The sequence below is a fragment of the Rhizobium rosettiformans genome, from assembly GCF_016806065.1.
GTDB lineage: Bacteria > Pseudomonadota > Alphaproteobacteria > Rhizobiales > Rhizobiaceae > Allorhizobium.
Window position 1 is genome coordinate 172,492 of the sequence record NZ_CP032406.1, and the last position, 57,671, is coordinate 230,162.

General features: G+C 57.8%; 49 protein-coding genes and 6 pseudogenes (1 of these 55 running past the window's edge). 29 read left to right on the top strand and 26 right to left on the bottom strand.

All coding sequences use genetic code 11. The annotated features are described in order from the left end of the window. Positions 1-431 precede the first annotated feature (431 nt). The 3 genes from repC to repA form a co-directional block, all read right to left on the bottom strand. Positions 432-1,646: a plasmid replication protein RepC gene (gene repC / locus D4A92_RS22385; RefSeq protein WP_203020766.1), complete on the bottom strand. Its 1,215-nt coding sequence runs from the start codon at positions 1,644-1,646 to the stop codon at positions 432-434. Between the two features lie 163 nt (positions 1,647-1,809). Next, positions 1,810-2,787 carry a plasmid partitioning protein RepB gene (gene repB / locus D4A92_RS22390; RefSeq protein WP_203020768.1) on the bottom strand — a complete coding sequence of 326 codons (978 nt, stop codon included), beginning with the start codon at positions 2,785-2,787 and terminating at the stop codon, positions 1,810-1,812. A 74-nt stretch (positions 2,788-2,861) separates the two neighbouring features. After that, the gene (gene repA / locus D4A92_RS22395; protein ID WP_203020770.1) at positions 2,862-4,049 is read right to left on the bottom strand and encodes a plasmid partitioning protein RepA; all 1,188 of its coding nucleotides are present in this window, start codon (positions 4,047-4,049) and stop codon (positions 2,862-2,864) included. Between the two features lie 415 nt (positions 4,050-4,464). On the opposite strand from repA, the gene D4A92_RS22400 reads away from it, so the two are divergent. The 11 genes from D4A92_RS22400 to trbI all read left to right on the top strand — a co-directional run bounded on the left by D4A92_RS22400 (position 4,465) and on the right by trbI (position 14,717). Then, entirely contained in the window at positions 4,465-5,136 is a 672-nt protein-coding gene (locus D4A92_RS22400; protein WP_203020772.1) for an acyl-homoserine-lactone synthase, read from the top strand. Then, positions 5,133-6,083 carry a P-type conjugative transfer ATPase TrbB gene (trbB, locus tag D4A92_RS22405; RefSeq protein WP_203020774.1) on the top strand — a complete coding sequence of 317 codons (951 nt, stop codon included), beginning with the start codon at positions 5,133-5,135 and terminating at the stop codon, positions 6,081-6,083. The genes D4A92_RS22400 and trbB overlap by 4 nt, the downstream gene beginning before the upstream one ends. 26 nt (positions 6,084-6,109) lie before the next feature. After that, a complete protein-coding gene (locus tag D4A92_RS22410) occupies positions 6,110-6,478 on the top strand; it encodes a TrbC/VirB2 family protein (RefSeq protein WP_246754165.1) in 369 nt (122 codons plus the stop codon). Further along, positions 6,478-6,774 (top strand): conjugal transfer protein TrbD, encoded by a 297-nt coding sequence (locus D4A92_RS22415; RefSeq protein WP_203020905.1) that lies wholly within the window; start codon positions 6,478-6,480, stop codon positions 6,772-6,774. The genes D4A92_RS22410 and D4A92_RS22415 overlap by 1 nt, the downstream gene beginning before the upstream one ends. A gap of 14 nt (positions 6,775-6,788) precedes the next feature. After that, positions 6,789-9,239: a VirB4 family type IV secretion/conjugal transfer ATPase gene (locus tag D4A92_RS22420; protein WP_203020778.1), complete on the top strand. Its 2,451-nt coding sequence runs from the start codon at positions 6,789-6,791 to the stop codon at positions 9,237-9,239. 34 nt (positions 9,240-9,273) lie between these two features. Next, positions 9,274-10,032: a P-type conjugative transfer protein TrbJ gene (gene trbJ / locus D4A92_RS22425; RefSeq protein WP_246754156.1), complete on the top strand. Its 759-nt coding sequence runs from the start codon at positions 9,274-9,276 to the stop codon at positions 10,030-10,032. A 35-nt stretch (positions 10,033-10,067) separates the two neighbouring features. Continuing rightward, positions 10,068-11,270, top strand: a complete 1,203-nt coding sequence (gene trbL, locus D4A92_RS22430; RefSeq protein WP_203020907.1) for a P-type conjugative transfer protein TrbL — start codon at positions 10,068-10,070, stop codon at positions 11,268-11,270. Beyond that, positions 11,270-11,935, top strand: a complete 666-nt coding sequence (gene trbF, locus D4A92_RS22435) for a conjugal transfer protein TrbF (RefSeq protein ID WP_203020782.1) — start codon at positions 11,270-11,272, stop codon at positions 11,933-11,935. The genes trbL and trbF overlap by 1 nt, the downstream gene beginning before the upstream one ends. Before the next feature lie 172 nt (positions 11,936-12,107). Further along, entirely contained in the window at positions 12,108-12,839 is a 732-nt protein-coding gene (trbG, locus tag D4A92_RS22440) for a P-type conjugative transfer protein TrbG (protein ID WP_246754157.1), read from the top strand. A 67-nt stretch (positions 12,840-12,906) separates the two neighbouring features. Beyond that, the gene (locus tag D4A92_RS22445) at positions 12,907-13,383 is read left to right on the top strand and encodes a hypothetical protein (RefSeq protein ID WP_203020784.1); all 477 of its coding nucleotides are present in this window, start codon (positions 12,907-12,909) and stop codon (positions 13,381-13,383) included. Next, complete coding sequence (gene trbI, locus D4A92_RS22450) at positions 13,380-14,717, top strand: IncP-type conjugal transfer protein TrbI (protein WP_203020786.1); 1,338 nt, start codon at positions 13,380-13,382, stop codon at positions 14,715-14,717. Before D4A92_RS22445 ends, trbI begins: the two co-directional genes overlap by 4 nt. Positions 14,718-14,821: 104 nt before the next feature. Here trbI and D4A92_RS22455 read toward each other — a convergent pair whose 3' ends face one another. Next, a complete protein-coding gene (locus tag D4A92_RS22455) occupies positions 14,822-15,538 on the bottom strand; it encodes an autoinducer binding domain-containing protein (RefSeq protein ID WP_203020788.1) in 717 nt (238 codons plus the stop codon). A 294-nt stretch (positions 15,539-15,832) separates the two neighbouring features. After that, positions 15,833-16,657: a response regulator transcription factor gene (locus D4A92_RS22460; protein ID WP_203020790.1), complete on the bottom strand. Its 825-nt coding sequence runs from the start codon at positions 16,655-16,657 to the stop codon at positions 15,833-15,835. Between the two features lie 215 nt (positions 16,658-16,872). Between D4A92_RS22460 and D4A92_RS22465 the strand changes: the two genes are divergently transcribed. The 3 genes from D4A92_RS22465 to D4A92_RS22475 all read left to right on the top strand — a co-directional run bounded on the left by D4A92_RS22465 (position 16,873) and on the right by D4A92_RS22475 (position 20,197). Beyond that, complete coding sequence (locus tag D4A92_RS22465; RefSeq protein ID WP_203020793.1) at positions 16,873-17,655, top strand: winged helix-turn-helix transcriptional regulator; 783 nt, start codon at positions 16,873-16,875, stop codon at positions 17,653-17,655. Further along, positions 17,652-19,043, top strand: a complete 1,392-nt coding sequence (locus tag D4A92_RS22470) for an amidohydrolase family protein (RefSeq protein WP_203020796.1) — start codon at positions 17,652-17,654, stop codon at positions 19,041-19,043. Before D4A92_RS22465 ends, D4A92_RS22470 begins: the two co-directional genes overlap by 4 nt. A 782-nt stretch (positions 19,044-19,825) precedes the next feature. Further along, positions 19,826-20,197 carry a transposase gene (locus D4A92_RS22475; RefSeq protein WP_203020798.1) on the top strand — a complete coding sequence of 124 codons (372 nt, stop codon included), beginning with the start codon at positions 19,826-19,828 and terminating at the stop codon, positions 20,195-20,197. A 36-nt stretch (positions 20,198-20,233) separates the two neighbouring features. Here the strand turns inward: D4A92_RS22475 and D4A92_RS22480 are convergent, their stop codons facing one another. The 4 genes from D4A92_RS22480 to D4A92_RS22495 form a co-directional block, all read right to left on the bottom strand. Then, a complete protein-coding gene (locus D4A92_RS22480) occupies positions 20,234-20,392 on the bottom strand; it encodes a hypothetical protein (protein ID WP_203020800.1) in 159 nt (52 codons plus the stop codon). A gap of 140 nt (positions 20,393-20,532) precedes the next feature. Beyond that, positions 20,533-21,879, bottom strand: coding sequence for an MmgE/PrpD family protein (locus tag D4A92_RS22485; RefSeq protein WP_246754158.1), 1,347 nt, complete (start codon positions 21,877-21,879; stop codon positions 20,533-20,535). Positions 21,880-21,930: 51 nt separating this feature from the next. Next, a complete protein-coding gene (locus tag D4A92_RS22490; protein ID WP_246754159.1) occupies positions 21,931-22,959 on the bottom strand; it encodes an ornithine cyclodeaminase in 1,029 nt (342 codons plus the stop codon). Between the two features lie 240 nt (positions 22,960-23,199). Further along, entirely contained in the window at positions 23,200-24,114 is a 915-nt protein-coding gene (locus tag D4A92_RS22495) for an AraC family transcriptional regulator (RefSeq protein ID WP_203020806.1), read from the bottom strand. 135 nt (positions 24,115-24,249) lie between these two features. Between D4A92_RS22495 and D4A92_RS22500 the strand changes: the two genes are divergently transcribed. From D4A92_RS22500 to D4A92_RS22525, 6 genes are all read left to right on the top strand, one after another. Then, the gene (locus tag D4A92_RS22500; protein WP_203020808.1) at positions 24,250-25,500 is read left to right on the top strand and encodes an ABC transporter substrate-binding protein; all 1,251 of its coding nucleotides are present in this window, start codon (positions 24,250-24,252) and stop codon (positions 25,498-25,500) included. Positions 25,501-25,567: 67 nt separating this feature from the next. Next, positions 25,568-26,431: a carbohydrate ABC transporter permease gene (locus tag D4A92_RS22505; protein WP_203020810.1), complete on the top strand. Its 864-nt coding sequence runs from the start codon at positions 25,568-25,570 to the stop codon at positions 26,429-26,431. Continuing rightward, positions 26,428-27,246 (top strand): carbohydrate ABC transporter permease, encoded by an 819-nt coding sequence (locus D4A92_RS22510; RefSeq protein ID WP_203020812.1) that lies wholly within the window; start codon positions 26,428-26,430, stop codon positions 27,244-27,246. The genes D4A92_RS22505 and D4A92_RS22510 overlap by 4 nt, the downstream gene beginning before the upstream one ends. A gap of 7 nt (positions 27,247-27,253) precedes the next feature. Then, positions 27,254-28,300 carry an NAD(P)-dependent alcohol dehydrogenase gene (locus tag D4A92_RS22515; RefSeq protein WP_203020815.1) on the top strand — a complete coding sequence of 349 codons (1,047 nt, stop codon included), beginning with the start codon at positions 27,254-27,256 and terminating at the stop codon, positions 28,298-28,300. Beyond that, entirely contained in the window at positions 28,300-29,349 is a 1,050-nt protein-coding gene (locus D4A92_RS22520) for an ABC transporter ATP-binding protein (RefSeq protein WP_203020817.1), read from the top strand. Before D4A92_RS22515 ends, D4A92_RS22520 begins: the two co-directional genes overlap by 1 nt. A 159-nt stretch (positions 29,350-29,508) precedes the next feature. After that, positions 29,509-30,597 carry a nucleotidyltransferase family protein gene (locus tag D4A92_RS22525; RefSeq protein WP_203020818.1) on the top strand — a complete coding sequence of 363 codons (1,089 nt, stop codon included), beginning with the start codon at positions 29,509-29,511 and terminating at the stop codon, positions 30,595-30,597. Positions 30,598-30,704: 107 nt separating this feature from the next. On the opposite strand, the gene D4A92_RS22530 is transcribed toward D4A92_RS22525, so the two are convergent. The 10 genes from D4A92_RS22530 to D4A92_RS22575 form a co-directional block, all read right to left on the bottom strand. Further along, positions 30,705-31,628, bottom strand: coding sequence for a DMT family transporter (locus D4A92_RS22530; RefSeq protein ID WP_203020820.1), 924 nt, complete (start codon positions 31,626-31,628; stop codon positions 30,705-30,707). 269 nt (positions 31,629-31,897) lie between these two features. Further along, on the bottom strand, positions 31,898-32,254 hold the full coding sequence (locus D4A92_RS22535) for a VanZ family protein (protein ID WP_203020822.1): 357 nt from the start codon (positions 32,252-32,254) through the stop codon (positions 31,898-31,900). A 231-nt stretch (positions 32,255-32,485) separates the two neighbouring features. Next, a complete protein-coding gene (locus D4A92_RS22540; protein ID WP_203020824.1) occupies positions 32,486-33,346 on the bottom strand; it encodes a carbon-nitrogen hydrolase family protein in 861 nt (286 codons plus the stop codon). Then, positions 33,343-33,996, bottom strand: a complete 654-nt coding sequence (locus D4A92_RS22545) for an RraA family protein (protein ID WP_203020826.1) — start codon at positions 33,994-33,996, stop codon at positions 33,343-33,345. Before D4A92_RS22545 ends, D4A92_RS22540 begins: the two co-directional genes overlap by 4 nt. Positions 33,997-34,042: 46 nt before the next feature. After that, the gene (locus D4A92_RS22550) at positions 34,043-34,909 is read right to left on the bottom strand and encodes a TauD/TfdA dioxygenase family protein (RefSeq protein ID WP_203020828.1); all 867 of its coding nucleotides are present in this window, start codon (positions 34,907-34,909) and stop codon (positions 34,043-34,045) included. A gap of 140 nt (positions 34,910-35,049) precedes the next feature. After that, positions 35,050-36,126: an ABC transporter ATP-binding protein gene (locus D4A92_RS22555; RefSeq protein WP_203020829.1), complete on the bottom strand. Its 1,077-nt coding sequence runs from the start codon at positions 36,124-36,126 to the stop codon at positions 35,050-35,052. Next, positions 36,123-36,926, bottom strand: coding sequence for an ABC transporter permease (locus D4A92_RS22560; protein WP_203020830.1), 804 nt, complete (start codon positions 36,924-36,926; stop codon positions 36,123-36,125). The genes D4A92_RS22555 and D4A92_RS22560 overlap by 4 nt, the downstream gene beginning before the upstream one ends. Next, positions 36,926-37,822 (bottom strand): ABC transporter permease, encoded by an 897-nt coding sequence (locus tag D4A92_RS22565; protein WP_203020831.1) that lies wholly within the window; start codon positions 37,820-37,822, stop codon positions 36,926-36,928. The genes D4A92_RS22560 and D4A92_RS22565 overlap by 1 nt, the downstream gene beginning before the upstream one ends. 9 nt (positions 37,823-37,831) lie before the next feature. Further along, entirely contained in the window at positions 37,832-38,884 is a 1,053-nt protein-coding gene (locus tag D4A92_RS22570) for an ABC transporter substrate-binding protein (RefSeq protein WP_246754160.1), read from the bottom strand. A 189-nt stretch (positions 38,885-39,073) separates the two neighbouring features. After that, positions 39,074-39,337 carry a helix-turn-helix domain-containing protein gene (locus tag D4A92_RS22575; RefSeq protein WP_203020833.1) on the bottom strand — a complete coding sequence of 88 codons (264 nt, stop codon included), beginning with the start codon at positions 39,335-39,337 and terminating at the stop codon, positions 39,074-39,076. Positions 39,338-39,439: 102 nt separating this feature from the next. Between D4A92_RS22575 and D4A92_RS22580 the strand changes: the two genes are divergently transcribed. Next, positions 39,440-40,330: a LysR family transcriptional regulator gene (locus D4A92_RS22580; protein WP_203020834.1), complete on the top strand. Its 891-nt coding sequence runs from the start codon at positions 39,440-39,442 to the stop codon at positions 40,328-40,330. A 95-nt stretch (positions 40,331-40,425) separates the two neighbouring features. Here D4A92_RS22580 and D4A92_RS22585 read toward each other — a convergent pair whose 3' ends face one another. After that, positions 40,426-41,109, bottom strand: coding sequence for a sugar transferase (locus D4A92_RS22585; protein ID WP_203020835.1), 684 nt, complete (start codon positions 41,107-41,109; stop codon positions 40,426-40,428). A gap of 466 nt (positions 41,110-41,575) precedes the next feature. Here D4A92_RS22585 and D4A92_RS22590 point away from each other — a divergent pair, with 466 nt between their 5' ends. The 3 genes and pseudogenes from D4A92_RS22590 to D4A92_RS22600 all read left to right on the top strand — a co-directional run. Then, entirely contained in the window at positions 41,576-42,181 is a 606-nt protein-coding gene (locus tag D4A92_RS22590; RefSeq protein ID WP_055971942.1) for a recombinase family protein, read from the top strand. A 15-nt stretch (positions 42,182-42,196) separates the two neighbouring features. Beyond that, complete coding sequence (locus D4A92_RS22595) at positions 42,197-45,166, top strand: Tn3 family transposase (protein ID WP_072495413.1); 2,970 nt, start codon at positions 42,197-42,199, stop codon at positions 45,164-45,166. A 143-nt stretch (positions 45,167-45,309) separates the two neighbouring features. After that, positions 45,310-45,525 (top strand): annotated as a pseudogene (locus D4A92_RS22600) (IS630 family transposase); the annotation flags it as partial. A 44-nt stretch (positions 45,526-45,569) separates the two neighbouring features. Here the strand turns inward: D4A92_RS22600 and D4A92_RS22605 are convergent. After that, positions 45,570-46,106: pseudogene (locus D4A92_RS22605) on the bottom strand (DDE-type integrase/transposase/recombinase); the annotation flags it as partial. A 59-nt stretch (positions 46,107-46,165) separates the two neighbouring features. Beyond that, a pseudogene (locus D4A92_RS22610) lies at positions 46,166-47,071 on the bottom strand (IS3 family transposase); the annotation flags it as partial. A 72-nt stretch (positions 47,072-47,143) separates the two neighbouring features. Here D4A92_RS22610 and D4A92_RS22615 point away from each other — a divergent pair. Continuing rightward, positions 47,144-48,178 carry an IS110 family transposase gene (locus tag D4A92_RS22615; protein WP_203020837.1) on the top strand — a complete coding sequence of 345 codons (1,035 nt, stop codon included), beginning with the start codon at positions 47,144-47,146 and terminating at the stop codon, positions 48,176-48,178. A gap of 267 nt (positions 48,179-48,445) precedes the next feature. Here the strand turns inward: D4A92_RS22615 and D4A92_RS22620 are convergent. Further along, positions 48,446-49,078, bottom strand: a pseudogene (locus D4A92_RS22620) (transposase); the annotation flags it as partial. A 71-nt stretch (positions 49,079-49,149) separates the two neighbouring features. Continuing rightward, positions 49,150-49,287 (bottom strand): annotated as a pseudogene (locus tag D4A92_RS22625) (transposase); the annotation flags it as partial. Positions 49,288-49,805: 518 nt separating this feature from the next. Here D4A92_RS22625 and D4A92_RS22630 point away from each other — a divergent pair. From D4A92_RS22630 to D4A92_RS22640, 3 genes and pseudogenes are all read left to right on the top strand, one after another. Continuing rightward, a pseudogene (locus tag D4A92_RS22630) lies at positions 49,806-50,729 on the top strand (UTP--glucose-1-phosphate uridylyltransferase). Continuing rightward, a complete protein-coding gene (locus D4A92_RS22635; protein ID WP_203020839.1) occupies positions 50,726-52,162 on the top strand; it encodes a mannose-1-phosphate guanylyltransferase/mannose-6-phosphate isomerase in 1,437 nt (478 codons plus the stop codon). The pseudogene D4A92_RS22630 and the gene D4A92_RS22635 overlap by 4 nt, the downstream one beginning before the upstream one ends. A gap of 28 nt (positions 52,163-52,190) precedes the next feature. Next, complete coding sequence (locus tag D4A92_RS22640; protein ID WP_203020841.1) at positions 52,191-53,459, top strand: nucleotide sugar dehydrogenase; 1,269 nt, start codon at positions 52,191-52,193, stop codon at positions 53,457-53,459. A 554-nt stretch (positions 53,460-54,013) separates the two neighbouring features. Here D4A92_RS22640 and D4A92_RS22645 read toward each other — a convergent pair. Both D4A92_RS22645 and D4A92_RS22650 read right to left on the bottom strand, forming a co-directional pair. Beyond that, on the bottom strand, positions 54,014-54,811 hold the full coding sequence (locus D4A92_RS22645) for an IS3 family transposase (protein ID WP_203020842.1): 798 nt from the start codon (positions 54,809-54,811) through the stop codon (positions 54,014-54,016). Then, entirely contained in the window at positions 54,808-55,170 is a 363-nt protein-coding gene (locus D4A92_RS22650) for a transposase (protein WP_203020844.1), read from the bottom strand. The genes D4A92_RS22645 and D4A92_RS22650 overlap by 4 nt, the downstream gene beginning before the upstream one ends. A 1,522-nt stretch (positions 55,171-56,692) precedes the next feature. On the opposite strand from D4A92_RS22650, the gene D4A92_RS22655 reads away from it, so the two are divergent. Next, positions 56,693-57,671, top strand: the 5' portion of a protein-coding gene (locus D4A92_RS22655; RefSeq protein ID WP_203020846.1) for a UDP-glucose dehydrogenase family protein. It continues 326 nt past the right edge of the window; the window shows 979 of its 1,305 coding nt (coding positions 1-979); its start codon is at positions 56,693-56,695; the stop codon falls past the right edge of the window.

Below are 57,671 nucleotides of genomic sequence, written 5' to 3' on the forward strand. Positions count from 1 at the left end.
CGACCTGCAGGCCGGGGCCCTTCGAGATATCAGAAGCCGCGATCCTGATTGTCGCCTCCGCCTCGGGCCGCAGGCCCCATAGCCCAATCGCGAGCCTCAGGGTCTAACAGTTAAAGCCGAAACAGCCGATCCTGATAGATTGGGCGCCTCCCCTACCCACTCTTTCCATTCATCTGGACCGCATCAAGTCCAGCGGTGCCGACAAAGATGAAGTGATTCATCTCGCGAACGACCAGCTACCAATAAGACGTCCTCAGCGACCCGTAAACATCTGATTACTCGTGATAAAATGCCGGTTTGTACGGCTGACAATCACCCACCAGATCAAATCGCCCTCTATGGGTCCCAGTCTCATTGTTTTTTCACCTGGATCGGCTCCAATTGCCATCAACTTGATGATAGCAAGACTCTGCCCGGTCGTCGCTTATCCCCTAACCGGTTGCCAACCGCACCTCCCCGTTTGCCCGCATCAAAGCCATAATCATTGGCCCCAGTGAGAATTCGCCCCGCGCTGCGCGTCGGGTCAGATCGCGAAGGTAACCGCCCGCCGAATTGATATGCCCTGCGCGCTCAAGGATGGCAGCAACGGCTGCCGCTGCATTTTCCGGCCCCATGGTTTCGCAGGCATGCTGATAGGCTGACGGACTGATCCCCAACATCGAGCGAACCACCACGGCGGCCTGCATCAGCTCGCGCCACGACCCAATCGCGCCGCCGGGCCCATAGTCGACAATCTGTGGGCAAGCCTTCAGCACCATGGCGAGAGGAAACGCCTTTATCGGTTCCCGCTTCGCTTTCAGCTCCAGCCTCGGGCTTTCGCCCTGCTCTTTTCTAGAGCTAGGTTCAAGTTCATAGATAGATTCGGTATTTGAATTCTGTATATGACGCTCATTTTCGGCGCCATTGCCGCTCATATTTTGAGAATTAAGCTGCTTTTCCAACAGGCTGGACACTTCCTGATGCAATACGGTCAGCTTTTGAAGGCAATTCTCGGCAACCTCGATCGTCAGGCTTCGTGGAAGCTGGGCGACAATCTGCAGATAGCTTTCCTCGAGCGAGTGCCAATCGCCGGAAGCGCCTTCTTCCAAGGCTGCGGTAATGAGCTTGCGTACATCTCGTCTTGAGATCGTGATGGCCTCTTTCGCCAGTTGCAGACGCCGGCGGTCGTTCACCACTTGCTGGGCAAGATGTGCAAGCTCGTCCCTGCGGGCAAGAAGCGGCGCCAGCGAAAAGCCGAATGCATCTTCGACCCGCCCGTCACGTGACTTGTGGGCGTAGCGTTTGCCGTTTGGGCTGTCCTTGCGCGAAATCAGACCTGCATCGATCAGAAGCGCCAGGTGCCGTCTCAGCGTTGCGTCAGCCATCCCATGGGCGCGAAGGCACAGTTGCGCATTGGATGGAAAGACGATCAGCCCGGCTTCTTCCGACAAATCGCTTTGCGGATAAAAGCTCAACAAGGCGTCGAGAACTGTCAAAGCCCGATCCGGAATCCCGATAGAATGGCGTGCTTCGCAAACATCACGAAACACCTTCCACTTATCGGCAGTCAGCCCCTCTTTGGTCTGAGCTGCCTCGAACTGCCGGCTCACATGGGCGAGTTTAATTGATCCCCGCCCAAAGGGCGTGGTTATGGAATGCCTCTGCATTTTTCTTCACCTTCTTGAAGGCAACAGAAAACTGCTCACCAAAAACGGTGCCAAAGACTCTTGACTGAACTCCCCGGAGATGCGATTCTCAATCCGCTACGATATGAGGAAGGCTTCCAGGGCGGCAACGCTTGGGGGCCTTTTTCTTTTGCGTTTCTTCTCCTTACGACTTTGACTGGGCTCTGAACTCGGCATGAAGCCGTTCCAGATTTTCGGTAATGAAACGACCGAAACTGACGGCTTCCCGCGACTTCAGGGAAATCGAGTAACTTTTGCCCGCACCTTTGAACTCGGCGCTCACTGCCGCATCTCCCGACTGCCAATTGCCTGTCGGGCGCGTTTTTTTCTCTGGCTTGCGCGCATTGCGCAGATCCTGAACGAGACGTTCGAAGCGCGCCTCGGATGGCAGATCGGCAAAACCTTCCCCGACAACGGATGCCTGCGCCACACGGCGAAGATCCGGACGTTCAACGGTCTGAGCAAGATCAAGCCAACGGTCACGACCAATGCCCTTGGCCGAGCCGATCGCCTGGATCACCTCAAGCGGCACTCTGCTTGTGACGGACAACATGCGGGTTAAAAGCGCGCCATCAACGGACAGAGCAAGCTGGATTGTGCGTCGGTCATGCCCGATCTCTTGCAAGTGGTGGGCAAAACTCGCACGCTCAATGAAGGAGAGGTTTTCCCGAGCGGAGTTTTCCTGCCCCTGAGCGATGACATGATCGGTATCCGACACTGTCTTGACCACCGCCTTGACTGGACGGTTCAGCAGACGGGCGGCACGCACGCGTCGGTGCCCGAAGACGATCTGATACCGGTCCTTGGCGTCGGGGTGAGGGCGGACCAAAACGGGTGTATTTTGACCGCGTTCCCGGATGGCTTCGACAAGCTCCTGAAAGGCCACTTCGTCTTCGCCCATGCGATCCGAGACGAAGGAATCATCAACCAGCACTGGGTCCAGTTCGACAACCACTTCACCAGACAGCGTTTGATCCACCATCGCCGCTTTTTCAGCGAGCTCGCTGAGCGAGCTGATCATCGACCGTGAGGCGCCCTTGTTCGCATAGCCCGGTGTTGCCCGACGCTCCACTCGTGGCCCTTCCGTCGAGGTGATATTGGCAAAGATGTCCTTACGCGCCATTGTACTCGTCCTTTTTAAGGCCCAAGACCCTGAAACCTTTGGGAAAAACATCGATTTGTACGGCTGACAACGGATCACCCACGACGACGCCCCCAAGAATGTTCCAGAAGCTCGATAACTTCACCATTGACCAGATCCATGGCTTCACGTGCACGGTCATAGGTCGCTGATGTAAACTGGGACCGCTCGACCTCGTAGAGCGTCTGTTTGGTCAAGCCCGCATCGGAAACAGCTGTCGTCTTGACCATGTGGTTCTTCATCATCTGCTGGGCAAACATCGACTGCATGAAGCCCACCATCTGCTGCTGTGGTACGTCCATGGGCTCAAACCGCGTAATCAGATAGCGGAACCAGTCGAGGCTGACATTGACACCGGCTCCCTCCACACTCTTCAGGATATCGCCAAGCATCAGAAGGAACTGCGACATCGACATGATGTCGAGCATCTGAGGATGCACGGTAATCAGGACGGAGGTCGCAGCCGTCAATGCGGTGAGCGTCAGATAGCCAAGCTGGGGAGGGCAGTCGATGACCACCACATCATACTGATCATCGACCTCAGCAAGCGCCTTGCCGATCCGCGTATAAAACAACTTGCCATCCATCGAGTCCTTGCGCTGCATGGCAAGCGGGGTCTCGTATTCGTATTCCTGCAGTTCCAGGTTTGCCGGAACGATATGCAGGTTGGGAAAATTCGTCGGCTGAATGATCTCGGTAATCGAGCGGCGCCCGTCATCATATCGGATGGCTTCGTAAAATGACGGCTTCTCGTCCAGCTCGGGCTGGATTCCATAGAGCGCCGTCAACGACGCCTGCGGGTCGAGATCGACGGCAAGCACACGGTAGCCGCTCAACGCCAGGAACTGAGCAAGATGTGCAGACGTCGTGGTCTTGCCGGAACCACCCTTGAAGTTGACAACGGCCAGGACCTGAAGCTTCTCGCCTTCACGCCGGTGCGGGACGCGGTCGAGAAGGGCACGCAATTCATCCATCTGCGATGCCGTGTAGTATCGCCTGCCCGTCGAGGTTACCGACGGTTCCACACCCTTGCCCTGCAAATGCAGCTTCTTCAGGTAGCTCGGTGATACTCCGACGAACTGGGCAACTTCCGCCAAAGGAAACAGCCGAAGCGTCTTTTGTGCATTGGGCGGAAATTTCTCCATGCGCAGCATATCAAGCTTGGACGAGATCTCGCCACCCTGCTCGAGGATGATATCGGCAAAGCTTGTTACCGTATCCTGCATTGCGCGTCTCACATTCATCTGCCAGGAAGCCTCTAGTCACGATATTTTCGTGTAAATCCGGAAATTATCGGGACTGTTATCCGATTCCCCCCGCTTGGCAAGCAAGAAGCCCCGAGCGACTGGAACGACTCGGATGGGAGGACCGCCTTAAAAAACTTCTCCTTGCCAGAATGATCCTTTAAAACCAGACACTTGGGGTATCCTGCCTGGGGCAAGTGCGTGGGAGCGCGTGACAGATTTGTCGTGGAAAGCCTGGCTCCACGGGCGATTGCCGGCTCGGATTACGACCGTGATATCGAGCAAAACCGATTCTCTCGGTGGCACAAGTCCCGACTCACACGACATCTGCCGATAGCCCAGCCGTTCAACAGATTTGTATCTGGACCACATCGCCTCGTTTCACTCTCATGAGAGGGCCAACGAGGGAATTACCATGCAACTGGTCGTTATCGAAGATGTTCTGCATCCCCAATCCGCGTCACTCCTGCAAGCGATGCTGCATTTGCGTTCGAAGGTGTTTGCCGAGCGTCTCAACTGGCAAGTCGAAAGCCTGGACGGCCAGGAGCGCGATGAGTTTGACGATCAAGCGCCAACCTACATCCTGCTGGTCGAAGGCAGCCATCGGGTCGTCGGCAGTGTGAGGCTTCACCAGGCTGCGCGCTCCAGCATGCTTGCGCAAGTCTTTCCCATGCTGCTTGAGGGTGGGAGACTTCGAGTGCACCCGCAGATGATCGAGAGCTCGCGCTTCTGCATCGACAAGGATCTGCCACAACCGCACCATGGCAGTGGCCGCCACAGGCTCAATGTGCGGTCTGCCCAGACTTCATTTTCCAGTTTGAGAACAAGGACGCTCTTCGCCGGCATCGTCGAGTGGTGCCTGACGAACGGGTTCCGCGAACTGGTGACGGCCACGGATGTCAGGTTCGAGCGCATCCTGCGCATGGCAGGTTGGCCGATGAGCCGGCTCGGCCCCGCCACCTTCATCAACGAGACTGAAAGTGTTGCTGGTTCGCTTGAGATTTCGAAGGCGGTTTTCGAAAGGCTGCGGCCTGAAGGCTATTCGTCTTTCGTCACGCTGGCCACACGAAAAAGGGCTTCCTCATGAAAGCACTTGAAAGCCGCGCCCGAATGAATCGCAAGCTCGAAGAGGCGCTTGGCGCCAATCTTTGCCGACAGCTAGCTGACCCCGATGTCATCGAGATCATGCTCAATCCCGATGGCACTCTCTTCGTCGAGAGGCTGGCCGGCGGCATGGAGATTGTCGGCTCGCTTGATCCTGCGCGAGCAGAGGTCGTGATTGGGATTGTCGCCCATGCACTTGACCAGGAAGTCAACGACATCATGCCAATCGTGTCTGGCGAAATCCCGCTTGGCCGACATCGTTTTGAAGGTCTTTTGCCGCCGGCTGTGGGCGCTCCCACCTTTTCAATCAGGCGCCGTGCCATCAGCCAGATCCCGCTTGAGGACTATGTCAGGCAGGAGACGATGAGCCCCGGTCAGTTCGATCGTCTATTGTGCGCAATCAAGGCGCGACAAAACATTCTGGTTTGCGGTGGTACGGGGTCCGGCAAGACGACACTTGCCAATGCCGTGTTGCAGGAGATCCACAAGTGCTTCCCAAACGATCGCATCGTCCTGATCGAAGACACGCTCGAGATTGATTGCCCGGCCAAGAACGCCGTCACGCTGAGAAGCAGTGACAGCCTTGCTATCGACAGGTTGTTGAAAAGCACGCTTCGCCTGCGCCCGGATCGCATCATGGTGGGGGAGGTGAGGGATGGCGCCGCACTCACGCTTCTCAAGGCCTGGAATACGGGCCATCCCGGAGGCTTCACGACATTGCACGCAAACAACGCTTTGGGCGCTTTGCGCAGGCTGGAACAACTGGTCTGCGAAGTGAGCCAGATGCCCATGCAGCATGTCATTGCAGACGCGATTGACCTCATCGTGTCGATCAAGCGCTCAGAGGGAAAGCGCCGGATTGACGAGGTCGTCAGCGTCGAGGGCTTCGATGCGGGACGATACCTGCTTGTTGATCAACAAAGGAGCTGAAGATGAAAGCTGTTCAGAACTTGATCATGGCATCGACCACGGTCGCCGCCTTCGTTGTGGCGCGCTCAGCGCATGCAGGCTCTGGCGGAGGCCTTCCCTGGGAGGCGCCGCTTGAACAGATCCAGCAATCGATTACCGGGCCTGTCGCAGGCTTCATCGCCCTTGCGGCGGTCGCTGTTGCCGGCGGCATGCTGATCTTTGGGGGCGAGCTGAACGATTTTGCCCGAAGGCTGATGTATGTCGTGCTCGTTGCCGGCATACTTCTAGGGGCAAGCCAGATCGTTGGCCTGTTTGGAGCCACGGGTTCCACACTTGCAACAACCTCAAGACCCGTCGCCCATAGCGATCTGGCGTCCGCCCGCGTCACCAAACAGGCCGCGAGGTGTTTGGTATGATGCCGGCGCATGAGACTTCACTCGTTTCGCATCCCATCCATCGCGCCTTGTCGCGCCCCAATCTTCTGATGGGCGGCGATCGCGAACTCGTCCTGTTAACCGGGCTGGTCTGCGTCATCCTGGTGTTTGTGGTGATTACAATCACCGCCGCCATTCTGGGCGCCTTCGCATGGATCGTCATGGTTTCGGTTCTGCGCCTCATGGCACGCAAGGATCCAATGATGCGCCGCATCTATCTGCGCCATATCCGATATCGACCCGTCTACCGCGCCACATCCACTCCGTTTGCCAGGTGAAGAGGAGACGAGAAATGGTTGCACTTTCAATGTTTCGACAGCGCGGGCCATCCTTTGCGGATCTCATGCCCTATGCCGCCCTGGTCGAGGATGGAACTCTCTTGTTGAAGGACGGCAGCCTCTTGGCCGGCTGGTATTTCTTCGGTCCAGACACTGAAAGTGCGACACCGCTCGAAAGAAACAGAATATCACATGAAATCAATGCGATAATCTCAAAACTCGGCTCAGGCTGGATGCTGCAGGTTGACAGTCTGCGGGTGCCAAGTGTGGGCTATCATGAGCGCGAGCGCTCGCATTTTCCAGACCCGGTATCCCGGGCGATCGATGAGGAACGACGACGCCACTTCAAGATGAAGGATCGGCACTTCGAAAGTCGGCAGACCCTTGTCCTGACCTACAAGCCCACCCATCGGGCAGGGGAGGGAATGTCACAATTCGTCTTCTCAACCGAAATCAGCGCGCGCACTCGCCCGGCCGACAGAGCACTCGCTGCCTTTTCCAACGCCATCAGGGAAATCGAGCAATATCTGTCAGCGACGATCACCCTTCAAAGGATGCGGGTTCACCGCGTGAACGAAGTCCTTGGCCTTCGAGAGGCACGTTTCGACAGCCTGCTGCAGTTTGTCAGGTTCTGTATCAGCGGCGAAAACATGCCGGTCAGGCTTCCTGATGTCGGCATGTATCTCGATTGTATCTTAACCGCCCAGATGGAGCATGGCACAACCCCCAAGCTCGACGACCGGCATATTGGTGTGGTTGCGATCGATGGCTTTCCGTCACAAAGCTGGCCGGGCATCTTGAATGCACTCGACCAGATGCCCCTGTCATATCGCTGGTCTTCACGGTTCATCTTCCTTGACGCTGAAGACGCAAGGCGCAGGCTCGAACAGAAGCGGCGGAGATGGCAGCAAAAGGTAAGGCCGTTTCTCGATCAGCTTTTTCAGACTGACGGGCGCTCACTTGACCAGGATGCCGCCACCATGGTGGCCGAGACGGAGCATGCCATCGGCCAGGCCAATTCTGGCCTCGTCGCCTTTGGCTACTATACGTCGGTAATCGTGCTTTTCGATGATCACTCCGGCAGGCTTCTCGAAAACGCAGAACTGGTTCGACGCATGATCCAGGCGGAAGGTTTTGGCGCCCGGATCGAAACACTGAACGCTACGGAAGCCTATCTCGGCAGCCTGCCCGGAAACTGGTATGCCAATGTCCGCGATCCTTTGATCAACACCAACAATCTTGCTGATCTTCTTCCGCTGAACTCGGTCTGGACAGGCGATAGTACCGCTCCTTGCCCATTTTACCCGTCCAATGCGCCAGCATTGATCCAGGTGGCATCGGGATCGACGCCATTTCATTTCAATCTTCACCATGAAGATGTCGGTCATACCCTGATCTTCGGTCCGACAGGATCCGGGAAATCGACCCTGCTTGCTCTGATTGCGGCGCAGTTTCGCCGCTACGAAAATGCGCAGATCTTCGCCTTTGACAAAGGCATGTCGTTGATGCCGCTGACACGTGCCGTCGGCGGTGACCATCACGAGATCGGCGCCGAAGCCGATGGGCGGGCAGTGCTTTCCTTCTGCCCGCTTGCCGAGCTTGAAACCGACGCCGACCGCGCCTTTGCCACCGAATTCGTCGAGACGCTTCTCGTCTTCCAGGGCGTCACGGTGACACCTTTGCACCGCAATGCGATCGCCCATCAGATCGCTTTGATGGCGGCGTCCCCTGGCCGTTCCCTTTCGGATTTCGTCAGTGGCGTTCAATCGCGAGAGATCAAGGAAGGTCTGACGCACTACACAGTCAATGGACCGATGGGCCATCTCATGGATGCCGAGAAGGATACGCTTTCATTCCAGTCCTTCCAGTGCATCGAACTCGAAGCCCTGATGACCATGGGTGAGCGCAATCTGGTTCCGGTCCTTCTGCATCTCTTTCGGCGCATCGAGAAGAGACTGACCGGTGCACCGAGCCTGATCATACTCGACGAGGCCTGGTTGATGCTGGGTCACCCGGTGTTTCGGGAGAAGATCCGCGAATGGCTGAAAGTGCTGCGCAAGGCAAACTGCGCTGTCATCCTTGCGACGCAGTCGATCTCGGACGCCGAGCGGTCCGGTATTGTCGACGTTCTCGTTGAAAGCTGCCCGACCAAGATCTGCCTTGCCAATCCTGCAGCCGAGACCCCGTCAATGGCATCCTTTTACGAGCGGCTCGGCTTCAACCACCGACAGATCGAGATCATCGCAACGGCTCGCCCGAAGAAAGACTATTACTGCGCGACCCCAAAAGGGCGCCGGCTTTTCGAGATGGCGCTTGGGCCCCTGACGCTCGCCTTCACCGGCGTGTCGGATGCTGAACAGATCAGGACGATCAAGACCCTTTGTCAGGCCCATGGCCCGGACTGGCCGCGGCACTGGCTGAGCTTGAAAGGAGAGACAGATGCCTTGTCGCTGCTTGATGACTAAGAGCTCACATGCAAGACAGCCATGGCTGGCCCTAATGTGCTCTGCATGGGCTATTGCCCATATGTCTCCGGCGTTTGCGGGTTCAGTGACGGGGGCTGCAACCGAATGGACGCAGCTTGCCAACAATGCCGAGCTCGTCGGCCTCCTCGAAAGCTCGGGCGAGCAGGTCAGCCACCAACTGACACAGATCAGCCAGCTTGCCCAGCAGATCCAGAACCAGCTGCAGATCTATTCCACCCTGTTGCAGAACACGGCAGCCCTTCCCGCCCATGTCTGGGGCGATGTGGAAGCCGATCTCATGAAGCTCAAAGAGATTGCAGTGCAAGGCGAGGGCATCGCCTTCACCATGGGCAATGCCGACGAAATCCTCGCCCAGCGATTTGGCGGCTATGCGGACTTCCGGCAGGCGCGGCCAAGCGGCGAGAGTTTTGCCGAGACTTACAAGACTTGGTCGAAGAGCAATCAGGAGACGATTGCAGCGAGTTTGCGCGTCGCCGGCCTGACGACAGAGCAGTTTGAAAGCGAGGCCGCCACCATGCCGGCGCTCAAACGTCTCTCCGAGACGTCAGACGGGCAAATGAAGGCCCTGCAGGTTGGCCATGACATTGCCGTCGAGCAGGTCGCCCAGCTGCAGAAACTGCGAGGACTCTTTGCCCAGCAGATGACGCTTTCGGCGGCATGGCTGCAATCCGAGCAGTCGTTGAGAGATCTGGCCCAGGCCCGGCGGGAAGCCTTCTTCGGCAGTGCGATCGAGGACATCCCACAAGGTCAGAAGATGGAGCCACGCTGGTGATAAGTTCTGGACGAGACCATGGCATCATGGGCTGCATGGCGAGGCCCACATCAGCCCGCATCTGGCTTGCCGCAATCAGCCTGTTTTGCCTGTCGACACCGGGGTTTTCACAACAGGGCGCCATGCTGAGCGAGTTGGAAAACCAGGTGGTTGCAGCAACGCATGACTGGCAGACCACCATCATGGAGGCCGCACGGTCCCTGTTCTGGATCCTGGCGGCGATCGAAATCGGTCTTGCGGCAATCTGGCTGGCATTGTCTGCAGCCTCGCTTGACGGCTGGTTTGCCGAACTGGTGCGCCGGATCCTGTTTGTCGGCTTTTTTGCCTTCCTGCTCGAACAAGGGCCAGGCTTTGCAAAGTCCGTGGTCGACAGTCTGTTTGCGATCGGAGCAGGGCAGGGGTCAGCCTCTCCGGCCGAGATTTTTGACGCCGGCATCAAGGTTGCCTCCGGTCTTTCAGAGCAGGCCCGTTTCGGTGTCTTCGAGGATAATGCACTGGCAATAGCCTCCGTGATTGCCATGGGCGTTGTCGTCATCTGCTTCTCGCTGGTCGCGGCCATCTTCGTCGCCGTCATGGTCGAAATGTATGTCGGGCTTCTGGCCGGAATGATCATGCTGGGGCTCGGCGGCTCGTCCTTCACCAAGGATTTCGCGCTTCGCTATCTGGTCTATGCCTTTTCGGTCGGCATGAAGCTGATGGCACTGGTGATGATTGCCCGGATCGGATCGGAGGTTCTGCTTGGCCTTGCGGCCGCTCCCCTCAATGACAGTGATCCTCTGCTTTCGACCCTCTCGATGGCGGGCCTCTCCGTCGTGGTGTTCCTCATTTCGCTCTACGTCCCGACCATCGTGCAGGGTGTCGTGCAAGGCGTTTCGGTCACCCAGGGGCTTGAAGTGATCCGCCATGGTTCGCAGGCCGGCACGATGGCGGCCGGGGGCGCCTTTCTGGGGGCGACCGCTGCAAAGGTCGGTTTCGGAGCCGCCGATGCAGCACGGGCTCGAGGCGCCTCTCGCGTTGAGGCTGCCATGATCGGGCTTTCAGCCGGCGCCGGGCAGGCAGCGCGGGCTTTGAGCGCTGCGGCTCGCGACAAGATGATCGCAGCCCCCGGTGCCCAGCACGCCTCACTCTTAGGGCTTGCAAACGCCAAACTCGATGCGGCGGCACCAGCAGGGATGAACAAGTCGGCCTCTGCTTCAGGGTCCTTGCCCAAAACGCCAAACCCTGAGGAGAGGCGGTGATGACGAAGAACAATCCGCTTCCGGATAACCCCTATCTGTCGGCAAGGCTTGAATGGAATGAGCGCTATGGCGGCTTCGTGCGGGAGGCGAAGATATGGAGGGCGGTCGCCCTGCTCAGTCTTTGTCTGGCGACCACCGGCTTCGGCTACGCCCTTTTTCTCAGCCAGACGACCAGGCTCGTTCCCTACATCGTCGAGATTGATCGGTTGGGGAGCCCGGTTGCCGCGGGGATCCCCGAACAGATCGAATATGCCGATCAGCGCGTGGTCAGGGCCATCCTTGGCAACTTCATCGCCAGCTTTCGCTCTGTCACCCCCGATGCGGTGGTCCAAAAGCAATATATCGACCGCACCTACGCGCATCTGAGGGCATCCGATCCGTCGACCGAGAAGATCAATGCCTGGTTTCGCACCAATTCGCCCTTTGAGGCCGCCAAGCGTGTGACGGTGGCAGTCGAAGTGTCGAGCATCGTCGCTCTGTCAGAGCGAAGCTATCAGATCGATTGGAGCGAGTTTGAAAGGGATCGCAGGGGCCGGGAAACCGCAAGCCGACGATTTCGCGCCATCGCGTCAGTGACACTCACCGAGCCACAGGATGAAGCCGTCATCCGGCTCAATCCCATCGGCCTTTACGTGCGCGACTTCGATTGGACCGCACAGCTCTAGCGACTGGATCCGGCACGCGATCGACAGACGATCCGGCACGCGCCCGACAGGCAGCTTTAGACAGCAATGGAGATTGTCCGTGACTTACAGGTTCCAACAGCGTTTAGGGTGCATTCTGATCAGTTTTCTGGCTTTTTCAGCCATGGGCAACCGGCAGAGCCTGGCTCAGGAGATGACGCCTGCCGAAGTCAAGGCGCTCAGCCATTCGAGCGCCTGGCAAGGCGGCCGGGGTGGCGTGACGCACGGCCCCGATGGCAAGATCCTCTTCGTCTTCGGAGACGGCCAGGCTTCGATTATCTGTGCGCCGCTGCAGGTCTGCGATATCGAGCTTCAGGCACAGGAGATCGTCAAGGACGTGCTGGTCGGCGACAGCGTGCGCTGGAGCGTTGAGGCGGCAAGCTCGGGTGAGGGCGGACAACAGACAATTCACCTCATCGTACGTCCGACGGAAGCCAATCTGGCAACGTCGATGATCGTCACGACATCGATGCGCACCTATCACATCCGGCTGAGATCGCATGAGAGCCGCTATATGGCGCGAGTGGGCTTTTCCTATCCTCAAACATCGCCAGCACAGATCGCGACCGTCAATGCGAGGCTTCGGGCGCAGGGGGAGCCAGCATCGCCCGGCAGACTTGATTTTGCCTACAGGATCGAGGGCCAGGCAAAGTGGCGGCCAAGCCGCGTCTATTTTGATGGCCAGAAGACCTACATCCAGTTTCCAGCCGGAGTTTCCAATGCCGAGATGCCCGTGCTCTTCCTCATGTCAGAGGGAGAGCGGCAAATCGTCAACTACCGGGTCAACCGCGATGTGATGATCGTCGACCAACAGGTGGACAGAGCCGTGCTCCTGGCAGGAACCGGATGGCGACAGAAGAAGATCACCATCAGGCGGGGGCGTTGAGATGAAAGAGATTCAAGACTTAGTCCCCGGTTTTGCCCTCAACTTGGTGTCCACTTGGCGTCGCAGCTTGATCCTCACTCTGGTGAGTGTCGGCTTCACACTCACCTCCTGCCAGATGCAAGGGAGCGGCGGCATTTCCACCGGCGATCAGGGGGCATCCTCGACGCTTAAGAGCCCGGCAGTCGCCCAGCCGATTGCCACGGATCTGACCAAGGATCTTTCAGGCCTCATTGCAAAACCCGCCAAGCTTGTCCTGGATGCGGACATGCCGCAGGCCATGCGCACCGCCTTGGGCGAAGCTCTGACAAGCGAGGGCTATTCCATCGCCAGCGCGCATGACACACAAGGCGAAGATATTGTCCTTAAGCTTGCGGTTTTCGAGGTCGGCGAGGACCTCCTCATACGGGTGACGACGCCGAACATCAGGCTGTCTAAAGTGTATCGCGCGCGGTTCAAGGCCGGCGGTGAGACCGATGCAATGGGTACCATTCATGTGGCAGGACCGCCGGTCCTGGAAACCATCGGCGGAGCGATCGGGCGATGAGCGAAGCGTTGCAGCTTTCCGGTGCGCCTCAAGTCCTGACGACCCGATCCGGCAATGGCGACAAGCAGGGGATGCAGCGGCTCAACCGCCTGCCGCTCATTCTGGTTCTGACAGGAGCGATCCTGGTGATCGCAATAATCGTCTTTGGACTGTCTTCACGCGGTTTGTGGCGCAGTGGACAAGGGGCAGAGGATGGGCGCGACCGCCGGCCAGCGACCAGCTTTGCCGATACCTTGAAACAGGGGATCGGCGACGGGATCATCGGGGACAATCCGTCACCGCCAATCGTCCAGGCCCCGTCAAGGGTCACTGACCGGCCAGACGTGATCCCCGCGCCGAAGCTTGTAACACCCGGCAGAGCGCCAAGAGACGAGATGATATCGCCGCCGCCGCCAGCGCTCGACGAGGATGAACTCTGGCGCAAGCGACTGGAGCGCGAGCACCAGGAACAGATCCTCAACGAGCGACAGCGCCAGATCATGGCAAGCTTGCAAAGGGCTGAGGGCGCCAAGGCTTCACCACTCAGGATCGATACCAGCGCGCTTTCTGAAATACTGCCGACGAGGCCTGCAAGTGAAGGGGCGGAAGGCGCAAGAAACGACCCTGGCCAAAGGGATCGCTTGGCGCAGCGGCTGTTGGCGGCCGCCGAAACCATGGGCCGAGCAGGGGAGGGCTTCAGCGATCAGAACGGGCAGGGTCAAAAGCAAGCCTTCCTCGACCAGACGAGACGTGCCAGAGACGCAGAACCCCGCCTTGAGCCCTTGACGAACTCAAAGACATTGTTGCGCGGTTCTGTCATCCCAGCTTTGCTGTTGACCGGTCTCAACGCCGATCTACCCGGTCGCCTTCTCGCCCAGGTCAGCCAGAACGTCTATGACAGCGCCACGGGACGGCATCTCCTCATCCCGCAAGGATCAAGACTTGTCGGCCAATATGACTCCAAGGTCTCCTACGGTCAGTCACGCGTGCTGGTCGTGTGGACCGACATTGTCTTGCCTGATGGCGCGCGCCTCGAGATTGCCGCCATGGCCGGAATTGATCAGACGGGGGAGGCCGGTTTCAAGGACAAGGTCGACCGCCATTACATCCGGAACTTCGGAACTGCAGCACTGGTGGCGCTGATTGGCACCGGCATCGACCTTTCCCTTCCGCAGTCCCAAAATGGTTTCGGCGTATCAGACGCGTCTGACGCTGCCCGGCGCAGCTTTGCGGAAACCTTCGGACGGCTTGCCGAAGGCTCAATTTCAAAAGGTCTCGACACGCAGCCGACTTTGACGATCAGACCCGGCTTTCGTTTCAACATCCTGGTTGATCAGGACCTGGTGTTTGGATGATCGGTTCTGACCATTGGAAGTGGGCCGCAGTTTCATCTGACCAACGGGCAAGACACGACAGCTTTCCGTAAAACCTCTTAACCTCATCCAGGCCACAAGAGCGCTCAAATCAAGGACAGGCGTATAGCGACGGCCGTCGCATGTTGTATGGTGACGGCATCGAGTTTGTCCCGCGCCTTGTCGATCGAGATCCGCACTGTCGAATACTTGGCATCGAGAAGATCGGCCACGTCCTGCATGGTCTTTCCCTCCGCAACCCAGCGCAGGCACATCCTCTCGAACGAGGTGAGATCGCTGGGGGCAGCTTGATGCCAACGCATGCGGGGAAGGGAGAAAGCAACATGCAGCATTGCAGCGGCCGCCGCAGCCTCGACAATGTCGAGCATGGCGGCGAGGTTCAAACAATGCGTGTCGGATGAGGCAAAGGTCAAAACCGCCTGATGACTGAAGCCGACCCGGATTGGAATCGAAAATCCTGCCCTGATACCATGGGCAATGGCTTCGTCACGAAAGGCGACGACCTCGGCCCGTTCGGTCTCAAAGACGGGATCGTCGAGTGACCAGCAGAAGGGATGGACACCGCGTTTCACAGCACGGACGATGGGATCGATACGGCCGTAATTGTTGCGATAATAGCGATCTTGCCATTCAGAGGGATAGTTGGAAACCGCTCGCCAACGCGAACCGTCTAGCCGGAGATAAGCAAAGAAGGGAAAGCCGTGTCTTTCTCCGAACTCTGACAGGGCAGCTGTCAATGCATCGGGATCACTGGCTGTCGAGATGGCTTCGATGAGGCTGTCAAATGGATGCTTTTTGCCCATAGAGAGATCCTTTTCGGCAATGGGGTTCGAGGGCCGGCCACCGCAAGCGACCGGCTAGATGCGCATCGATTGAACTCTAAAGAAGAGCCAGTCCCTAAGGGGACGCTGGCAGGCACAAAATAGTGTCATCTGCAATTGTTATGCGGACAAGTTATAGCTGCACATGTGCCGCGCGCAACTTTGACAGACAAAAGAAACAAAATTTAACAATGCGCGGTCTGTACCGGCAACGGAGAACCGCTTGGATAGCGAAGCTGGACTTCGCGCATGTCATGTTTTTGACCGATCCGATTCTCAATGATCCTGGTTCTGACTGGCCCCTTGCCCTGGCCTTTGCCCTTGCGCGCGCTTTCTTGTCGGCAGCAATTCGACCTCGACTGCAGGCGTGAAGATGTAGCCGCCAAGTCGAACCGTCCGCAAAAGCATTGGCCGGTGTGGGTCGACTTCAATCTTGCTTCGAAGCCGGTTGATATGGACATCGATGCTGCGATCGACCGGACGCGCAGCCCCCACTCTCGTCAAGGTGAGAAGCGTCTGGCGCGACAGGGTCTTGCCGCTGTTGCGGCAAAAGGCCCATAGCAGATCGAACTCCGCCGCCGTCAAATCGACCAGGCGGCCGGTCGGATCGGTCAAGGACCGCCTATGGGGGTCGATAGACCACCCGTCGAAGAACAGGACCCGGCTTGTCGAGAGTGCGGCGGCACCAAAGGCTGCCCGACGCAAGAGACTGGCGACACGTGCCTTGATCTCCCGCAAGCCCAGCTTTTGCGAAAAACAATCGTCGGCGCCCGCCTCAAGTGCTTCGATGCGAAGATTGGGATCGTCTGAGCCGACCATTAAGATGATGGCGACCGAGCTGGTCAGGCGAATGTCCCGGCAGAACTGAACGACATCATCGCAAGGGTCCGCCGAGCGATCCAGAATGAGAAGATCGATCCCTTTTGTGAGAAGCGTTTGCCGCAATTGCTCGATCGTCTCGACTGAGCGGATTTGGTATTCGGCCTGAAGGATCTTCAATATGCGCTGTCCAGCCCGATCGGAGAGGCTCAAGAACAAGACTTCGGCTTTGCGGCGCTTATCCTGCCTTGCCGGGAAAGAAGACATTGACGATGTCGGCATGCGTTTGGCACTCCATGTCTGTCTCGCCACGGTCGCGAGACCCCATAGCGCCGTTCGGGTCATCTGACGATCTCAACCGGAGCGGGCAGGCCTGTCATTGAGATCAATTCTGTTCAGCTTGCCAAGTGACAAATCTGCTAGGGTGACCCGCCTTGTCAGCCGCAATAATTCTTCATCTAGATCCGAGACTTGCCGTTTGAACCTTGTTGCAGGTCATGGCATCTTCGACGTGCGGGCATAGAATCCAAGCACGAGGCCTGCTCATGCAAAACCTGCATCCAGATGCGCGGGAGAGCGCACCGCTGGTTGTTGTCTGCACGGCAGCAACGGAACTTTCGCTCTTTCTGAGACACAGTCTCGGAAGCGAAGGCATGACGGCAATCTGTGCCACATCGGCAAGCGAAGGCTTTGACCACATCGTTAGCCAGGCGTCGGTGATCGCCCTTGTCGACTGTCAGCTTCCGGAAGCGGACTGGCTGCTTGAATCGCTTTTGCATGCCATGCCAGAAGAAGGCTTGACCATTCTGGTTCTGAGCGCTGATGACCGGGCATGCTCCCAATTAGAGCATCGGCAGAAGGGCCGCGTTCACAGCATTCGCCGTCCACTTGACCCTGCCTTTCTCCTGAAGGCCATTCGACGCTTTGCGGGTCAGATGCGCGTCAATGATCGCAACGGCCTGGTTTTTGCCGACATCAAGCTCGACCTTGCCGCTCGCAAAGTCTGGCGGCAGCGCCGCGAAATTCGATTGACGGGCATTGAGTTCGAACTGCTGTCGACCCTCATGCTTGAGCCCGGCCGGGTGTTTTCGCGTGAGAGCCTGATTGCGCAAGCCTGGCCCCCTGGCGTTTTTGTCGATACCCGCACCGTCAATATCCATATCGGGCATCTCAGACGTCAACTGACCGCCCATGGCGAGCCCGACCTCATCCGCACGGTGCGCGGCTACGGCTATGCGCTTGATCGAACAGATCCCGACCTTGAGAGGGATACATCATGACCCGCATACAGAACCGCTCCGGATCACAGCTTGTCCTTGAAGGAGGCAGCCTGATTACCGGCGATGGCAAGACGCATCTTGAGAGCGCATCGATACGGATCCGAGACGGCATGATCGTCGAAATCACACAAGCGCCGATCGAAGCGAGCAATGGCGAGACCGTCGTTTCGACCAAGGGGTATCTGATGCTGCCAGGCTTCATCAATGGTCATGCCCATGCCACGATCGCAGGCCCGTCCATGCCGAGCGGCTCTCTACCTCTTTCACTCGATGACGTCAGATATCAACGTAATCGGCATCTCCTGTCGGGAACGACATCACTCATCAATGTCTGCGGGCTCGCCCTGTCGGAAGAACGAGACGGAGCGCTCGAGCCCCATGCGCTCGACATCCACATGACGAGTGCTCATACACCGCATAGCCTTGCAGCAGCCGACCAGATCGATGGGCAAGGGCTCACACCACGTCATCGATCAGCCCGGCTCGAGGAGCTTGTTTCAAGGGGTTGCAGGGTGCTTGGCGAAGCTGGTGGCGGGCAAACACTCGGCGGTGGTGCCCAGGATTATCGTTTTATCCCTGATGCCATCGAAGAAAGGACGGGGGTCAGGATCTCTGCACATCTGGCACGCCAATTGAAAGAAGCGGTGCTTGGGCGAAACCTCGATGGCAAGATGAGGATCAGCGAGGCAGCACTTCATGAACTGCTCGATGAGCACGCGATCGATCTCACCTCCCGCGCGCTCGGCAACCTCCTGCGCATGAAGGTGCTCGCCCCCGTCCACTGCGCAAGGCTTGGTCTTGAAGAGATCGCCGCGGCATCAGCACAATTGCAGCTACCGGCGATCTTTCATCATGCCTTGCCAACCGCGACGACACTGATAGCCCTCGCCAAGGCCTATCCGAAGGCCCGGATGGTGGCAGCCCATGCCAATCATCCGTCTTTCCTGCCAGAGGAGGCATGCACCTATGCGCGAGAGCTGAAAGCGCTTGGTGTTACAATCGACGTCTCGACCCTCGACATGATCGATACCCGGTTTCGAAACCAACCTGACAATCTCGACGCGCTTGTCGATGCAGGTCTCATCGATACCCTGTCCACGGATTATGCCGGCGGCGACTGGGATAGCATCGGCTCTGCGCTTCACCGGACAACGAGAAAAAACGGCTGGAGCCTGCCGCAGGTTGTTGCACTTGCCACGGGAAACGTCGCCCGTGTCTTTCCCGAGCTTTTCGCCGATAGAGGACTGCTCGAAGTCGGGAGACGAGCCGATATCGTCATCGCAGAGCCGCACAACATTTCCAGGATCCGCCATGTCTACAAAGACGGTCGGCTGGTTGTATCTGATGGGGTGCTCTTACACGGTGTGGCTCCTGGATTGCAGAAATGAAAACAAGATAGACGAGGCGGATCGTGTCCGGCATGACCGCCAAGCGCTTGAGGACGTCTAGCGCTTGGCGCATACATGTTTCGCATCTGCAAAAAGGGAGAGGCTCGAAGTTTTGTCGTCCGAGGACAAATCGCCTCATGCAGCTAGCCTTATGATGACGGCAATAACCGCGCATCGGTTCACCACAGCGTGGCGCAAAGCAATCTCTGGGGTTCGCTCGTTGAGGACGTGCCATGCAAGGACAAGGCAGGGGAGGAGGGGAGGGCAGGGCAGGGGAAGTCGCCAAAGATGAGACTTTCCACCCATCTGGCCCATGATATCGAACGGGACAAATAGGCTCGATACCAAAATCGAGACCCGTTCTTCGATGTCAGTGGCAGCCGAAAACTTACCGATCGTTTCGAGCCCTGCGATTTCGCGTCCATCTTTCCCGGTCGGTAAGGGCCGGATTGTCTCGCAGCAAATCTTCCTCTCTGGTCATCAAAATCAGGAGTTGATCGAGGTTCACATACACAGGCAATCTCGGTGCCGCCATCAGGCAAAGGCGAAAGTTCTTGGGGCTGGACACAGGCTGACCGGCCAGACGGTCCGGTACGGGTGAGCGGCACATTGTCAGTATTGAGGTCCGCGATCTCAAGAGCGCCCGGACCGCGCTGCCGATATCAGACGACGAACTTGATTTTCTGCCGACCTTCGGGGACGGTGTATTACGACAACCTGCCGCCGCAGTGCTGGCGGGACCTGATGACCAGCGCGGATATCTCTAGGCCGGAACACAGCGGATGTTTGACCTTACGATTGATCTCTACAACGATCCCGAGACAGCACGCCAACACCTGGAAAAGCTCCGTTGGCCAAAAGGTCCGATCTGTCCGCATTGCGGCAATGGCGACAAGTTCCGGATCATGAAATTTGCCGGCAAGTCGACCCGGCCCGGCCTCTACAAGTGTAAGGAATGTCGCAAGCCTTTTTCGGTCACCGTGGGAACCGTGCTGGAAGGCTCCAACATCCCTTTGCACAAATGGGTTCTCGCCGCCCATCTCATGGGCGCCTACCGCTACCGCATGAATGCCAATCAGCTGCACCGCATGCTTGACGTCAGCTACAGATCCGCCTGTCACATGACGGAGCGTATCGACAATGTCATGAAGTAGTCGACGAGACCCGATGGAGGATGGCCGGCCCGAAGCCTAATGTGCTCTGTTTTCGAGTGGTTGGGCATTTTCGCTATGGCCGTCGGATTCTGGCAAGACCGTCTTGCCGGTCTTTGGCTCGGGGGGCGTATTGAGCAGGCGGCGAAGAACCTCATCGCCCTTCTGTTCATCGGTCTTTTGCGCGCGCTTGGCCATGGTCGTCCTCAAGAGCCCCCAATAGCTTGAAACATCTGTCGAGCATGCTGCGACACCAAGGTTAGACCGCCGGCCAGCCTGTGACAATGATCGCAATTTGCCAATGTTTGCGAATCCAGCCTCCCCTCCGGTTGCACTGGTCACGTCCGCTTGAGGCTGGCACTCAGCAACGCGAAGACAGGTGATGGATTGCCTCTGCCGAGACATTCAACGGCGTCAATTGCGCGGCTGTATAGCTCGGAGATACCGCGATTGGTGAGCACCGAACGAAGCTTCAATGTCAGATACGCGCGGTCCATCGGTTCCCTGGGATCACCCCTGGGCGCCGTCAATGCACTCGAAAGCTTCCTGCCGGATCTCAAGGTGAGCCGTAGTTTGGCCATGGTCTCGCGGGGGAAACGTGCCTCCGCCTCCTCGTCGATGGAGAGAATGACCCTCTCAGCCAACCGCACCAGATCCTTGCGAAAGAGCAGATTCTCCGAGACAGGCAGGAATGCCTCTTCGCCCTCGACGGCCAGAACCGCCAGACAGAACGGAAGGCTGTATTGCAGACCGACCAGTGTTTGAGGCGCGCAGCTGTTGGCCAGTCGCAGCGCCTGAGAGAAAGTGTAAACGTCCATCCGTTCGATGTCATCGGCGACGACACCATGGCCGTGCATCAATTGGCTCAGCGCATCAAGAGCTGGATGAATGTAGCGACAACAGGCATAGGGCTTGAAATAGGTGTCCAAGATCTCGAACCGATGACCAAGATCAGCCATCAGCCGATCCTGGTCATAAAAGCGGTCATGATCAAGGAGGTCGATTGGACCGGTAAAGCCACGCTGTGCCAGGAAAAGCGCCTCAAGCCCGGTCCGTGCGCTAAACGCGATCCCCTCCTTGACCAGATTGCCGGTCGCGCTGGAATAACCGGAACTGCCATTGGCGCGCTGGTTCGGAGCCAGAACGCCGGCAATCGCCAGCCCCTCCGACAGAACCCTGTGCGAGACCCCAAGAAGGCGCCCGGCAGCTGCACAAGCTGCAAAGGCTGCCCACCGGCCGGTCTGACGGGTGGCGATGGCGTCTGGCCGTTGCGAGGCTGCAATCCGAATCCCGACATCATATCCGGCGATGAGCGCCGACAGGATCGCCGATCCCCAGACCTCTGGCAGACTTGCGCCAAGGGTCAGCACGGTTGGAATGACGCTGGCACCAGGATGGCCGCGGGCTGCCCGATTGCCGTCATCCAAGTCGAGGCAGGAGGCGCAAAGACCGTTATGCAGCAAGGCAAGCGAGAGGGAAGATTGGCGATCGTCAAACCAGACAGGCGCATCCCCCGTGCCATGCATGTCGATGAGACCAAGGGCTGCATGCGGTGATGTTGTCCCAGCTCCAGCAATTGCGGCCGTCACAAGATCAAGCACGCAGCAAAGCGCGATCTCTTTCAGCTGCGCGTCGCTGGCCTCGACATCGATTTGAAGCGCATGTCTTGCAAGGCGTTCTGTCATGGCTGACATGATGTCCTGCCTTTCAAGCCAGATCTGATGCGCAATTATCCATCACGCAGTCTGAAAATTTGCGCGATACTTCTGAAACAGCGCTGCCACCACATAAAGGTCAAGCACCGGCAGTCCCACACAGGTGACAGAAAGCGGCGTACCTGGCTGAAGATGCCAGTCTGATGTCTTTGATAGCTCTAGAATGCCAAGATGGGGCCCGAGTGCCTCGAGCGAAGAGCCGGTCCTCGAGAACTGCAGGGCAAGGCTCTGCGAGTTCCGTCGGGAGACCGTCTCCAGATCGTCACAGCCGACCTGACCTTGCCGCAGGACCCGCCGCAAAGTCTTAACCGGCACCTCATCGCCTCCCAGATGAAGAAGACAGGCGTCACGCCTGAGCTCATCATCCTCGAAAACGGGCTTGTCGGAATTGGTGGCTGTGACCACAAAATCGGCGTCAGAAAGAACGCGATTGTCTTCGACCGCGACGAGATCAAAGGGCAGGGTTGCTGACAGCGATGCCACAAGCGCTGTTGCGCTCTCGAATCTCAGAGCCTTGAGATAGACGCGGGCAATGCGAGGCGCTGCACGTTCGGCGAGTGAAGTAAGAATTGCCATGGCGATTGGCCCCGCGCCGAACAGGAACACAGTGATACCGTCTGTTTCGATCGGACAAAGGCCAAGCACCTTTGATGCATATGCGCCTGTGCGCGCCGCCGAAAGCGCAGTCGCATCGACGATTGCGAGCGGCTGCATGGTGAGTTTCTCCATGAGAATATAGGTTGATCGCGAGCGCCGAAGGCCCAAAAGCCGGTTGAAGGCATTGGCGCCGATGACCTTGACCCCGGCAAAATTGGGGTTTGCCCCATAGAGACAGGAGAGTTTCCAACCGAGCCTCTCACCTGCAAACTCCACGGGTCGGGTTTCAAGACCGGCGTCCTGCCAGAATTCGTCCTCGGGAAGCGACAGTACGGACTTGTGCCCGAGCGCTCGCCCGTTTTGGAGATCCGTCCAGGCCTGATCCAGCGCGGCATGCACTTCCGCCACCGACAAGCCTGCGCCACTTGCGGCAATCTGAGTTTCGTCAAGCACAACGGGCTCGGTCCGATGCGGGCTGAACCGCAAATTTGAGGTGAGATGTGAAACGACCTGATTGGCAGGCATGTGACTAGTTCCTCCCGAATGCGTTTTGACCGCGACAGGAGCGGATGATAGCGGACCCCGGAGGTTTCAAAGGCGAAGTCTTGGCAAAGACTTGGCGAAGAACGCTGAAGCTCCAGCGTCATCTGACGTCGGTCAACACATCGAATGAGCTCGCGCCCAGATTGAAGATCAAAGAAGCGACTTCGCCCTGATCCTTGCCGCCTTTCGATAGGCACGCGGCGTGAGCCCCGTTTCAAAACGGAAGGTGCGGTTGAAATTCGACAGATTGTTGAAGCCGGCTTCGAAGCAGATATCGGTAATAGATGTCTGGGTCTCGCTCAGAAGCGTTCGTGCCCGCCAGACCCGAACGGAGCGACTGTAGTCGGAAAAATTCATGCCGGTCAGGCGACGAAAGGCGCGCGAGAAAGCGGAAGGCTCGAAACCGACTTTTTGCGCCACCTCGTGCATTTGCGCGCCAGGATCCGATTGGAGAATCTGAATGGCCTGGTCGATGCGCCGATGTCTTCGATCCGACACCTGATTGTAGATCGAGATGAAATGTTCACTAGCCAGCAGACGCTTTTCAGGTGCTGCATCGATTGCCTCCAGGATCTCGAGGAAAAGGCCCAGTCCGCCCCGATGGCCGACCGCATGGAGCTCAAGGATCATGTGGCCAATCAATCTGGCTTCCTTGCCCAGAATTTCTATCCCACGCTGCGCAAGCGGTTTAAGCCGGTGAAGGACGTCGAATTCGGGACAGACGGCCCGCACGCCAATCAAGGCATCGGCATCAAACTGCAGGACCATGTCGCGACCGGGGAGCGGCGGAGCACCGGGGGTAATCCAGTTGTGCGGCAGATTGGTGCCGGTCAGCATCAGATGTCCAGGCCGAAAGGGGCCGATATAGTCGCCGACATAGGCAAAGCCACTGGCGTCTGGAATGAAATGGATCTCCCATTCGGGATGATAATTCCAGATGCAGATTGGATTGGGGTAATCGTCGCGGCGGATGAGATAGGAGGCGCCTCCGGGGAGCACGATCTGCTCGCGGGTGGCGGTGAAGGTCTCGGAGGGAGACTGCGGAAAATCTGGTGCAATAGGCATGCAAGTGTCCATGTTGTGCTGCACAAATGTCAAAATAGTATCATTTCTGCGTCGAAGTCCAACTAGTTCGCACCGTCCTCTTCGGCAAAAGTGCCCCCGTCGATGGCAAGGGAGTTGCCATCAAGGGAGGAAATCATGACACTGAATGCTCTCCGCGCAGGCTGCGCGGTCATCGCCCTACTTGCCGCCTCGAACGCTTTTGCCGCCGCACAATGCACGGATGACGTCCGCATCCTGGCGCAGCCGCGCGACGGTCTGACGCTTCTCGAAGACTATGTCGACGAGTTCGAGGCGCTTTCCGGTGCCGGCTTCGAGATCAGCTATCTCAACGAAAACGATCGCCGCGCCAAGTCGCAGGCCGACGCATCAACCGTTGGCAGCTTCGACGTCTATTATGTCGACGAAGCCAATCTGGCGCTGTTTGCGTCATCGGGCTGGATCGTGCCCCTTGATGGCTTCTACCCGGCCGAATACGACTACAACGACTTCGACGCGGGCATGCGGGCGGCAGCCACCTATGACGGCAAGCAGTGGTTTGCGCCCGTCCAGGGCGGCGGCGACCTGATGGTCTATCGCACTGATCTTCTCGAAAAGGCAGGCATCGAGCCGCCCAAGACCTGGGACGAATATTTCGCAGCCGTCCAGAAGCTGCATGATCCGGCAAATGGTGTCTATGGCACAGCACTTCGCGGCCAGCGCGGCTCGGGCGCCAATGTCTGGCGCTGGATGCCCTTCTTCAAGGCCAATGGTGGCGAGTGGTTCAAGGATGGCAAGCCAGCCTTCAACTCGGATGCAGCCGTGAAGGCGACCGAGACCTATCTGGAACTCTTCAAATATTCGGCTCCAGGCACGCAGACCGGCTCCTGGGATGAATCGACCGGCGCCTTCCGTTCCGGCAAGGTCGCGATCATCATCGAATCCGCACCCCTTGGCGGCATGTCGGTCGACAAGGCGCAGAGCCAGGTCGCAGACAAGGTCGCCTTCTCGGTTCCGCCATCGCCGCTGCCGGGTGGCGGTTACGCTCATGGCTTTGCGATCGCCTCCAAGGCCAATGCCACGGATGAGGAAAAGGCCTGCGCCGGTCTTTTCGTTGCCTGGGCAACCTCCAAGGAGCAGGAGGCCCGTCGCCTTGCCGCCGGCCAGCCGGGCGAGTTGACGCGCACCAGCACCTATCAGAGCCCGGAATATGCGACGACATTTGGTCAGAACCTCGCCGACGCAATGGCTGCGACCGGTGAGAAGACCACCGTCACATTCTGGCAGGATCCGCGCTGGCAGGAGCTAGGCAATCAGTGGGGCATCATGCTCGAAGAGCTGATCACCGGCAGCCGCACCGATATCAAGGCGACGCTTGACGAACTGGAAGCCTTCGCCGCCAAACTTTAAGGCCCCCCAAGCAGCCAACTCGGGCGCGTCCCCCGACGCGCCCCTTTTTTCCATCAAAGGATCTGCCATGCGCCGCGGCCGCTCGCTGCCTTATGTCTTCTTGGGCCCGACCCTGGGCATCTTGATCATCTTGGCCCTGGTGCCGACGATCTATGCGATCAACATATCGCTTCAGAACCGGACCCTTTCTGCACCCGAGGCAGACTATGTCTGGTTCGCCAATTATCTGGCTCTGTTTTCCGATGCCCGCTTCTTGAATGCGCTTTGGGTGTCGTTCAAATGGGAGATCATCAGCGTCACCGCGACCATGGTGACGGGGCTCGCTCTCGGTATTGCCATGTTCGAAGCGGCAAGCCCCAGGGCGCGCAACGTCCTTTGCGTGCTCTTCATCATTCCCGTTCTCCTGCCGCGTGTTTGCGCAGCCTTCGTCTGGAAGTTTGCCTTCCACCCGCTTTACGGCGCGCTGACATGGCCGGTGCGCGAGATCACCGGCGTCACGCCGGATATCCTGTCGACGCCGCTTGGCGCGCTTCTCGCCGTTGCCTTTGTCGATGTCTGGCAGTGGGGCCTGTTCTTTGCCGTGATCATCCTGAAGCTCCTCGAATCCCTGCCGCCGCAGCCTTTGGAAGCTGCGCGCATCGACCGCGCCACCCGTTTCGAGATCCATCGTTTCGTCACCCTACCCATGCTGAAAGCGCCATTGATCAGCCTGCTTCTCGTCAAGGCGATCGAGAGCCTGCGTTCCTTCGACCTCGTCTATGTCATGACCCGTGGCGGCCCCGGCATCTCCACCGAGACACTCGACATGTATGCCTATTCGCAAGGCTTCATCGAAGCCGGCAAGATCTCCTACGCCTCCTCCATGGCCGTCATCATGATGGTGCTGACCATCGTCACCTTCACCTTTACCTGGAAGAGGCTGAACCGATGAAGTTCTCGACCCTTCTGCTCAGGCTGCTTCTGGTTCTGGCCGCAGCGCTCGTCGTGCTGCCGCTTCTGTGGACCTTGCTCAACGCCTTCAAGACCAATGCCGACCTCCTGGTCTCGACGCCGAAGCTGTTCTTTCAGCCGGTGTGGGACAATATGGCTTATGTGCTCAACCGCCGATCAGTCGCCCGTGCCCTCGTCAATTCGCTGATCATCTGCTCGAGTGCAGTCGTGCTCGGCGCCGTGATCGGTGTTCCAGCCGCCTATGTCATCGCCCGCTTCAAGAACCGGATCACCGCGGAAGCACAGTTCTTCGTCCTGTCGCTGCGCTTCCTGCCACCGGTTGCGATTGCCATTCCCATGCTGGTCATCTGGCTTGGGCTCGATCTCTACGATACCCGCCTGTCGCTGATCGTGACCTATCTGATCGTGACGGCCTCGATCACCATCTGGCTGTCTGTGCCGGCATTCGAACGTGTCAGCCTGCATGTGGAAGAGGCCGCCCGCGTCGATGGTCTGGGTCCTTACGCCACCTTCTTCCGCATCGCGCTGCCCATCGCACGCTTCCAGGTCTTTGGCGCCATCGCCTTTTCTTTCGTGCTCGTCTGGAATGAGTTCCTGCTCGCGATGATGCTCACGACCTCAAAGGCCAAGACCTTGCCAATCATCGCCTCGGAGATGTCGCAGCTCGGCATGAACGTGCCTTGGGGCATCTTGAACGCTGCCGTCGTCCTTTTGTCCCTGCCACCCCTGATCCTGCTCGGGGTCCTGGCCGGTGGCCTCAATGCCGCTTTTTCCAAGAAATCCGATCAAGGTTGATAATCCCATGAAAGCACTTGTCCTCGAGCGTGTCGGCGAACTCTCACTGCGCGACATCGATCTACCCCAGGAGATGGGCCCGGACGACGTCCGCATTCGCATCCACACCGTTGGCGTCTGCGGCAGCGACGTTCACTACTATACCCATGGCCGCATCGGCGATTTCATCGTCAACGAGCCCATGGTGCTCGGCCATGAGGCGGCTGGGACGGTCACAGAAGTGGGCACCAATGTCGCCCATCTGAAGCCCGGTGACCGCGTCTGCATGGAGCCCGGCATTCCCGACGCAAAATCACGCGCCTCGCGGCTTGGCCTCTATAATGTCGATCCGGCCGTGACGTTCTGGGCAACGCCCCCGGTGCACGGGGTGCTAACACCTGAGACGGTTCACCCGGCAAGCTTCACCTACAAGCTGCCGGACAACGTCTCCTTTGCGGAAGGCGCGATGGTCGAACCCTTTGCGGTTGGCATGCAGGCCGCAGCCCGCGCAAAGATCACCCCAGGCGACACAGCCGTGGTGACCGGCTGCGGCACGATCGGCATCATGGTCGCACTTGCGGCTCTTGCCGGTGGCTGTTCGCGCGTGCTGATTTCGGATCTCTCCGAAACCAAGCTGAAGCTTGCCGAAAGCTATGGCGGCATCACCGGGGTCAACCTCAAGCAGGTCGACCTCGTCGAAACGGTCAACAAGGAAACGGACGGCTGGGGTGCGGATATCGTCTTTGAATGCTCTGGCGCGGCTGGCGCCATCAAGGACCTGTTCAAACTGGTTCGACCGGGCGGCACGGTGGTGCTTGTCGGCTTGCCGCCCGAACCTGTCGCCGTCGACCTTGCAGCCGCCTGCTTTCGCGAATGCCGCATCGAGACCGTCTTCCGTTACGCCAATGTCTTTGACCGGGCGCTGGCCTTGATCGCCGCCGGCAAGGTTGATCTCAAGCCCCTGGTATCCGGCACCTATGGGTTCGAGCAATCGATTGAAGCCTTCGAGCGTGCAGCAGAAGGCCGGCCGGAAGATGTGAAGTTGCAGATCATCGTGGACGGGGAGGGCAAGTGATGGCCACTGTCGAATGCCGGGCTATCCGCAAAGTCTATGGCGCGCTGGAAGTCATGCGCGACTTCGATCTGAAGATCGATGATCATGAATTCGTGGTCTTCCTCGGCCCATCCGGCTGCGGAAAGTCCACCATGCTGCGCATGATTGCCGGCCTCGAAGACATCTCCGGCGGTGATCTCTTCATCGGTGGCGAGCGGATGAATGACCGCGATCCTGGCGACCGCGGCATCGCCATGGTCTTCCAGAATTATGCCCTATATCCGCATATGAGCGTGCGCGAGAACATCACCTTCGGGCTTGAGCGGGCAGGCACGCCCAAGGCCGCCATTGAACAGCGCCTCTCACCGGTCGTCGAGGCGCTGGGGCTCGGCGTCTATCTCGCCCGCAAACCGACGGAACTGTCAGGCGGCCAGCAACAGCGCGTGGCAATTGCGCGTGCCATGATCAAGACGCCCGAGGTCTTCCTGTTCGACGAGCCGCTCTCCAACCTTGATGCCAAACTGCGGGGCAGCCTGCGCGTCGAAATCGCCCGTCTGCACCGCGATCTGAAGACAACCAGCATCTATGTCACCCATGATCAGCTTGAGGCGATGACGCTTGCCGACCGGATCGTCCTGATGAAGGACGGCAGGATCGAACAGATGGGAACGCCGGACGAAATCTACCAGAAGCCGGCCACTGTGTTTGCGGCCGGCTTCATCGGCACGCCGAACATGAACTTCCTGTCGCTCGATACGGCCGGTGAGAAACTCGTTGATGATCACATCGCTCTGCCCACACCTGTTCAAGTCAGACCCGGCCCGGTCACCGTCGGCATCAGGCCCGGTGCGCTTCGTCTGAGTGGTGATCATGGTCAAATCAGAGGACGGGTCGAGCGCAATGAGTTTCATGGAGAAACGCGGCTCTTGACGCTGAACATTGGCTCAAATGAACTCTGCGTGTCCGTGCCGGCCTCGCTACGCGTCAGGCAAGACGAACTGCTCGGTTTCGATGTCGCTTCCGACGACCTTCACCTCTTCGATCCGACAACCGGACATCGCCTCGTTTAGAGCTGATACTCTGGGAACGGGTCAGAGGAGGGACCTCGCCTCTGGCGTTTCGATGCGATCGCTGCCGCGTCCTGAAGCCCACCACTGCAGCCAACTTGACCTCGTCCAAGCACCGGTTATACTGTTTTTGAAAAACAGTATAACCGGTGGAGCAAGGCCATGAAGTCGATAGACCTCATGTACCAAACGATGCTTGCGGAGCTGGACCAGCGCTCGTTTGACGCCGCTTGGACAGCCGATTTTCCTTCAACGGGCCGGTTCACCCCGGCGAACATCAAGGGGCGCAAATACTGGTACTTCGACATCCCAGACGGTCATGGTGGCACGAAACGCCGATATGTCGGTCCGGCCGATGACCCCGTTCTATCTCAGCGCGTAGCAGATCATAAGCGGGACAAGGACGATTTGCGCGCCCGGAGGCGCCTGGTCAACACCTTGACGCGTGAGGGTGGAATGATCGCCCCCGATGCCATGTCCGGTGACATAGTCGGGGCCCTTGCCGAGGCTGGCCTTTTTCGGCTGAGAGGCGTGCTTATCGGGACGGTGGCCTTTCAGTGCTATTCAGGGCTGCTGGGAATCCGTCTCCCCATGGCAGCAATCTTAACTGGGGACGCAGATATTGCCCAAGACTACGCCATCAGCCGTGAAGTAGAAGATAGCCTGCCTCCGTTAGTCGAGCTGCTACAGGATGTGGACCCCAGCTTCCGACCAGTCTCCCATCGTTCAGGATCTGCTGCTTCGACGGCGTTCCAAAATGCCGGGGGTTACCGGGTTGAGTTCCTGACGTCTAACCGTGGTTCGGACGATGACATCGACCAGCCGGCAAGGATTCCGGCCCTCGGTGGCGCCAGCGCGGATCCCTTACGTTTTCTCGATTTCCTGATCCGCGATCCGGTCAGGACAATGCTGCTACACCGCAGCGGGATCCCGGTCGTTGTCCCTGATCCGTCGCGGTATGCGGTCCATAAGCTCATCGTTGCCAGTCGACGGCACACGAACGAACAAGGCCTGATGAAACGCAACAAGGACATTCGTCAAGCTGGTCTGCTCTTCGACGCCCTGCTGCAGACTCGGCGATCTGCCGATCTGGCGCTCGTCTACATGCAAGCTTGGGAGCGCGGCTCCGCATCGCAGGACGCCATTCGAACCGGGGCGGGCATGCTACCGGCACAGGACGCAGAGCGGCTCAAGTCGATCCTCATCGAGGGAGCAAAGAGGATCCGTGAAACCGTCGAGCTTCCCTTTTAGAAGATTGGGCTGCCATTTCTCTTCGTAAGCCGCACAATGAAAGCCCTGAGTGTTCATCTTCGGCTTTGAAGAAGATCGCATTGAGGACCGGTCCACTTTGGCGATCGTCAGGCATTTCGGCCGGGTGTATCCACTACGTTTGGAACACGTCGCCGCCGGCCGTCGACTGCGGCCATCGCCGCACCGCCGAGAACAAGCGGAAGCGCGCTCAGAAAAGCGTGGGACAACGCCACATCGAACAAGAGCATGTCGGCGAGTATCGGCCAGGTGATTGCAAGATACTCGAAAGGCGCGAGCAACGAAGCCTCCGCGTGCCGGAACGCCAACGTCATGGCGATATGCGCAAAACCTCCGAACAGCCCCGCAAGAACAAGCATGATGAGCTGATACATGTCCGGCGCCATCCAGCCAAAAGGAATGGATGCAATGCCGCCGAGCATGGACGCGATGACGAAGTAAAAGGCGATTGCGCCCGGATTCTCTGTCCGGCTGAGACTGCGCACCATGATCAGCGCAAAAGCAGTCAGTACACCCATCAGCAGTCCAAAGACATATCCCCATAGCCGGTCGCCGCTGAAACTCGTGTTTCCCATTTCAGGCCAAACCAGGATGAGAACGCCTGCGAGCCCTAGAACGACACCGCCGACGCGCCAGACCGTCACCCGTTCCGACAACAGGAGAACGCCCGCGATGCTGGTGAATGTCGGCGACAGGTAGCTGAGCAGCGTTGCTTCAGCGAGGGGTAGTCTCGCAATCGAAGCGAATGACGCAAACATGGCGGCGGCACCCAGGCTTGAGCGAAGAAGATGTCCCAGAGGTCGCCTTGTCGAGAGACCATGCGGAAACTCACCGCGGATCCATAAAAAGATCACAAGAGGGATCAGTGCAAACGCAGAGCGAAAGAAGACGATTTCTCCGACGGGTACCTCGGTCGATATCGCCTTTATGCAGATCGACATGCCGGCAAAGAGACAACCGGACAAGATCCGCAAGGCAATGCCAAAAGGGGGATTCTCAGAAACTATGCTCACTCTTTATCCTTCGCGTCGATGGTTGCCGTGCGCAAACTGAAATCGGGCGTGGTATCAGCATCAAAGGGTGCAGGAGGTGGATAGGAGCCGTAACGAGAGAGTGCGACAACGAAAAACGCGCATCCACAAGCAAGGCTCCAACCAAACGAGTTCGTAGACTGATCGTGTCGACATCGAGCCAATCTCTCACTTGATCCGGTTCGCTTGGTCCCCGGACATCATGCTGGGCTCAAGGGTGACAATTGTCCGCCCCGCGTCACGCTGCCAGACTAAGGCGACTTCGCACCCCTGCGCGACAGGTAGTTGGTGAACCAGCCGGCAGCGACCCCGACAAGCACACCGAGCGCCTTGACCACGGCATCTTGAAACTCAGGGTGTCGCGTCTTGGAGGCGAACTGAACCAGCTCGATCACGAACGCGGCGAAGAAAAGCACGACGGTTATGGAAAGGACCCGGCGCGGATAGGCGATGACAAACAATGCCGACATACCGAGAAAAGCGAGTGCACGATCGAGATTGTTCGAGGTGATGGTGGGTGGTCTCGCCTCAATCGGTACCAATGTGACGAAGACGATGAGGGCCAACCCCGTCCAGGCGGCAAAACGAACGAATCTGCGAATGGTCATCAATCCATGATAGCAACAAGGGTGCCGGCCACAAGGAAACAGGCGCCGATGAAAGCCACCCATACAGTAAAGGCTATGGATAAGGCTGACCTAAGCTCGCACGGCATTCGGGCTCGATCACCCTCCGCCGATGCCGGGCAGTAATTCGCATCCGACGTGGCACCGCTCGAGGCGCAACGACCAGCTCGATTGGCAAATCGAATCTGCCCCTGTCCGCTTCAACCCGACGGCCTACGATCGATCCATCGAAGTAGACACGACCGACATCGACTTGAGATCCCGCCGATGTTTGGCCATGGGGATCATCTCACGCACCCTGTCGACCACTGCCCGGTCGAGTACAGCATTAATCACGCCGACCTCCCGATCCGCCGTTGCAATCACACGTCCCCAGGGATCGACCACCATGGAATGCCCGTACATCAAGCGCTCCTCTCCGTTGGGAGCGCGGTAGCTGCCACACTGGCCACAAGCCAGGAAGTAAGACTGAAATTCGATCGCCCTCGCTCGGCACAAGACCTCCCAGTGATCTCTGCCGGTCTGCTGCGTGAAGGCGGCTGGGAGGATGATCAGATCGACATCCAACCCTGCCAGATGATCAAACAGCCGAGAAAAGCGTAGATCATAACAGATCGCGCAACCGACCCTGAACCCACCTATCTCATAGACAAGCAGCCCATCTCCCGCTGCGACCACGGCTGACTCAGCATAGACTTTGCCATCTGGTGCCGTGATGTCGAAGAGATGGATCTTGCGATAGCGGCCAATCTCCGTCCCTGAGGCATCAAAGACCACAGAAGTGTTGAAAATCGTACTCGCATCGGGACGGCGCTCCAACAGGCTGCCGGCATGAATGGCGACACCGCCCTCGCGGGCAAAGGTCCGAACCATTTCATAGGCCTCACCACCGGGCACCAGATCAGCCGCCTGTCGCTTCTCATCCGGCGTCCCACCGGTCCAGTCGAAATGCTCCGGCAAGACCAGGAGATCAGGCTTTGACCCAGCACAGGCGTCGCGCATCAAACGCAGAGCCTGGGCGAGATTGGCCGAACGATCCGGCTGGGAATTCATCTGGATGAGTGCGATGTTCATGAAACTGGTTCACTTTCAAAATCAAAGATCGAAAGGCCGTCAGCCAGGTGAGCCCGCAATCGGAGTGAACGCTTCTGTCGCTCGATGGCAAAGCAGGCGAGCGCCTCCATGCGCTGCCGCTCGGCCACGAATACCCCTTCGTGATCGGCGAGCACGGCATAACCTGGCAGGACAGCGGTAGCGCCACAGGCTATCGGCACATTGATCGAACCACCCACCGTGATCTTGCGATTGGTGGTCCGTGATGATCGACCACGGCACCAGACGGGCAAACCGACCGCGATGATTTCCTCAAGATCGGTTGCCGGACCGTCGATGATGATGCCCGCAGCTCCCCGCGCCTGAGCGGCAAGCGCAACACCGCCGCCGACACAGGCAATGTCATCCCGGTCGACCCGGGAAATGACAATGATGTCGCCGGGCTGAATGAGATCAATGGCCCTGTAGATCACAGCACCATCGCGACCCGGTGCTGCAACCGTCAAAGCCTGGCCCGACACCCGTGCCGGCGTGATCGGCAAGATGCCGTCTCCGACGAAACCCAAATGTTCGACATGGCCGATCGTGGCGGTTTCGGTCTGCGAGAGCAGGTCAGTGAGCGCCTTCGACAAAGGAGGCTGGTTGGGCTCGACCTGATAGTCTGTTCGCATCGTCTTCTCCTGCTCTCGCATTCCCGCCCCACTTAGACTTGGCCACTCAGACCGGACGTTCGCCCGACGTGGTCGTGCGATGCATGATGCGGATGGTGTTGGGATCGAAGCCGTCACGGCGATGCATGGTGCAGCGATTGTCCCACATCATGATATCGCCTTCCTCCCAAGACTGGACGAAGATGTCGCTCTGGCCGGTCGTGTGCTCCCAAAGCTCTTGCAACAGGCCGAAGCTCTCGTCCTGCGGCATGCCGACGATCCAGGCGCCCTCGATCGTGCCGCCGAGATAAAGCGCCTTGCGGCCGGTTTCGCCATGGGTGCGGACAAGCGGATGAACGACACCATCCCATTCGCGGAAGTCCTTTGACTTCGGCTCCTGCTTGTTGAGCCGAAGCTTGCCGGTCTTGTCATAGACATTCTGGAAGAAGATCTGTCGGCCGGTCACGGCCTTCTTAAGCGCCTCGGGCAAGCTCTCATAGGCGAGATAGGTGGAGAGGAAGTAAGTGTCTCCACCTGAAGGCGGGACCTGGATGGCCCGCAGGATGGCGCCGGCCGGCGGACGCTCATAGAACCAGGTGTCGGTATGCCAGGTGGCCTCGCTATTGCCGAGCGCACCGCTCGGCTTGCCGTCCTTCATCTGGTTGGAAATCACCAGGATTTCCGGATGGGTGGGGTGCCCGCCTTCCTGCAATTGCTTGGGGTGAATGACAAAGTCACCGAAATGCCGCGAGAAACGCACCTGATCGCCGTCGGAGATGTGCGTTTGTTTGAACCGCAGCACACCATATTCAAGCCAAAGCCGGCGCAGCTCGGCGATATCCCGGTCATCATAGTTCTGAAAATCGAATCCCTCGACCTCAGCGCAGACATTGGTGGAGTTTTGCGTCGCGTGGATCTTTTCCTTGAGCATCATGGTCCTGTCTCCTTGAGATGCGGCGAGGAAGCCCTCAACCGATACGGCATCCAGCCGTTGCCAAACCTTAAGTCCGTCCTTGCCCGGCGCTCCAATAGCGATCGGCCGCCATTGATAGGCGCGGCCGATCGCTCAAGCCTTCAGGACGAAAGCAGCCGGACATCCTCCGGCGCCACCGATAGCCAGAGCTCACCGCCAGGTGCCGGCAGTGCGAGACCTTGAGAGGCGCTGCAGACAAATGTGATCAGCAGATCAGGAGCGAGTTCCACAGAAAGCTCCAATTGAGCCCCGAGATCGACGACCCGCCTCAGGCGTCCGGCAAGCCGGTTCGGTCCACCCCCGGCCGCAGTTGAAAGATGCAGATGTTCGGGGCGAATGCAGACAAAGCCCGTCTCCGGTGTCACCTTTTTCGCCGCTGAGACCAGCGAGATCCCGCTATCGGCCAGCATCACCTCCGTGCCGCGCCCGGTCGTTTTCCAGGAGGAATAGGGAATAAGGTTCGATCGTCCGATAAAATCGGCCACGAAGCGCGACTTCGGATTGCGATAGATCTCGCCCGGTCGTCCTTCCTGGGCAATCTCGCCACCCCACATGACGATGATGCGGTCGGACATCGCCATGGCCTCTTCCTGGTCATGGGTGACATAGACAAAGGTCATGCCAAGCTCTGCCTGGATTTCCTTCAGCTCGATGCGCATGGCTTCACGGAGTTTAAGGTCAAGATTGGAAAGCGGCTCATCAAGGAGGAGGACGGAGGGACGTGGCGCAATTGCGCGGGCCAGAGCCACCCGTTGCTGCTGGCCACCGGAGAGCTCGCGCGGATAACGCTCGGCAAATCCCGACAGATGAACGCTTTCAAGCGCATCCGTGATCCGGCCTGCGATCTCCTCTTTCGGCACCTTGCGCATCTTGAGGCCGAAGCCAACATTCTCCGAGACCGTCATATGCGGGAAGAGCGCATAGTTCTGGAAGACGAGACCGATATTGCGGTGCTCGGGCGAAACCCGCACCTGGCTCTTGCCGCGGATCCTGATGTCACCGGAAGACGGTGTGGCGAAACCGGCAATCATGTTGAGTGTCGTCGTCTTGCCGCAACCGGAGGGTCCAAGAATGCTGACAAATTCGCCGCGCGGGACGGACAGACTGAGATCACGCACGACGGGCACTGCGCCATAGGACTTGCTGACCGACTGAAGTTCGATATCGAGTGGGGTCATTTGCTTCCACCATGGAGTTGGGCGGAAAAACCGCCGATTTTTTCAAAGATGAAGATTGCCGCCAGAATGAAGATCATCGAGGCGACATTGACGGCCGCCATGACCGGATCGAGGCTGTATTCAAGATGGTTGATCACCTTGATCGGCAGCGTGGTGTCACCCGGCCGCACAAGGAAGACGGACAGTGGAATGTTGTTGAAGGAGATGATGAAGGCGAAGGTGACACCGGACAAAAGCCCCGGTTTGATCAGCGGCAGCAGGATATAGCGCAACCGATCAAAACGACCGGCCCCTAGGATCTGGGCCGCCTGGTCGAGCCCCCGATCGAAATTGGCGATCGAACCGGCGACCATGCGCGTGACAAATGGCAGGGTCAGAACGACATGGGCGGCAATCAAAGCTTCCGTCCCAAGGAATTGCTGCAGGCCCAGTTGCGAGATGAACAGGACGACCGCAACACCCTTGACGATCTGCGGCACCGAAAGCGGCGATAGCAGGAAGGACATGACGACATCGCTTTTCGGAAAGCGCTCGAAGACAATGGCATAGGCCGCCATCAGTCCTGCCAATCCGCTGATCACACTGACGATCACGGCAATCTTGACGCTGAGCCAGAAGGGCTCGAGCCAACGTGGATGCATGAGATCCCCATACCAGCGAAGCGTCCAGTTGAGCGGATTGAGCGTCACCTCGGAGGTCGGGCTGAAGGATGCAGCGAGAACCACGATGATCGGCATGGTGATGAAGACGAGGACCGCAACAAGCGATACCCAGAACAGAAGACCGGAAACACGGTTCATCACGCAGCACCTCCCCGGCCACTCAGCCTCATGCGACGACGTGCCTCGAAGCGGATCCCGAGAAAGGAAACCCCGAGCATCATGAGAAAGAGGGCATTGGCCATCACGGCCGCAAACGGCCAGTTGACATAAAACAGCACCTGTTCGGCGATCATCGTCGCGAGCACCTTGAACCCCGCGCCACCCAGAAGGGCAGGGGTGGCATAGGCACTCGCGGCCATGGTGAAGGCGATGAGAAGCGAGCTGATGATACCGGGCACGGAAAGCGGTAAGACCACATGGCGCATGACGCTGATCCGTGATGCACCCAGCACCTGGGCTGCCCGTTCCAGATTGGGATCTATCCCCTGGATACTGGTCATCAAGGACAGAATGCCGAAAGGCAGCACCACATGGGTCAGCCCAACAACCACGGCAAACATGTTCTTCGACAGGGGCAGGGGAGAGGCAATCAGCCCGAGATGCAAGAGCGCATCATTGATGAAGCCGCGATCCTCGAGAATGATCAGCCAGCCATAGGTGCGAAGAACGACACCGGCGAGCTCGGGTGCCAGCGCCAGAGCAAAGACCAGCGCTCGCGTCCTTCCCCGTGCCCGCGCCAGATAATAGGCCACGGGATAGCCAAGCACCGTGACGCAGACCGCCACACAAAGCGACATCACAACCGTGCGAAAGATACCCGGCAGCGACAGACCATCGGTCAAGAAGCGTTGGTAACTTGCAAGCGAAGGCAGGCCGGATGCGGGATCGGTAAAACTGAGCCCGATCATCATGCCCATTGGAAGCGCAAAAAAGATCAGGAGCATCAGGACGGAAGGGAAAAGCGCAAGATAAAGATGCGCCGGTCCCTTTGCCCGCGGAAGCGCCGCGGGCAGGACAAGAGAGAGACTGTTCATAACGCCCCCTTACCGACGCGCCGCTGACACGACATCACGGTCCCAACGCTCGGACCATTCGGGCATGCGTGTCGCCATGACAGTAAGATCAGGCAAAAGCAACTGATCAAGCTCCGCCTCGCTGATCTGACGGGAAAGAAGCTCTTCCGGCACAGTGATATCACTGCGCGCACTGCTGACACGGTAGCCCTCGACCCAGGCTTCCTGACTGGATTTCCGCAGGAAGAAGTCGATGAAGCGATAGGCCGCGTCCTTGTTTTCAGCACCGACGGGCACGCTCAGGGTCGCAATCAGCGGGATCGTGCCCTCGGCGGGACGGACGTAATCGACAGGCGCCCCGGAATCGACCAGCAGCTGCGCCCGTCCATTCCAGAACGGCATCGCCCAGACGGAACCGTCCCTGATATAGCTGTCAAGAAGCGCCGAGGATTGCTCAAAGCCAATCGACTGACGCGCCACAGAGGCCATGGCGGCAAAACCCGGATCGAGATCATCGACCAGTCCGCCACCATTCATGTGAGACATCACCTGTAGCAGGTTGACCGCCATGACATTCTGAAAGGTCGGCAGGATCACCCGACCGGATAGCGCGGGCTCAAGCAACAGATTCCAGGAGGATGGCACACCCTCGACATGATCAGTGCGATAGAGCAGCGACATATACTGCACTTCATGCACCGCCCCACAGGGCCCGGCAGCATCAGAAAGACGCGGCGACAGAGCCGCAAGCTCACCAATCACGTCAACCGGCAGTTCCTGAAGCAGACCTTCCTGACACCCCTGCAGTGCCTGGGCAGCGGTCATGACGACGACATCAAAGCCCGGACGACCACCCGTCGCCTTGATCTTCGCATAGTCCTGTGAGGAAGACCCCACAGCATCATAGACCACACGAATGCCGGTCTCAGCCTCAAACGGCTCGATGATCCGAGAACGGATGATCTCCTCATAAGGCCCGCCATAGCTGTTCAACACCAGCTGCTCTGCAGCCACCGAACTGCCACCACCGACAACACCCACAAAACCAAGCAACGGAAAAAGACCAACGATCAAACGTCGCATTCGCTCACGCATACCCATAACAGTTCTCACTTTCTTCTGGTTGTTCCCAGTGAGAAAGTGCCGTCATGGCTGCAGGCGGTCTAATAGCGACCGCATTGGATTCATTCCCCTCGGACATGAAAACCGCCGACGTGAAGCTGGACAATGTAATTCCAGCATCACAGTCGAAATCCAAATATCACTATTATTTTAAGACGATCGTCGTTTACGACCGGAACGTAGCGGAGGCGGAGGTTCGATCTCATCTGGCTCGACAAAGAGCCTCGATACTGGCACGCCGAGAGCTCTGGCTATCGCATCTAGTGCAGCAACCGTTACATTTTCGGTCCCACGCTCGATACGCCCGACATAGGATCGGTCGATATCTGTCTCAAGTGCAAGTCGCTCCTGTGACAGGCCAAGCTCCACGCGCAGAAGTCTAACGTTCCAGCCGATTGTCTTACGAGTATCCATTCGTCAATGGTGCAGGAATAAGTGCTTGACAATCGACGGACTGACAGTCCCATATTGACTATCACAGGACCTCAGTCGAACTTTCGCCCGAGAAGGATGGTCATGGAACTCCGCCAACTCTCCTATTTTGTCGCTGTCGCTGAAGAACTGCACTTCGGTCGTGCGGCCATGCGGGTGAACATTGCCCAGCCGGCACTGAGCACGCAGGTCCAGGCGCTGGAAAAGGGGCTTGGGGTGCAGTTGCTGACGCGCTCGACCCGCAAGGTCGAACTGACGCGGGCAGGGGAGGTGTTCTACGATCGCTGTGTCAGAATGCTGGGAGAACTGGATCTGTCAGCCGAGATGGCGCGTGCGGCAGGAGGCAGGACCATGCGGGAGATCAGGATCGGCACGATCTATCCGGCGACGACAGGAGTGCTGCCGGCGTTCCTGGCGCGCATCGGCCGGAAGTTTCCCGACATCCGCCTGCATGTCTCGAATGGCTCGACATCGGAAATCATCCGGCAGCTCGAATGCGGCAAGCTGAACCTCGGCTTCATTCGGCCGGTCGAGAACATTGGCTCGCTGCGCTTCTTCTCGATTGCCCATGAGCGCTATCTGCTGGCAGTGCCGTCGGGCAATCCGCTTGCGTCAAAAAACGAAGTGACGATCGAGGATCTGAGGGCCGAGAAGATCATCGCCTTCAAGCGACAGAACCTCTCCTACACCGAGCGCTATTTTGCGGAGACCTTCGAGGAGCATGGGCTGAATGACAATGTCGCCTATACCTGTGACGACACCTTCTCGCTGATCTCGCTTGTGTCATCCGGTCTGGGCGTCGGCTTTGCACCGGAATGGACAGGAGATCTGCCGGGCAGGGACGTTGTGCTGAAGAAGGTGACAGGGATCGATCTGAAGATCGGGCTCGGTGTTGCCTGGAGCAAGGATGATCCGACAGCCGCCCGTGATGACATCATCGATATTGCCCGAACGCTATCGCGTCCAAAGAGCTGATACCTGCCAGCCAGTCGAATGCAGGCAATCTTAATCCGCAAATTAGCGCCTTATCCCGAACCTCCAACGATCTCCAGCCGAACCAGCGAAGGTGTTCAGAATCCCTTACCACCCTTGAGCTCCGACCAGATGGTGCCGAAAATGATCTTCACGTCCAAGATGAAGGAGAAATTTTCGATGTAGTACAGATCTGCATTGACCCGGGCTTTCGCCTTCGAGACCTTGTCGGTGGGGCCCCTCAGCCCCCTTACCTGTGCCAAGCCAGTCAAACCTGGGCGCATTTTGTGACGCTGATGATAGGTCGGGACAAGGTCTTCATAGAGCATTCCACCTGCAAGCATACCAATTGCATGGCAGCGCGGTCCAACCAGTGACATATCACCAATCAACACGTTGAACAACTGCGGCAATTCATCAAGATTAGATTTCCGCAAGAAAGCACCCAGCTTGGTAATACGAGGATCATGCTTCACGGTCTGCGTCACGCCGGAGGCGTCGCAAAGATCTGCACGCATCGATCGAAATTTATAGATGCGGATCTTCTTGCCATTCATTCCCCAGCGCAACTGCGAAAAAATCGGCGAACCGGGGCTCTCAAGCCGCACCAGGATTGCGATCAATAAAAGTGCGGGCATCAACAGAATAAGCACGGAAAGCGATGCTACAATATCAAGCACCCTCTTCAAGAGAAGGTCCAAAGACTTAGGTCGACGGAAGCCGGATCCACCAATCGAGGACCCAAACGCATGACTATGACCAACGGCGCCCAGCTCTGCCATATCTCAAACTCTGAATGTATTGATCGCAACGGGACAAATAAAAGACCGGCTGGCCTTTTCCCCACATACGTTTAATACAGCCCAAACCGTGCGTCACTAGGAAACTTAACAAATAGTTAACTTTGGTCGACAGCGATAAGCAATGTTGCAATGCAGCAACTTTGACCATCTTTTTAACAAGTTCCGATAAAATTTCAGGCAACCAACGACAGCTTTTTTAAGCAGGTCGATGGCCAACTGAGCGCTCAGCAACTGGAAACCTCCAAAAACCTCCCCCATTTGGGGCTCCGTGGGAATCTCTGCAATATTACCCGCTAAGAGATTTTTGGTGTGACGGAAAACAGATGATTTCCGCGTAGCGGTTCGGCGGGTCGAAATCGACGGGGTGACTGGGCAATTATTTGCGCGACAAACCCTGTCGGAATGTGAGACTGTGCGGCAACACGGAATTTGAGGTTTGTCGTGCATGTTGATCGGTTACATGCGGGTATCGAGCGGTGATGAGCGGCAGTCGGTTGCCTTGCAGCGCGACGCCCTGCTCGCGGCCGGGGTCGATCAGCGTCACCTGCATCAGGATCGCGCTTCGGGCGCGCGCGACGATCGGCCGGGGCTGAAGGCTTGCCTTGCGGAATTGTGCGAGGGTGACGTGCTGGTCGTTTGGAAGCTCGACCGTCTGGGCCGATCACTCTCCCACCTGATCAGAATCGTTGAGGATCTGAAGATGCGCGGGGTCGCCTTCCGCTCTTTGACGGAAGCTATCGACACGACGAATTCGCACGGTGCGTTCCTGTTCAACCTGTTTGGCACGCTCGCCGAATACGAGAGAGTGCTGATCACGGAGCGGGTCAACGCTGGACTGGCGGCGGCACGCCGGCGCGGTCGCAAGGGCGGTAGGCCACCGACGATCGACACCGAAAAGGTTGAGCAGATTCTGGCGGCGCTGGAAGCCGGCGCCAGCAAGGCGTCGGTGTGTCGGACATTCAAGGTGCCGCGCTCGACTCTCATCGATACATTGCGGCGAACCGGATGGACCGGACCGGGCAAAGAAGATGAGCCTGCTCCCCCAGTTTGAGAGCGGGTGTGACCGATGGCCTTCCTCGACGCGCAGTCGCGCACCGTTCTGTTCGACCCACCCGATGTTTATGAAGAGGCCCTCGCGCGCTATGCGCTGTCCGCTGAGGACATCGCTTTCGCCAGGGCGCATCGCCGATCGCATAATCGTCTGGGTTTTGCCATCCAACTCGCCCTGGTGCGTGATCTCGGTCGTCCGCTCCGCGCTGGGGAAGTTCCGCCTCAGGCAGTCGTCTCCGTTGTCGCCGACCAGTTGGGCATCGACGCTGCGGTGTTCGCACTCTATGCCCAGCGGGAGGAAACCCGTCGAGAACATACGCGGGAGATTGTCGTCGCACTGGATCTCCGGCCCGTCCGGGCGAGCGATTATCGATCCCTGATCACCGCGGCGGCACGCGAGGCAGCCGCTACCGAACAAGGCGAGCCGATCACCAAGGCCGTGATCGAAGCCCTGAAGGAGAGGAAGCTGCTCGTTCCTGTGCCGGAACTGCTGATACGTCTGGCGATGGCGGGCCGGGCGGCAGCGCGACGACAGGCTTATCGCGGCTTGATCCGGGGCATGGAGCAACCGTCCATCGAGGCGCTTGATCAGCTTCTCATCGATCGGTCCGGCGATCGGAGCCATCTCGGCTGGATTGCGGAAGCGCCGGAGGGGACGAAACTGAAAAACCTCAAGGGCCTGATTGCCCGGCTTGAGGTTCTGCGTTCGGCGGCGATTTCCGATGAGCGACGTAAAACGATCCATGCCAACCGCTATGGCATCATCGCCCGGGACGCCCGCATTCTGCATGCCCGTGAGATACGACGCCTTACATCCGAGCGCCGCTACGCCACGCTGACGGCGTTCGTCATCGAGAGGCAGGCGGCAATCACCGACCTTGCGATCGACATGTTCTGCAAACTGATCGGCAGCACCCGGCGCAAGGCTGAACTGAGCCGCACAGAACGCCGGCTGAAAGAAGCCGAGATTCTTGATGGGGTGGCGCTCGATCATCTCAAGCTTGGCGAGGCGCTTCTGGCCGCCCGTGAGAACAACACCGATCTCGCATCCGCAATTGCAGTCTCACTCGGCTGGGACGGATTGACCGCCAGCGTGGCCGCAGCCAGGTCCGTCGTGCGCCCCGATCGCAGCGACGAATTCGATGAGCTCATAGAGCGGCACAAATCGCTGCGAAAGCTGGGCAGGCTCATGTTCGGCGCGTTCTCTTTCCGGTCGTTTCGTCCCGATGATCCGGTTTTGAAGGCAGTGGATCATCTGCGTGCGCTCTACAGTGGCAGGAAACTACCCGCGCAGGTGCCGTTCGCGTTCATGACGCGCAAGTGGCGGCGACGTGTGCGCTCGGACGGTGTCACCATCGACCTTCGGGCTTGGGAAGTGGCGGTACTCGTTCACCTTCGGGAGCGCCTGCGGGCCGGTGACATATGGGTTGATGGCAGCCGAGCATGGCGCAGTTTCGAGGATTATCTTCTGCCTCGACCGATCTTTGCCCTGATGCGCGCCGAAGGCCGGCTCGGGCTTGCCATCCCTGACAGCTTTGCCGAATGGCGAGCCGAACGCACCGCCACGCTCGACGCGAAACTCAAAGAGCTGGCAAGGGCGGCGGCCGCCAACGCCATTCCGGATGCGGCTATTTCCGACAAGGGTTTGTCGGTCTCCCCGATCCGCGAGGAGGAGCGTGACGGGATCGTCGCGCTCAGCCGGCGTCTTTACATCCTCGTTCCCCGGATCAGGATCACCAGCCTGCTTGCCGAGGTCCACAGCTGGACCAGGTTCCTTGACAGCTTCACACACTATCGCACCGGCGAGACGGCGAACGACGAGCCGGCGCTGATGGCCGCTATCCTTGCCGACGCCACCAACGCCGGTGCTGAACGCATGGCGGAAAGCTCACGCGGCGTCACGATCCACCAGATGATGCTGATGGTAGATAGGCATCTGCGCTCGGAAACCTATGCTACGGCGACCGCCGTGCTGGTCGATGCGCAGCAGGCTCATCCCTTCGCCGCGGTCTGGGGCGACGGTCATATCTCCTCCTCGGACGGGCAGTTCTTTCCGGCAGGCGGGCGCGGTGAAGCCAGCCTCGAATACAATGCAAAATACGGCAAAAGACCAGGTGCTTCGGTCTATGGCTTCCTGTCCAATCGTTTCGCCTCCTTCTTCTCCCGGATGATCCAGGCGTCCGAGAGCGAAGCGCCCTACGTGCTCGACGGCCTCCTTCACAACGAAAGCTCCGTCGAAATCCATGAGCATGCAACCGATACCGCCGGCGCGACCGAAACGACATTCGCTATGTTCCATGGCTTCGGCTATAGGCTCATTCCTCGTATCCGCAATCTCGGCAATCGCAGGCTCTTCGTCATCGATCCCGACGCGGCGTACGACCCGCTCGGGGCGCTGATCTCGGGAGCCGTCAACATGGATGTCATCGAGCAGCACTGGGATGAGGTCTTGCGGCTGAAGTCATCGATTGGCGCGGGCCTCGTGCCGCCGTCCGTCATCCTCAAGAAGCTTGCCGCATCGCCTCGGCAAAATCGGCTCAATCAGGCGCTACGCGAAATGGGCCGGATTGAACGCTCGATCTTCATCTGCGACTGGTTGCTCGACACCAAGCTCCGGCGCAGATCGCATGCCATCCTCAACAAGGGTGAAAGCCGTCACGCCCTTGCCCGGGCGGTCTTCCTCCACCAGCTTGGCGAGCTGCGCAACCGCGTGGCGGAAACCATGGCCTATCGGGCGTCAGGTCTCAACCTCGTCGTCAACGCCATTATCCTGTGGAACACCGTCTATCTCAGCCGCGCTGTCGATTATGTCCGCACCCAGGGCATCGATATTCCCGCCGAGCTGCTCTCCCAAGTCGCACCACTTCCCTGGGCTCATATCGCACTCACCGGCGACTATCTCTGGAACGAAATTGACCGACCCCTCGAACGCTTCAGGCCGATCCGCGCTAACCGTTTCAATCCAAACAACTTCGCTTTCCCTTAGCGGGTATTATTGCAGAAATGCCCACGGAGCCCCCATTTCGACAAATTGTCGTCTAGAGCGGTTCCCTGACTGATTGAATCTTCGGGGCTTTGCAAATCAGCCGTGTTCTGATTCAAACTATCTGCCGATGGAGGTCGGCAGATATGTCAAAAGCTCTCTCTGTCGATCTGCGAGTTCGCGTGCTTGCTGCTGTTTCCGCTTGTGTGACCCACCGCGAAGCTGCTGAACGGTTCGGCGTGAGTGCTGCAAGCGTCAGCCGCTGGCTCAATCTGGGACTTCGCCAGGGCGACGTTCGACCTGGCCCTCTTGGCGGAGATCGAAATTCCCGAAAGACAGAGGCCCATGGCGGGGCGATCATGGCATGGCTCGCTGAGTGGAGTTGCCCCTTAAAAACCGGACAGGATCAGGTTTCTGTTTGATGGGTTAAGAACTCACGAGGCGAGCGATACCCTAATGCCTTGTGCGGGTGAAGGGTATTGTAGTGTTCGAACCATGAGGGCAGTTGCGCGATGACGGTTGCGGCGTCTGGCCGAGGGTTCACTGAGACGTAGTCGCGCTTGCGTTTTGACGAAAGCCTCTGCCATCCCATTGGATTGAGGGCTGCGAACGGGCGTGAAGCACGGCTCCATACCGATATCGACAAGCAGTGACCTGGTGTCCTTTGCGATGAAGCAGGAGCCGTTGTCAGTCAGCCATTCGATTGGCTTTGGAAGGGTATTGATGAGACTGAAGCGGTTCTGCACAGCCGTAATGACCAGGTCCTGGACGTCCTCACTTTTGATACCCTCTGTGTCGCGACATGGTCAGTAGCTTCGCGATCACAGCAATCGAGCGCGAACGCAACGCGGACCTTCTCTTTGTTGTCGCAGCAGATCTCGAAGCCGTCTGAACACCAGCGCAGATTGGATCGCTCGACGGCAACGCGGCCATCGTGTCGACGGGTGTTGGTTTCCACGCGGAACTGAGCCGGTGGGGGTGCGGACAAAAACTTGGACTGCTTCAAAAGTTCAGGCCCAGGCTCTTACGGTATTCGACCGGGCTTAGCGAGCCTAGCGATATCTTGATGCGCTTCTCGTTGTACCAGCGGATGTAAGCATCCACCTCGGCGACGAACTGTTCGATAGTGATGGCCTTCCAATCTCGTGGATAGAAGAGTTCGGTTTTCAGCCGGCCGAAGAAGCCTTCGCAAGCAGCATTGTCTTGTGAGCAGCCCTTCCGGGACATCGAGCGAACCAGCTGCGCGTTGCTGATCCGTGTCAGCCAGCCCGGCCAGCGATAATGAGCTCCACGATCGGAATGGACGATTGGCCTTTCCTCTCCTTTGCTCACCGTCTCAATGGTGGCATCCAGCATGGTATTGACCAGGCCTGCATCTGGCTGCGTTCCAATCGACCAACTGATGACCATGCCGTCGAAGCAGTCGATGATGGGCGAGAGGTACACTTTGCCCGCAGGGATCTGGAACTCGGTGATGTCTGTCAGCCACTTCATGTTTGGCGCTTTTGCATGGAAGTCGCGATTGATCAGGTTCTCGGGCGCTGGGCTGATTTCTCCCAGATATGATCCAAAACGCCGTCGACGCGGCTTGGCAACAACCAGTTGCTCCTGCTTCATCAAGCGCTGGACCACCTTTTCCGATACTATCACGCTCTGTTTGGCCAGGGACGCCTGCAGCCGTCGATAACCGTAGCAACGACGGTTAGCTTCAAAGATTTCAGCCAGGCTGTCGCGGACGGCGGCATACTTGTCTGCCAAGCATATGCGGGCGCGATGGTAGAAGTACGAGCTTCGGGCAATTCGAAGCTGTGCGAGCAACTCTGGCAAACGGTACACTTCTTTAAGGGCGTCAATCAGCAGCGTCTTCTCCCGATTACTCAGGATCTGCAGATCGACGCCCAGGTCTTTTATGGGATGGCCCGCCCCTCCCACTAGCTTCGAGGTATGATGCTGGTGTGCTTGAGAGAAAGGAGCGAGCCAATGACCATGGTGACCCTTGGAATAGATCTGGGCAAGAACCTCAACAGTGTCGTAGGGCTGGATGCGGGGGACCGGGTTGTCCTGCGCCGCCGTGTCAGACGAGCGACCCTTGCCGACCTCGCAGACAAGCTTCAGCCCTGTACCGTAGCCATGGAGGCGTGCTGCGGCGCGCACCATGTTGGTCGCCTGTTTGCAGCGCAGGGACATGAGGTGCGCCTGATGTCTCCAGAGTATGTCCGCCCTTACGTCCGAGCGCAAAAGAATGACGACAATGATGCGGCAGGTATCGCCGAGGCGGCAACACGACCCAGCATGCGGTTCGTTGAGTTGAAGAGCCAGGACCGGCTCGACCTGCAGACCCTCCACCGCGCTCGTTCTCGTCTGGTCGCTGCGCGAAAGACACTCGTAAACCAGCTCCGGGCGATCCTGCTCGAGCGTGGACATACCTTTCGCCAGGGACGCGAGATCCTTGAACGGGAGATCGATCCATTCCTTGCTGAGCCACCTGCCGACCTTTCCGCACGCATGCTCAGGCTCGTCGGCGATATGCGAGCTGAGTGGCGATCCCTCAACGAGCGCATCAATGTGCTGAACGACGACCTGAGTGAGCACGCTCGGACAGATGAAGCCGCGAGCCGTCTGGCCTCGATTCCGGGCATTGGCGTGCTTGGCGCAACCGCACTTGTTGCGGCCATCGGAGATGGTGAGGCGTTTCGGCAGGCCCGCGACGTCCCCGCCTGGCTGGGTCTTGTGCCGAAGCAGATGACGACAGGTGGAAAGCCGCGGTTACTGAGGATAACCAAGCGGGGCAACGTCTACCTGCGCATGTTGCTGATACATGGTGCAAGAGCGGCGTTACCCAGCCTATCCAAACAAGCAACGCCTCTAGGCGAGTGGTTACGAGGGCTTTTGTCACGCGCCCACCGGAACGTCGTCATTGTCGCGCTGGCTGCTAAACTCGCCAGGATCGCTTGGGCAACGCTGCAACGTGGGGTGCGCTTCCACCCGCAGATGGGGGCTGCTGCAATGACGTAAGCTTACGACAGACCACGAGGAATTGGTTCCGGCAAGCTGGAGCCATGTCAGGTTGGCGGAAGGATAGTGATGGCCGGAAGGGTCGAACACCCGCGTCTCTGGAAGCCTGGTTCAAAAAACGGCGCAACAACGCCGAGTCTTTTATGAGGACCAGAACGCGCGGATCTCCATCATGGCGAGGGCCAATGTGCCACTATGCCGGATACGTTTGTGCACGACCAAGCAAAGTCATCAATAACCCTATTGCCAACGGGGCGGGCCATACGTTTTTATGAGTTCGTTGGCCTTCTTCAGGAGATCATGCTCAAGTTGGAACTGGTGGACATCACGCTGGAGGGCTTCAAGCTGTCGCTCGAGTTCCTCACGTTCAGGCACCTTGGAGTTTGCTTTGCGGCGTTTCATGGATGAAGGAGCCTCATGACCGAGAAGCTGGTCCTGCCAGCTGTATAATGTCGACCGCGAGACGCCCAGCCGGTCAGCGACCTTTTGAGCGGTTTCATCTCCACTGCATAGTCCGATGACACCCACTTGCCCGACCTCGTCTGAATAGCCAGGGTGCCACGATCGCCCGACAATCGATGTCCGCGTCTCCGGAAACGCCTCCCGGACCCATGCGGTCAGTGTCCCTCGTCCGGGACAGCCAAGCGCCCTCATGGTCGCGGAGATGCAACGATCATGGGTGCGAAAGTGCTCAAGTGCCGTCAGTCTTTGAGCCTCGGTGTATTTTGGTGCTCGCGCTACCGGCTGAACACGCAGGTCGAGATGCTGTACGTACTCGCGGTACCAGCCCCTCAACGCATTCTTGGTGGGATATCCCAACTGGCGAATGGTCGCGTTAAGCCGCTTGCCAAGCCGGATATAGAGCTCAACCGCTCGAAGTCTGTCTGCATAGGAATACATGAACTACCTCCTTGGTGGTCCAAGTTTTCGTCCGCACCCCCACCGGCTCAGTTCTGCGCGGAAACCAACACCGCATACTTCTTGCGCCAATTGAAATAGGTCGCCTGGCTGATCCCCGCCTTCCGGCAAATCTCTGCCACCGGCACGCCGTCGTCGCCCTGCTTCAAAATGAACGCCTTCTGGGCGTCCCAGAACTTCGATGCCTTCATGCTTCCGCTCCTTCTCCCAGCCGGGAGGTTATCGCGGAAAACTCCAATTATGAACGGTCCAGTTTTTAGGGATCAGAGCATGGAAGCATTGCGTAACTTGAACAATGACACTGTCTCTCATGCTGTCAGTTCAGTCAGGTTAACCAACACTCTCAATTTGCATTGCACAAATGTAATGGAATGGTACATGCGGTTCGAGTAAATGGTGAAAATTACGTGACTGTCATGGAAAAAAGAGATCGTTCTGGAAGCCATCATTGGTCTCTCGATTCCACAGCTCTGGTTCGTTATGTCAATCGTTGTCACAATTGTCGTCTTGATGGCTGGCGTCTCTTTTACACTCTAACACCGGAACACAATGCCATGACGAACTCCTGATTGACCGGTATTGAACTCGCTCTGAAGCAGAAGGAAAAGCCCTCGGGCGGAAAATACAAGGCCTGTGCTGCCTTTTGCGGCTAGGAAGAAACACATGGATTTCCAAGCCTTAATCTTAACTGTTTTATCGAGGGACGTTAATGGTTCAACCAAATAGACTCCGCCTGGCCGTACATTCACCTGGCGGCCTTGGCACTCGTTTCCTGCATGCTATCAAATCCGTTCCAAAAGAAATGATGACCGACGTCAACAAGCCCGGGATCCACTATGTGGTGGACAAGGCGATCGAGGCTGATATCGAACATTTAGTCTTTGCCACGGGCCAAGGCAAGATCGTTATCGAGGGTTACCTCGACATCCAGTTTGAATGGGAGCAGAGGCTCAAGTCTCGCAACAAGAATGCCGAGTTGAGTATGGTGGACGCGCTCCAGCCGACCGCTGGCGAGACAAACTTTACCCGCCAGCGGGAGCCACTCGATGTTTGCCACGCGGTCTGGTGCGCGCGTCATATCGTCGGATGCGAACCCTTAGCAATGCCTCTGCTTGACACGATCACGTCTGGTCAGGAGTCCTGCCTGAACGGCATGTTCCAGCTTTACGAAAAGATGGGCGTCAATTTCGTTGCCATGGAAGAATGTGCTCCACACCACGCCCAAAAACATGGCACCGTTGGCGTTGGCGATGCACTGGAAGCTTGCTGCAAGGTCACCGAAATTTTGGAAGAGCACGCTAAGGGAGAAGCCCCGTCAAATTTCTTCATCAATGGTCGTTACGTTCTGTAGCCGGAGATCCTCAAGATCTTGGAGCACAGGAGCGCGGTGCTAGTGATGAATTGGAGCTGTCCGATGGCATATTGAAGCTCGCCGAGCCACAGCAGGTCGCTTGCTCTTGCTTCAAGGGCCAAACGTTTGACGGCGCCAAGGACGACCTCATACTTGCCGATGTCTCCTCTGCTATTTTACCTTTCGGATATTTGTCCGGCGATCGAAGAACAGTTGAAGCTTCCTTTACCAGCACGCCGGGAACAACCCCGAAACAACACTATAGAAAGCAAGCTGACATGAAGTTCATTACTCCAGTATTGCTAGTTGGTGGCGCTGGGACGCGGCTTTGGCCGCTGTCACGCAAGAGTTTTCCAAAGCAGTTTGCCCCACTGATCGGCGAAGATAGCCTGTTCCAGGCTTCTGCTAAACGGCTCTATGCCGAGGGGTTTACCCAACCTGTGATCATCACAGCGTCGGAATATCGCTTCATCGTCACCGAACAACTGGCTGCTGTCGGCATCGAACCCGGCGCAATCCTGATCGAGCCGGAGTCGCGAAATACAGCACCTGCTGTTCTGGCCGCTGCCCTTCATATCGCAAAGTCAGATCCGGACGGGTTGATGTTGGTTGCGCCTGCCGACCATGTCGTCCCCGATCCAGCAGCCTTCCGCACTGCTGTTGCAGCAGGTATTGAGGCCGCGCATGCCGACCAGATCGTCACCTTCGGCATTCGCCCTACCCATGCTGAAACCGGCTATGGCTGGCAGGAACTCTCACGCCCTGCTGTCGAAGGCGAGCCAGTAGCTCTTAAGCGTTTTGTTGAAAAGCCCAACCGCGACAAGGCGGAGGTCATGTACTCTTCTGGCTCCTATCTTTGGAATGCCGGGATTTTCCTGTTCAAGGCTTCGACTATTCTTAACGTCTTTCGCAACCTTGAGCCAGATTTGGTCGCGATGGTTACCGAGGCTGTCGATCAGGCAAAATCTGATCTCGGCTTTTTGCGGCTCGATCCATCCGCTTTTAGCCGCGTGCCCTCGATTTCTATCGATTATGCGGTAATGGAACGCGCTACAAATCTGATCACCGTCCCCTTTGCCGCCGGCTGGTCGGATCTCGGCGGCTGGGACATGGTCGCCAACGAAATGGGTAGAGATGCCCGCGGCAACAGTCTCGGAGGCGAGGCCACCGCCATCGACTGCGACGGCTCGCTATTGCGCTCCGACACGGACGGGCTGCATCTGGTCGGCCTTGGCTTGAAAGACGTGATCGCAGTGGCGATGAATGATGCCGTGCTGATTGCCCACCGCTCGCGCGCCCAGGATGTCAAGCTTGCCGTCGAAGCACTTGCAAAGCAGGGCGCCCGCCAGGCCGACACTTTTCTGCGGGACCACCGCCCGTGGGGCTGGTTCGAGACATTAGCGCTGTCCGACCGTTTCCAGGTTAAGCGCATCGTCGTGCATCCAGGAGCGGCCCTCTCCCTGCAGAGTCATGTGCATCGCTCCGAACACTGGATCGTTGTCTCAGGCACAGCGCGGGTTACCGTCGACAGCGAGGTAAAACTCGTGACCGAAAACCAGTCGGTCTACATACCGGTTGGTGCTATTCATCGTATGGAAAATCCAGGGAAGGTGCCCATGGTGCTGATCGAGGTCCAGACCGGGGCCTATCTCGGCGAAGATGATATCATTCGATACGAGGACATCTATTCGCGCGGCCAAGGCGCGAAGGGGTAGTTGGGTTTGGGTTCGCAAGGAGAACAATATGAAAATTGCCATATTCGGAATGGGCTATGTTGGGTTTACTGCGGCATGCTGTATCACAAGTGAAGGACATACGGTCGTTGGCGTTGATGTATCCGAGACCAAGATCGCTGAGATCGGACGTGGTATCGCCCCCTTCCAAGAACCAGGCCTTCAGGAGCTCATGCAAAAAGCTCTCGACGCCAAGCTGCTGTCAGCAACTCAATCAGTCCCGGATGCTTTGATTGGCACTGATCTCGCGATCGTCTGCGTCGGTACTCCCTCAGGCACGAACGGTGCTCACGACATGCGCTACATCGCCGATGTCACGCGTCAAATCGGAAAGGCCATGGCCGAAATGCCAGAGGCGCGGCTCACGGTGTCTTATCGCTCTACCATGCGGCCGGGGACATGCGAGCGTCTGATTTCGCCGATATTTCGATCACTATTAGGCGCTGATTGGCATACGCGTATTAGTTTAGTGTACAATCCCGAGTTTTTGCGTGAGGCTACTGCGATCCACGACTACTTTAACCCACCCAAAATTGTAATCGGCACAAGTGATGGTCAGCCGTCGAAGGTTATGGATGCGTTACATGAAAACATTAAGGCGCCAGTTTTTTACACATGCTTCGAGGAAGCGGAAATAACAAAATTCGTAGACAATTCCTGGCATGCAGTTAAGGTTGCTTTTGCAAATGAAATCGGTCGCATCTGTGAGAGACTAGGAATTTCGGCGGCCAAGGTACACGAAATTTTCGTTTCGGACACAAAACTTAACATATCCCCCTATTACACGCGCCCCGGCGGGGCGTTTGGCGGCTCTTGTTTGCCTAAGGATGTTAGAGCTCTGACATTTATTGCTCATGATGTGAACGCCCAGACGCATCTACTTGACAGCCTTCTTCGTTCTAACGAAGCACATAAGAACCATCAATTTGAGGCTGCTCAGAAGCTCTTGCCCCAGACAGGCGGTAGAGTGTTGATGGTTGGTCTTGCGTTCAAGGCTGGTACAGATGATTTGCGCGAGAGCCCTAACGTGGACCTTGCCCGAAAGCTTCTTGAAGCGGGACACAAGCTGTTTGTCTTCGATCCCAATCTGGAGCCCGCGCGTCTTCGTGGACAAAATCTAGGTTATGTTTATTCGGCGCTCCCGACGATTGATGAATTGCTGGTAGATAAGCCTCATGCAGAAGCCGAGCAGTGGGATCTTGTCGTGGTGAACAATACCACGTCTAATTTGCTGAACCTTGTTGGGCAAAAAATATACATCACTTACTCAATTTCATGAATATACTAATTATTTGATATTAGTGACATCAACGGCACCACAGACGCTTTTTAAGCCTTATATTAGTCGCGGAAAATTAGCTAATGCTATAGAGAAGGAAATATCTCTCCCTGAAGAATACAAAAAACCGGACACTTCGATTTACCCGGTTTGTGGCACTCCCGGCTATGGCCGAGGGGCTGCCTTCGCGTTCGGTGCCAGTTTTTGAACCGTTGATTGCGGCATTTCTGCCCCTTGCGGGGCGGCTGCCCTCTTTTGCGACGCGTGTACGTGGAAGACGTATTGGAACATGTTGTAGGCGATGTTGGCCATGCCGATCTTCACTGTTGATTATGGGATGGCCCGCCCTTACGAGGACATCAAGCATGAGGCCCTTCTCTTAAAGGGAAAGGAGCTGAGCCATGCATATTGGCCTGCTGCCGGTTTTTCGGACACCGAGTTAGGCTAGTCCCACCGTGTTTTCAAATTCCATAGGGCTGAGGTTGTTGGTTTCCACGCAGAACTGAGCCGGTTATGGAGTGAACCCCTCGGGCTGGACCACGAGGCGCTTCAAACTAAGCCGCCTGCTGGGCGAGTTGGGTTTCAAATTCTGTTGGCGACATGTAGCCAAGGGCCGAGTGCAGCCGCTTGGCATTGTAGACTTCTTCGATGAACCTGGGCAATCGCTCGGCGACGTCCGCGAAGGTTTCATACCCGGCTGGATAGATGTCCTCTACTTTCAGAGTCTTCATGAAGCTCTCGGCCTGCGCATTGTGATAAGGGTTGCCAACGGCGCTCATGGATCCCTGTAGGCCTGCCGCATCGAGCGCTCGTCGATAGGTCTCACTTGCGTATTGGCATCCGCGATCCGTGTGGTGAATGCAGCCAGGCTGAGGCTTTCTGTTCTCGATGGCCGAATGTAGTGCGGCCAGCGCCAGCGGCGTATCCAGGCGTTTCGATAGGCCATAGCCGACGACTTTCCGGCTGCAAGCGTCGAGAATGACGGCAAGATAGCAGAAGCCGACGGCGATGCGGATGTACGTGAAGTCTGCCACCCAGACCATATCGGGTCGCGCCGGGATCACATTGCGATAGAGGTTTGGGTAGATCGGCGAATCGTGGTTGCTATCCGTCGTGCGAACATACCGCTTGCAAGGCTTGATCCCCAGGCCATTGGCCCGCAAGACGCGGGCGACCCGCTTGTGGTTGACGAGGTGACCTCGCCTCTGGAGCTCGTGCGTGACGCGTCGATATCCGTAGCAAGGCAGCTCATCCTGGATATCCTCGATGATTGCAACGAGCTGGCTGTCGCTGAGATTTAAAGCTTTTGCCGCCGATCGGTAATAGTAAGTGCTCCTGGGGAGATCGATCATTTTGCACCCCCGTCTGACAGAGCAGACCGGGGGCCGGTGATGATGGAGGAGCTCCCGCTGTCGCCAGCGATCGCTTGGCGCGGAGTTTTTTTCACCAGGTCCAGCTCCATGGTGAGCTGGCCGACCTTGCGTTCGAGCGCCGCAATTTGGGCCTCGTACTCTGCAATGACGCTGGCCTCAGCCTCCTCATTGTTCAGTTCGCCGCGATCGAACTGCGTCAGCCATAGCTGGATGAGGTTTGCCGAAACGCCGTAGGTGCGCTGTGCGTCGCGCCGTCCGATAACACCGTTTCGGATATCCTGACAAAGCTGTAATTTGAATGGCGTCGAATGCCGGCGATATGGACCTCGGGACTTCATGAGCCTTCTCCGGTTGAGGCCCGCAGAGTGTATCAGTTTTTCCAGGTCTCGTGGTCCAGCCCGAGGGGTTCACTCCACCCGAGGGGTTCACTCCAAAACCGGCTCAGTTCCGCGTGGAAACCAACACATGGACTCTGCGTCTAGCCGGTCGGTCTTCGCCCTACGGCTTCGCCTGTTGACCAAGAAGCTGGTGGAGTCGAGTACTGACGTGCGTATGCCTCGCTTCCGCAAGAACCGAGCTAACCAAAAGCCGTCATACCCGGCCTCAAAGCAAACCACGATCTCAGCTGAGCACCCATCCACCTGGGCCGCGCTCACTTGCTCACGCTCCAGCATTCCGACGAGCGCTGCGGTATCGCCGCCTCGAACCTGCCGAAGCTTCACGCGATCTGAGTTTGGAGAAAGCACTGCAACTAGCCATGTGGACTTGCTCAACTCAATGGCTGCATACACTGGCACACTGGACTTGGCGTTGTCATTCATCTGAGGCCTCCTCGTTGTCGATGAAGCGGATGAGCCAGGCGGCTCGTCCATAGCATCTACAATGAAATCCATCCCCATTCCGCGCTCAAGATGGCTTCCCGTCGGCAATTCATCAGGGCTAAATCAAACTAGCCGACATGTCCGGTGAAACGGGGTGCACTCCACAAGTTGATCCGGCGGCTCAGAAAGTTCGGGCGCCGACAAGGTCAAAGGCTGCAAGGCTTTCCGTGCCCAACTCTTAGCGAGATGTTGCGGTGCGTTATTTTCTTGGTTAAATTAACCAACAGTAAACATACCGGGTGACAACAGTCTGCCCTTTCCCTAAGAAAATCCACAGAGTGAGTTGAACATAATTGAAGTGCGGTGGGGGCCGTATGGTTTGTCAGATAAAAGTATCGTATAATGTAAGCAATGGCTGTAGAGACGCAGATGTTACAGGCAGTTGCTTTGGCGCTGTAAACCCACGTAGATCGAAGCACCTTGCGGCAAACGAAACTTCAACGGTGGCGTTTCTGTTGTGGCATTGCTATTGCTGCTGCGGCGCTGGGGTAAGGAATGCGATGCGATACTCGTCTAAAGGCACCGCTAAGTGTTTACCCATCGTTGTGATGTCCTCGGCGTCCAACAGACGAATGAGTAGGATCCACGTGTGACCCGTGTCGGCTCAATTTTGCGTCGCACCCGCAGCCGTGGAGCGTATTGGTGGGTGAGGTGTCCCTGCTTGGTCCGCGTTGCCACTCAATCGGTATGTCTGACGAGGGGCCTCCCCGACTCGGTTTTGGTGCCTGCCTATCATGATCGCCGTGTGACCGGGCTGGTATGATCAGGTGCGCTTATTGCTAGTCCAGACGGATCATCCCTCGCGAGCAACGGCACGAATCGCCAGAAGATTGTATTGAATATAGAATTGCTTGGTGTGGCTCGACCTTGAGATCCCTGACTAGGCGGCTTGGATCGAATCGTGTTGCGGAACTGCGCTTCTGCTTGGTCAACTTATTAGTATTCACTTGGCAGTCAGCCATCAACAAACGGATAGATTATGCGCATTGCAATTATCGGTACCGGTTATGTCGGCCTTGTGTCTGGTGTCTGCCTTTCCGATTTTGGCCATCACGTCACTTGTATCGACAAGATAGAAGACAAGATTGGCCGGCTCAATCGTGGCGAGATGCCAATCTATGAGCCTGGTCTGGACGAGATGATTTCGCGAAATGTGGCCTCCGGTCGCCTTTCCTTTACAACTGATCTTGCCCAGCCGGTGGCCGAAGCTGACGTGGTCTTCATTGCGGTCGGCACCCCTTCGCGCAAAAGCGATGGCCACGCCAATCTCACCTATGTCTATGCTGCCGCCCGCGAGATTGCCTCTGCCGTTAGGGGCTTCACCGTTCTGGTGACGAAATCGACAGTCCCCGTCGGCACTGGCGATGAGCTGGAGCGAATCATTGCGGAGGCTAGTCCGAAGGCTGACGTCGCTGTCGTCTCCAATCCGGAATTCCTGCGCGAAGGCGCGGCGATAGCCGATTTCATCGCACCTGACCGCGTAGTTGTTGGCATGAACGACGTTCGCGCCCGCGATGTCATGGCAGCGGTCTATGCGCCTCTTGATGCCCAACGCCATCCCGTCATTTTTACGACACGTCGTACGGCAGAACTCACAAAATATGCTGCGAATGCCTTCCTGGCTCTCAAGCTTGCATATATCAACGAGATCGCTGATCTTTGTGAGCAGGTCGGGGCAAATGTCCAAGACGTATCTCTCGGCATGGGGCTCGACACGCGCATTGGCCAGAAGTTTCTAAATGCTGGCCCCGGTTACGGCGGCTCGTGCTTTCCCAAGGACACACTTGCACTCGTAAAGACCGCCCAGGACCATAACAGCCCGATCCGCCTGATCGAAACGATTGTCGGCATCAACGAAACACGCAAGCGCGCCATGGCCCGCAAGGTCGAACGCGCTGTTGGCGGTGATTTGCGCGGCAAGACAGTGGGCATTCTGGGTCTCACCTTCAAGCCGGACA

Excerpts from the sequence above, each read along its gene's own strand:
- repA (WP_203020770.1), bottom strand. The coding sequence starts at position 4,049 with ATGAATGTGAGACGCGCAATGCAGGATACGGTAACAAGCTTTGCCGAT.
- trbG (WP_246754157.1), top strand. The coding sequence starts at position 12,108 with ATGACGCCTGCCGAAGTCAAGGCGCTCAGCCATTCGAGCGCCTGGCAA.
- D4A92_RS22505 (WP_203020810.1), top strand. The coding sequence starts at position 25,568 with ATGCGCCGCGGCCGCTCGCTGCCTTATGTCTTCTTGGGCCCGACCCTG.
- trbB (WP_203020774.1), top strand. The coding sequence starts at position 5,133 with ATGAAAGCACTTGAAAGCCGCGCCCGAATGAATCGCAAGCTCGAAGAG.
- D4A92_RS22535 (WP_203020822.1), bottom strand. The coding sequence starts at position 32,254 with ATGACCATTCGCAGATTCGTTCGTTTTGCCGCCTGGACGGGGTTGGCC.
- D4A92_RS22415 (WP_203020905.1), top strand. The coding sequence starts at position 6,478 with ATGCCGGCGCATGAGACTTCACTCGTTTCGCATCCCATCCATCGCGCC.
- D4A92_RS22515 (WP_203020815.1), top strand. The coding sequence starts at position 27,254 with ATGAAAGCACTTGTCCTCGAGCGTGTCGGCGAACTCTCACTGCGCGAC.
- D4A92_RS22635 (WP_203020839.1), top strand. The coding sequence starts at position 50,726 with ATGAAGTTCATTACTCCAGTATTGCTAGTTGGTGGCGCTGGGACGCGG.
- D4A92_RS22420 (WP_203020778.1), top strand. The coding sequence starts at position 6,789 with ATGGTTGCACTTTCAATGTTTCGACAGCGCGGGCCATCCTTTGCGGAT.
- trbI (WP_203020786.1), top strand. The coding sequence starts at position 13,380 with ATGAGCGAAGCGTTGCAGCTTTCCGGTGCGCCTCAAGTCCTGACGACC.
- D4A92_RS22475 (WP_203020798.1), top strand. The coding sequence starts at position 19,826 with ATGTTTGACCTTACGATTGATCTCTACAACGATCCCGAGACAGCACGC.
- trbJ (WP_246754156.1), top strand. The coding sequence starts at position 9,274 with ATGTGCTCTGCATGGGCTATTGCCCATATGTCTCCGGCGTTTGCGGGT.
- D4A92_RS22585 (WP_203020835.1), bottom strand. The coding sequence starts at position 41,109 with ATGGCAGAGCTGGGCGCCGTTGGTCATAGTCATGCGTTTGGGTCCTCG.
- D4A92_RS22455 (WP_203020788.1), bottom strand. The coding sequence starts at position 15,538 with ATGGGCAAAAAGCATCCATTTGACAGCCTCATCGAAGCCATCTCGACA.
- D4A92_RS22410 (WP_246754165.1), top strand. The coding sequence starts at position 6,110 with ATGGCATCGACCACGGTCGCCGCCTTCGTTGTGGCGCGCTCAGCGCAT.
- D4A92_RS22595 (WP_072495413.1), top strand. The coding sequence starts at position 42,197 with ATGGCCTTCCTCGACGCGCAGTCGCGCACCGTTCTGTTCGACCCACCC.
- trbF (WP_203020782.1), top strand. The coding sequence starts at position 11,270 with ATGACGAAGAACAATCCGCTTCCGGATAACCCCTATCTGTCGGCAAGG.
- D4A92_RS22575 (WP_203020833.1), bottom strand. The coding sequence starts at position 39,337 with ATGGATACTCGTAAGACAATCGGCTGGAACGTTAGACTTCTGCGCGTG.
- trbL (WP_203020907.1), top strand. The coding sequence starts at position 10,068 with ATGGCGAGGCCCACATCAGCCCGCATCTGGCTTGCCGCAATCAGCCTG.
- D4A92_RS22560 (WP_203020830.1), bottom strand. The coding sequence starts at position 36,926 with ATGAACCGTGTTTCCGGTCTTCTGTTCTGGGTATCGCTTGTTGCGGTC.
- D4A92_RS22640 (WP_203020841.1), top strand. The coding sequence starts at position 52,191 with ATGAAAATTGCCATATTCGGAATGGGCTATGTTGGGTTTACTGCGGCA.
- D4A92_RS22470 (WP_203020796.1), top strand. The coding sequence starts at position 17,652 with ATGACCCGCATACAGAACCGCTCCGGATCACAGCTTGTCCTTGAAGGA.
- D4A92_RS22570 (WP_246754160.1), bottom strand. The coding sequence starts at position 38,884 with ATGCGACGTTTGATCGTTGGTCTTTTTCCGTTGCTTGGTTTTGTGGGT.
- D4A92_RS22485 (WP_246754158.1), bottom strand. The coding sequence starts at position 21,879 with ATGACAGAACGCCTTGCAAGACATGCGCTTCAAATCGATGTCGAGGCC.
- D4A92_RS22495 (WP_203020806.1), bottom strand. The coding sequence starts at position 24,114 with ATGCCTATTGCACCAGATTTTCCGCAGTCTCCCTCCGAGACCTTCACC.
- repB (WP_203020768.1), bottom strand. The coding sequence starts at position 2,787 with ATGGCGCGTAAGGACATCTTTGCCAATATCACCTCGACGGAAGGGCCA.
- D4A92_RS22540 (WP_203020824.1), bottom strand. The coding sequence starts at position 33,346 with ATGAACATCGCACTCATCCAGATGAATTCCCAGCCGGATCGTTCGGCC.
- D4A92_RS22590 (WP_055971942.1), top strand. The coding sequence starts at position 41,576 with ATGTTGATCGGTTACATGCGGGTATCGAGCGGTGATGAGCGGCAGTCG.
- D4A92_RS22580 (WP_203020834.1), top strand. The coding sequence starts at position 39,440 with ATGGAACTCCGCCAACTCTCCTATTTTGTCGCTGTCGCTGAAGAACTG.
- D4A92_RS22500 (WP_203020808.1), top strand. The coding sequence starts at position 24,250 with ATGACACTGAATGCTCTCCGCGCAGGCTGCGCGGTCATCGCCCTACTT.
- D4A92_RS22555 (WP_203020829.1), bottom strand. The coding sequence starts at position 36,126 with ATGACCCCACTCGATATCGAACTTCAGTCGGTCAGCAAGTCCTATGGC.
- D4A92_RS22465 (WP_203020793.1), top strand. The coding sequence starts at position 16,873 with ATGGCATCTTCGACGTGCGGGCATAGAATCCAAGCACGAGGCCTGCTC.
- D4A92_RS22615 (WP_203020837.1), top strand. The coding sequence starts at position 47,144 with ATGACCATGGTGACCCTTGGAATAGATCTGGGCAAGAACCTCAACAGT.
- D4A92_RS22400 (WP_203020772.1), top strand. The coding sequence starts at position 4,465 with ATGCAACTGGTCGTTATCGAAGATGTTCTGCATCCCCAATCCGCGTCA.
- D4A92_RS22545 (WP_203020826.1), bottom strand. The coding sequence starts at position 33,996 with ATGCGAACAGACTATCAGGTCGAGCCCAACCAGCCTCCTTTGTCGAAG.
- D4A92_RS22550 (WP_203020828.1), bottom strand. The coding sequence starts at position 34,909 with ATGATGCTCAAGGAAAAGATCCACGCGACGCAAAACTCCACCAATGTC.
- D4A92_RS22525 (WP_203020818.1), top strand. The coding sequence starts at position 29,509 with ATGAAGTCGATAGACCTCATGTACCAAACGATGCTTGCGGAGCTGGAC.
- D4A92_RS22645 (WP_203020842.1), bottom strand. The coding sequence starts at position 54,811 with ATGATCGATCTCCCCAGGAGCACTTACTATTACCGATCGGCGGCAAAA.
- D4A92_RS22460 (WP_203020790.1), bottom strand. The coding sequence starts at position 16,657 with ATGCCGACATCGTCAATGTCTTCTTTCCCGGCAAGGCAGGATAAGCGC.
- D4A92_RS22520 (WP_203020817.1), top strand. The coding sequence starts at position 28,300 with ATGGCCACTGTCGAATGCCGGGCTATCCGCAAAGTCTATGGCGCGCTG.
- D4A92_RS22565 (WP_203020831.1), bottom strand. The coding sequence starts at position 37,822 with ATGAACAGTCTCTCTCTTGTCCTGCCCGCGGCGCTTCCGCGGGCAAAG.
- D4A92_RS22480 (WP_203020800.1), bottom strand. The coding sequence starts at position 20,392 with ATGGCCAAGCGCGCGCAAAAGACCGATGAACAGAAGGGCGATGAGGTT.
- D4A92_RS22650 (WP_203020844.1), bottom strand. The coding sequence starts at position 55,170 with ATGAAGTCCCGAGGTCCATATCGCCGGCATTCGACGCCATTCAAATTA.
- D4A92_RS22510 (WP_203020812.1), top strand. The coding sequence starts at position 26,428 with ATGAAGTTCTCGACCCTTCTGCTCAGGCTGCTTCTGGTTCTGGCCGCA.
- repC (WP_203020766.1), bottom strand. The coding sequence starts at position 1,646 with ATGCAGAGGCATTCCATAACCACGCCCTTTGGGCGGGGATCAATTAAA.